Origin of the sequence: Allobosea vaviloviae (genome assembly GCF_001298265.1) — a bacterium.
Lineage (GTDB): Bacteria > Pseudomonadota > Alphaproteobacteria > Rhizobiales > Beijerinckiaceae > Allobosea > Allobosea vaviloviae_B.
Map to the genome: position 1 here is coordinate 1 of NZ_LGSZ01000052.1, position 56,966 is coordinate 56,966.

Here is a 56,966-nt window from a genome sequence, read left to right on the forward strand (position 1 = left end):
GCCTGTCGTAAAGTATAGATGATGATGTAGATGGATGTTTTTTTTTTTCACGCAAAAGACGGCATCCAAGAGGACGCCGATCCTGGTGGGCCCGAGATTTTTTAAAAGGGCCAGGGGCTGGGGTGGGGGGCAGTGCCGCTCGACGAGACGATGACGGACAAAGCTCCGGCTTTCCGGCCCCCCATCCCTAACCCTTCCCCACCGCAAGCGGGGGGAAGGGAATGAGCTTGAACTGCAAGCCACCGCCGCTCTCGCACATGCGGCACCCTTGACGACTCAGAGCTGTCGCGCGATTCCGCCGCCGCTTGCGGGAGAGTGTTGCGGATGCGGTTGGCGATTGTTGCGGTGGTGATGGCGACGAGCGGGATCGCTCACGCTCAGGACGGCGCGCATATGATGACGCTGGCCGAGGTCAGGCAGCGGCGGGCGGAACTGGCAGGCCTGTTCGTACGCGTCGAGAACGTCACGATCTCCGGATTCTCGATGGCGCGCGGCGGCCTTGCCAGCGATTCCAGCGGCGGTGTCCGTCTCGACGATTCCGGCATGCCCACGGACACGATCAGCTATCTCGAACGCAACTGCGCGAAGCCCGGCACCTCGGCGTCAACAGCCTGCCGCGGCGCTCTGGAGTTCACGGTCGCCGCGACGCATGGCGCCTTCACCATCAGCGACGCGCAGTTCATCCCGCAGCGCTGACTGGTTGCAGCCTACCATGGCGCAACGCATCCCGTGGCAAGGCCGCCGATGGACCACTCATCTCACGAAATGTCCCAGCATAGGTACATAGCGACCAAGCTGCGACGACTGCCTGTATAGCTGCTCGCGATGGCTTGCGAGAAAAGGGATTCTCTTCTCGATTTCTGACGTAAATGGCGTCCCAAAAAGCCGGAGGAGATTGAACGGCCACAGTCCCGCAGGCACCATTTCCAATGTCGCACGCCTGAACCTGTATCCCTCCCCGAATACTACCGCAAAATTGGAGCCATCGGGATTGAGAACGCGAGCGGTCATGGGGTCGCTCAGGTCAGCAAAGGTTACCATGGTGGGAATTCGGTTACCCACAAGCGGCCGCTTCTCGCGCCATTTGGGAGCCTGCGAGAACCAGCCGCCGTCAGCCCCTCCCCCCTTGAACCCCAAGGCGCGCGGAGCGGTATCGTAGATATCGACCCCTTGGCCTTTGGGTCCGTAAGCCATCAAACCGATCAAGGCTTGCCCGTTGGGGAGCGACACGAAGATCGCCTCGCCGTGAGCACTGCAGCCCCCGGTCATCGAGCGAAGGGCGCTGATAGGCTCCGAACAGAAGACCGACCAGACCGATGAGCCGCTGCGCGGTCCATCCGGAGTCTCGACCTCCAGCGTGATACGAAAACGGTGCTCATAGGTCGGCTGCAGAAATACCGCCCACAGCACCGCGGCTACCACGGGGAATCCCACCAGCCAGCGCAGCATGGTCACTCCAGACGCTCTGTCGACACGTCTTTACATGATGGGCGGTTAAACAATGTCACCGACAGTTGCAGCGCCATCCGAGCAGCGCGACGATTACGCAAGGGTGTTCACCCCCTTAACCCTGCCGCCTCCAGCAGCCGCCCAGCGGCTGCCCTCGCCTCTTCGGTGATGCTCGCGCCGGCCAGCATGCGGGCGATCTCCTCGCGCCGCGCCTGATCTTCAAGCGCCGTCACCCGCGTCACGGTGCGGGAGGCCGCGTCGCCAGCAAGCGCCGATTTGGCGATCAGGAAATGCTGGGCGGCCTTAGCGGCAACCTGCGGGGCATGCGTCACCGAAATCACCTGGACCTTGCCGGCGAGCCGCGCCAGCCGCTCGCCGATGGCGTCCGCGACCGCGCCGCCGACGCCCGTGTCGATCTCGTCGAAGACCAGCGTCGGGGCCGAGCCGCGCTCCGCCAGCACGACCTTCAGCGCCAGCATGAAGCGCGAGAGCTCGCCGCCGGACGCCACCTTCATCATCGGGCCGGGCCGCGTGCCCGGATTGGTCTCGACCCAGAACTCGACGCGGTCGAAGCCCTCGGGGCCGCGCGCCGTGCCGTCGCTGTCGATCTTGGTGATGAAGCGCGCCCGCTCCAGCTTCAGCGGCGGCAGCTCGGCCTTGACGGCAGCGTCGAGCTTGGCGGCGGCCTTTTGGCGCGCGAGCGAGAGCTTGGTCGCCAGCGACACGAAGGCGGCCTCCGCCTGCTTCAGCTCGTCTTCCAGCCGGCCGAGCGAGGTCTCGCTCTCGTCGAGCGCCGCGAGATCGTCCGTCATGCTCTGCGCCAACGGCACCAGCCCGTCGACCGGCACATCGTATTTCCGCGCTGCGCCGCGCAGGGCAAACAGCCGCTCCTCGACGCGCTCCTGCTCGCGCGGATCATATTCGGCGGCGCGCATGCCCGCCGACAGCGTCTCGCCCGCCTCCTCCAGCGCGACGATCGCGGTGTTGAGAGCAGCCAGCGAGGGATCGATCAATTCGGGCGCCTGCCCGGCCCGGCGTTCGAGGCGACGCAGCACGGCCGACAGCGCGGGAATCGGCGAGCCCTGCCCGGCCACGGCCTCATGGGCGTCGATCAGGTCGCGGGCGACCTTCTCGGCCTGCATCATGCCCTGGCGGGCGGAGGCGAGCGCCTCCTCCTCCCCGGGCTTTGGAGCGAGCTTGCCGAGTTCGGCCACCGCATGGCGCAGGAAATCGGCTTCCTTGCGCGCGGCCTCGACACGCATTCGCTGCGCCTGCAGGGCCTGTCGAGCGCGCTTCAACGTCTCGCTCGCCGCCGCAACGGCATCGGCCTGCATCTCGAAACCGCCGAAGCCGTCGAGGATCATGCGGTGCTGGGCCGGGTCGGTCAGCGCCCTGTCGTCATGCTGGCCATGGATCTCGACGATCGTGGCCCCGATCATCCTGAGGATCTGCACGCTGACGGGCTGATCGTTGACGAAGGCGCGGGTGCGACCGTCCGCGTATTGCACGCGGCGCAGGATCAGATCGCCATCAGTGTCGATTTCCTGCGCCTGGGCGAGCTTGCGGGCGGCATGCTCATGCGGCAGGTCGAAGACCGCGCTGACCTGGCCTTGCGCCTCGCCATGGCGCACGAGACCGCCATCGCCGCGCCCGCCGAGCGCCAGCGCGAAGCCGTCGAGCAGGATCGATTTGCCGGCCCCGGTCTCGCCTGTGAGCACACTGAGGCCGTCGCGAAACGTCAGGTCGAGACGGTCGATCAGGACGATGTCGCGTATCGACAGTTGGACCAGCATGGCACTCGGCGCAGGCTCAAGGATCAGGGCAGGCGCGGACGACCCCCATGGACGCGACCCTAGGTGCGCCCACCGAACCCGACGATTCCCGTGACAACACGCGAGAAGCCCTGGAAGGCGCGGCTGATATAGGAGCCGCGATCCTCGCGCGGCTCGAGACCGCCGCTCTGCAGCAGGACATAGGCGTCCTTGTACCACGGGCTGTCGGGGAAGTTGTGCCCGAGCACGGCGGCGGCCGTCTGTGCCTCGTTGGTGATGCCCAGCGCCATATAGGCCTCTGTCAGGCGCATCAGCGCCTCCTCGACGTGGCGCGTGGTCTGGTACTTGATGATGACGTCGCGGAAGCGGTTCACCGCGCCGGTGTAGTTGCGCTTCTCGAGATAGAAGCGCCCGACATTCATCTCCTTGCCCGCGAGCTGGTCGCGCGCAACCAGGAGCTTTTCCTTGGCGTCGAGCACATATTCGGACTTCGGATATTTCGCGATCAGCTCCTCGAAGGCGGCGATGGCGAGCTGGGTGCGCTCCTGGTCGCGGGTCGCGTCAGGGATCTGGTTGAAATAGGACATCGCCATCAGATACTGCGCATAGGCGGCATCGGGGCTGGCCGGGTTCTGGGCAATGAAGCGCTTGGAGGCGGTGATCGTCTCCTCCCACTTCGACGCCTGGTAATTGGTATAGGCCGCCAGGATCAGGCCCTTCTTGGCATAGGGCGAGAACGGCGCGCTCTTGTCGATCTCGTCGAACTTCTTCGACGCACCTTCGCTGTCGCCGTTCTGCAGCCGCGCGAGCCCCTCATTGTAGAGCTTGTCGGCCGGAACGACATCCTTGACCTCGGGCTTGTAGACCTCGGGCCGGTCGAAAGGGTTCAACGCCGAGACGGTGTCGCAGCCGCCAAGCAGCAAGGCAGCACCCAGGGCCAGGGCGGTACCCTTCCAGATCGATTCGGCGCGCTTGGATGTCGGGGTGTTCAGCCGCATGACGCTCACGTCGTCCGTCCTCTTGTCATCGTCCCCGCTCGTGGGGATGCATGCCTTACCTCAGACGCCTCGGGCGCGCCACTGCCGAAAGCGCAAGCCCACGGCGGCAGCGTCGTCTATTCGACAAAAACCCGGCGATAGGAAGGCGCGCGCGGCAGGATGATGTGTGCAGCGGGACGGCGAGCGAAACCGCGCTCAGTGCACGTCCGGCGCGAAGGCGGCCGGCGCGGCCGCAGCCATCTGCACGGCGCGCGGCGCGGCATAGACCGGCTGCGATTCGACGATCGCGTAATTGGCACGGTCTGCGAAGAGAGCTTCGAGAATCCGGACGTTCAAGCGATGCCCGCCGCAATAGGAGCGGAATTCGCCCTGGATCGGATGGCCCGCCAGAGCGAGATCGCCGATCGCATCGAGAACCTTGTGGCGCACGAACTCGTCGCCATAACGCAGGCCCTCGGGGTTGATCACCTTGTCCTCGCCGATGGCCACCGTGTTGTCGAGCGAGGCGCCCAGCGCAAAGCCGGCCTTCCAGAGCTGCTCGACATCGCGCATGAAGCCGAAGGTGCGGGCGCGCGAAATCTCGGTCGCATAGGCCGAAGGCTCCAGATCGAAGACCTTGCGCTGGCGGCCGATCACCGTCGTGTCGAAATCGATCTCGACATCGAGGCGGAAGCCAGCCTCGGCCGGAACCAGCTCGGCGAAGGCGCGGCCATTCTCGACGCGTACCGGCTGCAGGATCTTGAGATAGCGCCGCGGTGCGGCCAGACCGACGATGCCCGTCGCCTCGATCGCGGTCACGAACTCGGCGGCGCTGCCGTCCATGATCGGCATTTCCGGCCCGTCGATTTCGACGAGCGCATTGTCGAGTCCGAGACCGGCGCAGGCCGACATCAGATGCTCGATCGTCGCGACCGAGGCCGAGGCGCGGTCGCCGATCACCGTGCAAAGCTCGGTCGCGCTCACCTTGGTGTGCTTGGCGTGGATCAGTTGGGCTGCGCCGTCATCGAGCCCCTTGCGGAGGAAGACGATGCCGGAATTGGCGCTGGAAGGTCTCAGGCAGATCGTCGCAGGAGCCCCGGAGTGAACGCCGATCCCCGTCAGGGTCAGGGCGGCGCGCAGGGTCGTCTGACGATCGAAGCTCATTCCGGTATCCAATCCTGATCGCGAACAGCGCCGTCTCATGTGCTCACGCACGGATGAAGGCAGGTCGCCTGCGATACCTCTGAAGCGTGGAGCAGGCCGTGGCCCGACTCCGGTATTCCATGGTGCGTCTGCAACATAAGCTTTTGGAGCAGGCTCACAAAATCACGCTTTCTTTCGGTCTGTTACAACTTTCCGCATCGACCGAAGTGGCAACAGTGCATTGGAATCGTTACGTTTTCCTATATCGCAAAAACCCCGGCGCACGATGGCGCGCCGAGGCTCGTTACAGACCGCCGGGGATCGGCGACGCGTCAGGTCGCCTGCCTGCGCAGGAAGGCCGGGATCTCGAGATGATCCTCCTCGCTCGCCCGGTTCGGAGCGGCGCGACCGAGCTGGTCGAGCTGACCCTGCGGCGGGCGGGCTGCGGCGGGAGCAGCGGGGCGGCGCATATATTCGGCATGGGCCGCGCTCGGAGCCTGCGGCATCGCAGGCGCAGACGGAACCTGACGCAGCGGCATCGGCTGCGGCTCCTGCATCTCCTCGTCCTTGCGGCCGAAGCCCACGGAAGCAAGACGCTGCATCAACGACATCCGCTTCTGGTCGGCGGCATTCGGCGCGGCGGGCGCGCCCGGAACGACGCGGCTGGCAGCGATCTGGTTCTGAGCCGGCATCGGAAGGTCTTCGATCCGCGGCATGCGCGTCGGGCGCACGACCGAACGCTCCGGCATCGGCGGGATGAAGCTTTCCTCCAGCATCGGCGCAGGCTCGGGCTGCATCGTCGGCGCGGGCGCGGCTGTCATCACCGGGCGCGGCTGCGCCGGCTCGATGCGAATGTCCTCGGACAGGCTGGCGCGACCCTGGGTGTCGATCGAGATCGGCATCCGCATCGGCTCCTCGATCGGGGCGGGAGCAGGCGCGGGTGCCGCCTGGCGAACCGGAGCAGTGGTGCGCAGGCGGGCTTCGGCCTTGAGGCGCTCGGCGACCTGGGCGATGCGGGCCTCGGTCTCGTCCATCTCGGCCTGCGTGGTCTGCGGCTTATCGATGCCGGTGGCCACGACCGAGACGCGCACGATGCCTTCCAGGCCCTCGTCGAAGGTGGCGCCGACGATGATGTTGGCCTCGGAATCGACCTCCTCGCGGATGCGGGTGGCGGCCTCGTCGACCTCGTAGAGCTTCATGTCGCGGCCGCCGGTGATCGAGATCAGCAGGCCGCGGGCGCCCTTCATCGAGACGTCGTCGAGCAGCGGGTTGTTGATTGCAGCCTGGGCGGCGGTCAGCGCGCGCTTCTCGCCCTGCGCCTCGCCGGTGCCCATCATCGCCTTGCCCATGCCGCGCATCACGGCGCGCACGTCGGCGAAGTCGAGGTTGATCAGACCGGGACGGACCATCAGGTCGGTGATGCAGGCGACGCCGGAGTAGAGCACCTGGTCGGCCATGCCGAAGGCGTCGGCAAAGCCCGTCGTCTCGTTGGCGACGCGGAACAGGTTCTGGTTCGGGATCACGATCAGCGTGTCGACCGCTTCGTTGAGCTCGCTGATGCCGGCTTCCGCCATCCGCATGCGGCGGTGGCCCTCGAACTGGAACGGCTTGGTGACGACGCCGACGGTCAGGATGCCCATGTCGCGAGCGACCCGGGCGATCGCGGGAGCAGCACCGGTGCCGGTGCCGCCGCCCATGCCGGCGGTGATGAAGACCATGTGAGCGCCCGCCAGATGGTCGCGAATCTCGTCGATGACCTCCTCGGCAGCGGCGCGGCCGACTTCCGGCTGCGAACCGGCACCGAGGCCCTCGGTGACCTGCAGGCCCATCTGGATGATCCGCGAGGCGCGCGACAGCGCCAGCGCCTGGGCATCCGTGTTGGCGCACACGAAGTCGACGCCGTCGAGACCGGCCTCGATCATGTTGTTGACCGCGTTGCCGCCAGCGCCACCGACGCCGAACACCGTGATCCGGGGCTTCAGTTCCCGGATGTCCGGGGCTTGCAGATTCATCGCCATGGTTGCCTCTTTTTGATCCATTGTCCGGCGCCTGGCGGGAGCCGTCCCGATTGCTACGTTCGACGCCGTCCCCGAAGGGCCGTTACTCACTCGTTTTTCGACCGCTACGCGGTCAGAAACTTTCCTTCAGCCACCGGCCGACGCGGGAGAAGTACCCGTCCGTGCCCGTGGCGAAATACGCAGCCCCAGCGCGGGGCTCGAAATGCTCGACATGCGCGACCTGCGGATAGACCAGCAGGCCGACCGCCGCCGCGAAGGCAGGCCCCTTGCCTGCTTCGGGCAGGCCCTTGATCCCGAGCGGGCGCCCCGTGCGGACCTGGCCGCCGAGGATGCGCCGCGCCACCTCGGGCAGGCCGGTGAGCTGGCAGGCACCGCCGGTCAGGACGACGCGCCGCCCGGCCTGAGCCGAATATCCCGCCTGAGTCAGCCGATCGCGCACGAGTTCGAGGATTTCCTCAACGCGCGGCTTGATGATCCGCACCAGATGCGACTTGGCGAGATGGTTGGGCGTGTCGCGCTCGTCGTCGTCGACCTGCGGCACGGAGATCATGTCGCGCTCGTCCGACGCGCTGGCGATACAGGAGCCGTGCAGCGTCTTCAGCCGCTCGGCCGCCGCGACCCGGGTCGAGAGCCCGCGCGCCACGTCCATGGTGATGTGGTTGCCGCCGACCGCGATCGCGTCGGCATGCATCAGATGCCCGCCAGAGAACACGCCGAGGCTGGTGGTGCCGCCGCCGAGATCCACGACCACGACGCCCATCTCGGCCTCGTCGTCGACGAGCACGGACAGTCCCGAGGCGTAAGGTGTCGCGACCACGGCCTCGACCTCGAGATGGCAGCGCTCGACCGCCAGCATGACGTTGCGCGCCGCCGAGGCCTCGCTGGCGACGACATGCATGTCGACCGAGAGTTTGCCGCCGATCAGCCCGCGCGGATCGAGCACGCCGGGCACGCCGTCGAGCGCATAGCCTGTCGGCAGGGCATGGAGCACGGCCTTGCCGGGCCGGATCGCATGGGTCGCGGCATGGGCCAGCACGCGCTTGACGTCGCTGTCGCCGACGGAGCCGGCCCGCAGATCGACGCTGGCGGCGTAATGCTGAGAGGCGATGCGCCCGCCCGTCAGGTTGACGATGACCGACTGCACCTCGACCTTGGCCATCCGTTCGGCAGCGTCCACCGCCGCCCGGATCGCGCGCTCCGCGCTTTCGAGGTCGATGATCGCGCCGCCCTTGAGGCCGAGCGAACGCTGGTGCCCGATGCCGATGATGCGAGCGACATGGGTACGGCCGCGCAGCCGCTCATTGGCTTCGGCCGGGTTCAGTTCGGCGATCAGGCAGACGACTTTGCTCGTGCCGATGTCCAGAATCGACAAGGTCGCGCTCTTGCGCGACGAGAGCGGCCGCATCCGCGGCGTCAGGCCCTGGGAGGTGACGTGGTTCACGCCTCGCCTCCCTTCTTCTTGGTCTTGCTCTTGAGCTGGTCGGCGCGGGCAGCGGCGCCCTCTTCCGTCAGTCGCATCACCACCCGGTCGGTCTGGCGCAGATCGATCGCCAGCAGGTCCTTGTCCATGATGCGGTAATCCGCCTGAAGCGAGGCGAGGCGCTTCACGGCCGCGGCCGGAGCGGTCTCGGGCAGGCGCACATCCATGCCGTTGTCGAGCTTGAGCGTCCAGCGCCGGCCGGAGACCAGCGTCGCCGCGCGAATATGGGACGCCATCGTGCCGGCCTCGGCCCGCAATGCGATGTATTCGCCTGCCCGAAGATTGGCGTCGGGGCCGACGACCAGCGGCAGGTGGGCGAAACGTCCGTCATCCATCTTGTCGATCACGGTCCCGTCCGCTGCGATGACGAAAAGCTCGCCCTTGACCTGCCAGAGCGCGAAGGGCGCACGTTCCACGAGCGTGATCGAAACCTCGCCCGGATAGAGCTTGCGCACGGCCGCCTCGCGAATCAGCGGAGCGGCCTCAAGGCGCTTGCGAGCCTGGTCGGCATCGAAAAACACCAGCGAGGTCTTCGAATCGATTCCCGCCGCAACCAGAACCTCGACCTCGGACAGCTCGGCGATGCCCGAAATGGTCACGCGATCGATGCCGAAGCCGACGAGGCGGGCCAGCATGTGATGCGGCTCGCCGTAATTCTCCCGCAGCGTCTCCAGATGGCCGCCGAGCACCGTGCCGCTGCCGGCGCTGAGCCCGAGAAAGCAGAGCGCCAGCCAGGTGCCGATCCGCCGCGGCAGCCGCTGCGCGAGCGGCACCGCGACCGCGCTGCGGCGCGAGCGGCGCAGCCAGCGTCCGGTCCGCTCGCCGACGAGCAGTTGCGGCCCGGGAGCCGGGACCGGCAGACGAGAGGCAGCCACCGCCGCCACTGTCTTCACCGATCGAGGGAGGCGTCCTCCACCATCCATGTGACGAGCTCACCGAAGTTCAGGCCCGCGTGGGCAGCCAATCCGTGCATCACGCGGAGTTTCGGTCGTTCCAGGGCGCCCGCCGCCTGTCGAGAATCGAACCTCGCGGTGTCGTCTCTCTCAGGTCGCATTGCTGACGTCCCGGCACCCGATTGCTTGATGCGCCGTTAACGCCACTCTTCGATCTGCTGGTAAATTTTTGGTAAAGTTTGAGCCGGGCAGATGTGGATCGCGCGCGCTTTCGTGAATTTCGCGGCGTCGCCGCAGGACGCGCTCACGCAGGCGGATTTCGATGACATGGTGAGGTTCAACAGCGCATGCGACCCCAGACCGTCGTGTCGGTCTGGGCTAACGCACGTGCAAAACGGCCGCGGAAGTCATGGAGCCGACGACGTCGATTGCCGGCGCTTTTGATATGGCGTATATACAGGATTAATGAAAATCGTCTGGGACGAGCGAAAGCGGCAGGCCAATCTGCTGAAGCATGGGCTGGATTTCGCGCTGCTCGATGCGGAGTTCTTCGCGGCGGCCTATATCGGGGCGGCTAGGCGAGACCGGCTACTGGCCGTCGGCGAAATCAACGGCATCGTTACCGTCATTTTCATCAGACTTGGCACCGAAGGTCTTTCGGTGATCAGCATGCGACCCGCTTCACGACGGGAAAGGAGGCTGCTCGATGGCTAAACTGCTCAAGGAATTCGAGCCAGGCCATGGCTTTTCGCAAGAAGACTGGGACGAGGTCTCGGACAACCCTGAATTGACCGACGAGCAAATCGCCGGCCTGCGGCCTATGAAGGAGGCGCTTCCGGAACTCTATGCCGCCCTGCAGGCGGACATCGGAAAACGCGGCCCGGCGAAGACCAAGGAGGCGATCTCGATCCGCCTCGACATCGACCTCGTCGAAAAGCTGCGTGCCTCGGGTCCCGGCTGGCAGTCGCGCGTCAACGAGGCGCTGCGGGAATGGATCGACAAGCCCGCGGCGTGACGCTCAGGCTGCGACGCCGATTCGCTTGATCTCCCAATGCAGGTCGTAGCCGGAGTTCTCCTTGACCCGCCGGCGGACCTCCTCGCCCAGCCCCTCGACATCGGCTGCCGTGGCGCCGCCGGTGTTGATCAGGAAGTTGCAGTGCATTTCCGAGACCTGCGCCCCGCCGATGCGCAGGCCCCGGCAGCCCGCCGCATCGATCAGTTGCCAGGCCTTGCCGCCCTCCGGGTTCTTGAAGGTCGAGCCGCCGGTGCGCTCCTTGATCGGCTGCGCCGCCTCGCGGGCCGCGGTGACGCGGTCCATCTCGGCCTGGATCTGCGCCTTGTCGCCCGGCCGTCCCTGGAACAGCGCCGAGGTGAAGATGATCCCCTGCGTCGAGGCCCCGCTGCTGCGATAGGCAAAGCCCATATCGGCATGGGAGAGCGTCACGATCTCGCCTGCGCGCGTGACACCGCGCGCCTCGACCAGAACATCCGTCGTCTCGCCGCCATGGGCACCGGCGTTCATGCGCAGGGCGCCGCCGATGCAGCCGGGAATGCCGCGATAGAAGGCGAGCCCATCGAGCGAGGCATCGGCTGCGGCGCGCGCGACCTTCACATCAGGGACCGCCGTGCCGGATCGCAGCCGGTCGCCATCCTCGATCGCGATCTCGCCGAAAGCCTTGCCGCCGAGCCGGATCACGAGGCCGGGAATGCCGCCGTCGCGCACGATCAGATTGGAGCACAACCCGACCACGGTTAGCGGGATCTCCCGCGGCAAATGGGCCAGCAGATAGGCAAGGTCGGCTTCGTCGGCCGGCGTGAACAGCGCCTGCGCGGGACCGCCGACCCGAAACCAGGTCAGCGGCGCCATCTCGGCATTGGCGAGCAGGCGGCCGCGCAGCTCGGGCGCGGCGGCGCGGAGGTCTTGGGTGATGTCGGGGAAGGTCATGGCGCTCGCTTTAGCCGATCTCCCTCGAGGGGAGAAGGATCAAGCGTCAGCCCTTCAGCGCCGCCAGTTCACCCGGCAGCGCATAGGCCCATTGCGTGATGTTGCCCGCACCCAGGAACACGACATAGTCGCCGGGTTCCGCGAACTCGGCCACCATGCCGGCGAGCTCTGCAGGTCCCTCCAGCGGCAGCGCGTGGCGATGCCCGCGCGCCTTGATGCCGGAGACCAGCGAATCGCGGTCGGCGCCCGCGATCGGCGCCTCGCCCGCCGCATAGGTGTCGGCCACGATCACCGTGTCGGCATCGTTGAAGCAGGCGGCGAAATCGTCGAACAGGCTGGCGAGCCGCGTATAGCGGTGCGGCTGCACGATCGCGATGACCTTGCCCTTGGTCGAGGCCCGGGCCGCCTTGAGCACGGCCGCGATCTCGACGGGGTGATGGCCGTAATCGTCGAAGATCAGCGCGCCGTTCCACTCGCCGGTCTTGGTGAAGCGCCGCTTCACCCCGCCGAAGCCGGCCAGCGCCGCCCGGATGCTCTCGACGGGAATGCCGAGGTCGTAGGCCACGGCAATGGCCGCAGTGGCGTTCAAGGCATTGTGGTGGCCCGGCATTGGCATGATCAGGTCGCGCACCACCTCGTCGCGGCCGCGCTTGCGGTCGCGGATCAGCAGCGTGAATTTGGCTTGCCCGCCCGAAAGATCGATGTCGATCAGCCGGAAATCCGCCTGCGGGTTCTCGCCATAGGTGACGACGCGGCGATCCTCGATCTGGCCGACAAGGCCCTGCACCGTCGGATGGTCGATGCACATCACGGCGAAGCCGTAGAAGGGCAGGTTCTCGACGAAGGTCCGGAACGCCGCCTTGATCGCGTCGAACGTGCCGAAATGGTCGAGATGCTCGGGGTCGATATTGGTGACGATCGCGACATCCGCCGGCAGCTTCAGGAAGGTACCGTCCGATTCGTCGGCCTCGACCACCATCCAGTCGCTCTCGCCCATGCGGGCATTGGTGCCGTAGGCGTTGATGATGCCGCCATTGATCACGGTCGGATCGAGCCCGCCCTTTTCCAGCAGCGTCGCGACGAGCGAGGTCGTGGTGGTCTTGCCATGGGTGCCGGCGATGGCGACGCAGCTTTTCAGCCGCATCAGCTCCGCCAGCATCTCGGCGCGGCGCACCACCGGCAGGCGCCTTTCGCGGGCGGCGACCAGCTCGGGATTGTCGCGCTTGATCGCGGTCGAGACCACGACCACCTCGGCATCGCCGAGATTCTCCGCCTTGTGGCCGACAAAGGTCTTGATGCCCTTCTCGGCGAGGCGCTTGACGTTGGCGCCGTCGGCCGCGTCCGAGCCCTGCACCTTGTAGCCGAGATTGTGCAGCACCTCGGCGATGCCGGACATGCCGATGCCGCCGATGCCGACGAAATGGATGGAGCCGAGTTCGACCGGCAGCTTCATGGTTCGGTGATCCTTGGAAATCTAGGAATTGGCCACGCCGATGACGAGGCGGGCGAGACGGTCGGCGGCGTCGGGAATTCCGGCGCTCTTGGCGTTCTCGGCCATCACCGTCAAGTGCGAGGGCTGCTGCAGCAGCTCGGACAGCTCGTTGGCGAGCCGGCTTGGCGTGAACTCGGGCTGCAGAATGCGGATCGCCCCGCCGACGCCTTCGAGAAACGCGGCGTTGGCAGCCTGGTCCTGGTCGAGCGCACCGGGCAGCGGCACCAGGATCGATGGCCGACCCATGACGCTGAGCTCCGCAATGGTCGAGGCGCCGGAGCGACCGATGACGAGATGCGCCTGCGCCATCCTCGTGGGCAGATCCTTGAAGAAGGGCGCGACCTCGTGCTGCAGGCCGAGCCGCTCGTAGATGCCGGCCACGCGCTCGTGATCTTCGGCACGCGCCTGCTGCGTGATGACGAGCCGCACGCGCTCTTGCGGCGTCAGGAGCTCGATCGCCGGCGGCACGATATCGGCCATGATGCGCGCGCCCTGGCTGCCGCCGAAGACGAGCAGGTGGAAAGTGCCCTCGCCCGGCGGGCGATAGGGCGACGCCGCCTGAACGACAGCCGGCCGCACCGGATTGCCGACATGCCGGCACTTGCCGGCCAGTGCGGGCGAAAGACCGCCGAGCTCGGCAAAACCCGTCGCGATCAAGGTCGCGCGCCCCGCGAGAAAGCGGTTCGCGCGGCCCAGCACCGCGTTCTGCTCGTGGATGATGCAGGGGACCCCGGCGAAGGACGCACCCAGGACGGGAGGCACCGTCGGATAGCCGCCGAAACCGACCACGACGCTGGGCCTGATCTGTTTGAGGAGCCGGCGCGCCGCCAGAACGCCCTTTGCGAGGGTAGACGCCGCTTCGGCCCGCCGGAGAAGTGAGCGGCCGGACGGGGTCGCGGCCGGCACGGCATGCACCGCCTCGGCCGGGAAGCCTCCGGCGAATTCCGCCGCGCGTGTGTCGGTCATCAGCACGACGCGTCGGCCATGCGCCCGCAGCGCGTGCGCGAGTGCCTCGGCGGGGAACAGATGCCCCCCGGTTCCCCCGGCGGCGACCACGATCGGCCTGGCGGGTGCGAGGATACCCTCCACGGGATCGTCCACCATCGCGATCAGTTCCCGAAGCGGCCGAAATCGACCGCGCGCGGCCGCTTGCGCGTCAGGGCGAGCAGGAAGCCGGTGCCGATGGCCAGCGAGATCAACGACGAGCCGCCATAGGAGATGAAAGGCAGCGTCATGCCCTTGGCCGGCATCATGTGCAGGTTGACCATCATGTTGATCGCGGCCTGGATGCCGAAGAGCAAAGCGAGCCCCGTGACCGCCAGACGGATGAACGGATCCTCAGCCTTCTGCGCCACGGCGAGCGAACGCAGCACGATCAGCGCAAACAGCATGACCAGCAGGATGCAGACGACGATGCCGAACTCTTCGGCCGTGACGGCGAAGATGAAATCGGTATGGGCATCGGGCAGGATGCGCTTCACCGTGCCCTCGCCCGGCCCCTTTCCGAGCCAGCCGCCCTGGGCGAAGCTCTCCAGCGCGGTGTCGATCTGGAAGGTGTCTCCCGAGCCCTTGTCCATGAAGCGCTCGATGCGGGCGCGCACATGCGGCACCAGCTGATAGGCGATCAGGATGCCCATGGCGCCGATGCCGCCGAGCCCCAGCACCCAGAACCAGTGCAGCCCGGCGACGAAGAACAGCCCGGCCCAGACCAGCGTGACCAGCATGGTCTGGCCGAAATCAGGCTGCAGCACCAGCGGCGTGATCGTCGCCGGCAGCAGCAGCATGGCAAGCCAAGTGCCCGGCAGGTCGGGACGGCGGCCGCCTTCGGCAAAGGCCCAGGCGGCGAGCACGACGAAGGCCGGTTTGATGAATTCGGAAGGCTGGACCGAGCCGAGCGGTCCCAGCGTCAGCCAGCGTCGCGCGCCCTTGACCTCGATGCCAAGATAAAGCGTCGCCACCACCATGGCCAGCGACACCGTGAAGATCAGCAGGGCGGCGCGGCGGACCTGGCGCGGCGTCATGAAGGAGACGCTGATGAAGATCGTCATCGCGACGACGAGATAGGCCGCCTGCCGGTTGACGAAATGGAAGGTCGAGAGCCCGAGCCGCTCCGCCACCGGCGGCCCGCCCGCCATCAGCAGCACGACGCCCGACACCATCAGCGCCACGAGGCCGCTCAGGATGACGCGGTCGATCGACCACCACCAGCGGCCGCTGAGAGAGGGTTCGGCGCGCGAGACCATGCTTGGCTTCCCTTCAGGCACGGCGCGAGCGACGCGCCATCGTGACGAATCACTCTGTCAATGAAGGGTTAACGGAATGATTCCGAAGCGCCCGATCGCTACTGCAGATCGGCGAAGGCCTGCTTCAGCCGCACCACCGATTCCGCCACGACCGCACGCGGCGTCGCGAGGTTGAAGCGCAGGAACGAGCCCCCTCCGGCGCCAAAACTCGCACCATGATTGGCCGCGATCCGCGCCTGCTTCTCGACCCGCGCGGTGAATTCGGCCGGCGCCATCCCGGTCCCCGCGAAATCAATCCAGGCGAGATAGGTCGCCTCGAGTGCCATCGGGCAAAGGCCGGGAATCGTCGCGACACCTTCCTCGAAGAGCCGGCGATTGCCGTCGAGATACGCAACCAGCGCATCGAGCCAGGCGGCCCCGTCGGGGCTGTAGGCCGCCGTTGCCATGACCATGCCGAAGGTGTTGGGCGAGACGCCCTGCGCATTGATGCTGGCCTGGAACCGGGCCCGCAGCGCCTTGTCGGGAATGATGACATTGCCGACATGGCAGCCGGCGATGTTGAAGGTCTTGGTGGTGGCGGTCATCATGACCAGCCGGTCCTGGATCTCGGGCGCAGCGAGCGCCATGACCGTATGCTTGTGGCCGGGCATGACCAGGTCGTGGTGGATTTCGTCCGAAACCAGGATCAGGTCGTGGCGAACGCAGAACGCCGCAATCTCGCGCAGTTCGTCGCCGGTCCAGACACGGCCACCGGGGTTATGGGGCGAGCACAGGACGAGCATCCGCTCGCTGCCCGTCATCTGCGCATCCCAGCCGGCGATGTCGAGGACATAGCGGCCGTCCTCGATCGCGAGTTCGCATTCGACCACGCGCCGGCCGCCCGCCGCAATCACGCGGGCGAAGGCATGATAGACTGGCGTCATCAGGACGACGCCGTCGCCGGGCTTGGTATAGGCGTCGACGCAGAGCGCCGTGCCGTTGACGAGCCCGTTGGTGGTGAAGATCGCGGCGGCCTCGACCACCCAGCCATGGCGGGTCTTCATCCACCAGGCAATGGCGTCGTGATTGGCCCGGGCATCGCCGAAATAGCCGTAGAGGCCATGCGCCGCCATGCCCTCGATGGCAGCCTGCACGCAAGGCGGCGGCCGGAAGTCCATGTCGGCCACCCACATCGCGATGCCGTCGGACGCCGGCACACCGTAGATCGGCTCCATCATGTCCCATTTCGAGGAATGCGTGCCGCGGCGCTCGATCCGTTCGTCGAAATTCGGGGCGGTGCTCATGCTGCTCCTCACGCGGTCGGCGTCCCAAAGGCTTCGAAACCCGGCAGAGCCTTGACCAGCGCCCGGAACGCCTCGCCGCGCACCTCGAAATTCGGGAACTGGTCGAAGGAGGCGCAGGCCGGCGAGAGCAGCACGGCGATCTCGCCCTCGCCCGGCTTGGCCAGCGCGTCGCGCGTCGCGGCCGCCAGCGCGATGTCGAGCGTGCCGCTGCGCTCGTAAGCGACCCGGCCGTCATCGTCGAAGGTCGCCGCGAACAGGTCGCTCGCCGCACCGATCAGATAGGCCCGGGCGATGTTGGGGAAATAGCGGCGCAGGCTCTCGATGCCGCCCTCTTTGGCCTTGCCGCCCAGGATCCAGAAGATGTCGCGGAAGGAGGTCAGCGCCTTCTCGGTCGAATCCGCATTGGTCGCCTTGGAATCGTTGATGAAGACGACGCGGCCGATCCGGCCGATCTCCTCCATCCGGTGCGCCAGCCCAGGATAGCTCTTGAACCCTGACGCAATCTCGTCAGTCGACAGCCCGAGCGCGAAGCAGGCCGCGAAGGCCGCAGCCGCGTTCTGGGCATTGTGCGAGCCGCGCAAGCTGCCGATGCCGGCGAGGTTGGCCACGATCCGCGGCTTGCCGTCCAGAACCTGCACGATCCGCGTCTCCAGCGTGCCGGCATTGGCTGTCACGCCTGCGAAGACGCCCTCATCCACCGGCTGCTCGCCGCTGATCCTGACCAGCTTGCGCCCCGAAGCCGCGCGCCGCCGCGCCATCTGCTTGGAGGCCTCGTCATCGACGCCGATCACGGCGACATCGGCACTGGCGACGAGCCGCTCCTTGATCGCGCCATAAGCCTCGAAGGTGCCGTGCCGGTCGAGATGATCCGGCGTCAGGTTCATCTGGATGCCGACGCTCGGCGCCAGCGAGGGCGCGAGATCGATCTGGTAGCTGGAGCATTCGATGACGTAGATGCGCCCCTGCGCCGGCGGCTCCAGTGCGAGCACGGCCGTGCCGATATTGCCGCCCATCTGCACATCGCGCCCGGCGGAACGCAGCACATGCGCGATCAGGGCCGTCGTCGTCGATTTGCCGTTGGTGCCGGTGATGCAGACGACCGGAGCGGCAGGCGCGATCTTGGCCCGCTCGCGGAAGAACAGCTCGATATCGCCGATGACCGCGATGCCGGCGGCCTTGGCCTTCTCGACGGTCCAGTGCGGCACCGGATGGGTCAGCGGCACGCCGGGCGCGAGCACCAGCGCAGCGAAACCGGACCAGTCGGCGGCAGCCAGATCGACGACCGGGATGCCCTGCCCCGACGCCTTGTCGCGGCTGGCCTGGCTATCGTCCCAGGCGGCCACGTCGGCACCGCCGGCCTGCAGCGCCCGCGCCGTGACAAGCCCCGAGCCGCCGAGCCCGAACAGCGCGACCTTGCGGCCGGCGAAGACAGTCACAGGCGTCATGATCAGCGCAGCTTCAGCGTCGACAGGCCGATCAGCGCCAGCACGACGGAGATGATCCAGAACCGGATCACCACCTGCGGCTCGGTCCAGCCCAGCTTCTCGAAATGGTGGTGGATCGGCGCCATCAGGAAGACGCGCCTGCCGGTGCGCTTGTAGACAAAGACCTGAATGATCACCGAAAGCGCCTCGATCACGAACAGCCCGCCGACGATCGCCAGCACGATCTCATGCTTGGTCGCCACAGCGACGACGCCGAGAAGGCCGCCGAGCCCCAGCGAGCCGGTATCGCCCATGAAGATCTGGGCGGGCGGCGCGTTGAACCAGAGGAAGCCGATGCCGGCCCCGATCACCGCGCCACAGACCACGGAGAGTTCGCCCGCGCCCGGCACATGGTGGATCTGGAGGTAGTTGGCGAAGATGGCGTTGCCGGTCAGATAGGAGATGAAGCCGAAGGTCGCCGCCGCGATCATCACCGGCACGATCGCAAGACCATCGAGACCGTCGGTCAGGTTGACGGCATTGCCGGCGCCGACGACGACGAATGCGGTCACGATGGGGAAGAAGATGCCGAGCGGGATCACCAGCTCCTTGAGAAAGGGCATGGCGAAGCCCGAGGCGATGCCGGGCGGGCCGAGCTGCATCACGATCCAGCAGGCGACGAGCGCGATCACCATCTCCAGGCCAAGCCGCGCCTTGCCCGAGAAGCCCTTGTGGGACTGCTTCGTCACCTTCAGGAAGTCGTCATAGAAGCCGATCGCGCCATAGCTGACCGTCACGCCGAGCACGACCCAGACATAAGGGTTGCGCAGGTTTCCCCAGAGCAGCGTCGCCACCAGAAGCCCGCCGAGGATCATCAGCCCGCCCATGGTCGGCGTGCCGCGCTTGGCGAGGTGGGATTCCGGCCCGTCGCTGCGGATCGGCTGGCCCTTGCCCTGCTTCAGCCGCAGCCAGGAGATCGCGGCGGGGCCGAAGAAGAACACCACCAGAAGCGCCGTCGCGGTTGCGCCGCCAGCACGGAAAGTGATGTAGCGGAATACGTTCAGGATCGGGAACGTGCCGGAAAAATCCGCGAGCCAGACGAGCATCTGATTTTACGTCTCTTGTTCTAGTCTTGCGCCGGCACGGCGGGAAAGCGCGCCACGACCGCCTTGACGATCGGCCCCATGCGCGAGCCCAGCGATCCCTTGACGGTGACGACGTCGCCGGCCCGGATCGCATCCAGCACGAGGGGTTCGAGCCCGCTCGCCTGCGCGGCATAAGCCCCCCGCAGGGTCGATGGCAAGCCGTCATAGAGTCCGCGCATCAGCGGCCCGCAGGCAAAGACCGTATCGACGCCATTGGCGATGATCGCTTCAATGAGCCCCTTGTGCAGCTCCGGCCCCGTCGGTCCTAGTTCCAGCATATCGCCGAGCACGGCGATCCTGCGACCCCGGCCGGCGACCGGAATCCGGCCGAGATTCTCGATCGCCGCCCGCATCGAGGCCGGGTTGCCATTATAGCTCTCGTCGATCAGCGTGAAGGGTCCGCCCGGCCCTTCGAGCCGTTGCTGCGCGCCCCGCCCGGCCGGGGGCCTCAGGTCGCCCAGCGCCAGCGCCGCCAGCGCGAGATCGGCGCCGAGCGCCGTCACCGCGGCGAGAACCGCCAGCGAATTCAGCACGATATGCTTGCCGGGGCTGCCAAGCCTATAGGTCACGGGCTGCCCCATCACCACCGCATCGACGGTCGAGACATCGGATTTGAGCGCGCAGGAGATCAGCCGGACATCGGCACCGGGGCTTTCGCCGAAGCGGATCACGCGGCCCGCCGGCCCGGCCTTGGCGATGCGCTCCAGCAGGTCGGCCTGGGGAATGTCGGCGTTGACGATCGCGGTGCCGCCCTTTTCGAGCTCCCAGAACACACCAGCCTTTTCCTCGGCGATGCCTTCCAGCGACTCGAAGGCCGCCAGATGCACCGGCTGGATCGTGGTGATGATCGCGACCTGCGGCCGGACCAGCCTCGCCAGCGGCAGGATCTCGCCGGGATGGTTCATGCCAATCTCGTAGACCGCATAGTCCACGTCGCGGGGAGTCCGACACAACGTCAGCGGAACGCCCCAATGGTTGTTGTAGGAGGCGACGGGCGCATGCGTCTTGCCCTGCCGCGACAAAACCAGCCGCAGCGCATCCTTGGTGCCGGTCTTGCCGACAGAGCCGGTGACCGCGACGACGCCGGCCTTCAGTTCGGCTCGACGCGCGCTACCAGCCTGCTCCATCGCCTTGAGCACGTCGGGCACGACAGCCAGAGCGCCCTTGCCGGCGAAATCAGCCGCATGCGCCTCGTCGACGACGGCGAGCGCTGCGCCCTTCTCCAGCGCGCCCGCGACGAAGTCATGCCCGTCGCGGGCCTCGCCGGTGATCGCGAAGAAGGCGTCGCCCGGCTCCAGCGTGCGGGTGTCGATCGAGATGCCGGTCACGGCTCCCGGCACCGTTCCCTCGGCCCGCGCGCCAAGCGCCGCGACCAGTTCGTCTCCGCTCCAGAGGGGGGCGCTCATCCTGCGATCTCCGCGATAGCCGTCCGCACCACGTCCTGGTCGGAAAAGGGATAGGTCCGGTCGCCGATGATCTGGCCGGTTTCATGGCCCTTTCCGGCCACGACCAGAACATCGCCGGGGGCGAGCATGCGCACGGCGGCCCTGATCGCCTCGGCACGGTCGCCGATTTCCGTCAGCTTCGGGGAGGCCGCCAGCACCGCGGCCCGGATCGCCGCTGGATTTTCGCTGCGCGGGTTGTCGTCCGTGACGATGGCGATGTCGGCCCCCTTTGCCGCGATCGCGCCCATCAGGGGACGTTTGCCGGTGTCGCGGTCACCGCCGCAGCCGAAAACGCAGATCAGGCGTCCGGAGGCGGAGCCGCGAAGCGTCGAAAGAACCGCGGCCAGTGCATCGGGCTTATGGGCGTAATCGACCACCACGAGCCCGCCATTCGCCTCACCGACACGTTCCAGGCGGCCGGGAACCCCAGTCAGTCCGGAGATGGCCCGCAACGCGGCTACGGTATCTTCCCCCGTGGCGATGGCGAGACCTGCCGCGGCAAGCGCGTTGCTGGCCATGAAATCGCCGGCCAGGGGCAGAAGAACCTCGATTCGTCCTTCATCGACGGTGATGGTCAGCCGCTGCGAAAAGCCGGCCCGCTCGATCGGCTCGAGAGACAGAACCCGGCCGCGCCCGCCGGTGTCACGTATGAAATCCGATCGCGTCCCCGCCCGTAGGGTGGCAGAATCCTCCATCGTGATCCCAATCGCAGACAATCCCTTTGCCAGCGCGGCCGAAAGCGCCGCCTTCGCCGACGGGTCGTCGAGATTGATCACGACTGGCGCCCCCTCCGGCAGCAGCGCCCAGAGCCGCAGCTTGGCCGCGAGGTAATCCTCCACCGTCGGATGATAATCGAGATGGTCGCGTCCTAGATTCAGGAAGGCGCCAGCTTTTAGCCGCACGCCGTCGAGCCGGCGCTGGTCGAGGCCATGGGACGAAGCCTCCATGGCGAGATGCGTGACACCCTCGCCGGCCAACCGGTCGAGCGAGGCGTGCAGGGAGAGAGGATCGGGCGTCGTCAACGAGCCGTATTGGGCCGCTTTCGCGGTGACGATGCCAACGGTGCCGAGGCTGGCGGCCTCATGCCCCAGCGCCTGAAAGATCTGGCGGGTGAAATCGGCGACGGAAGACTTTCCGCTGGTGCCGGTGACCGCGACGATCGTGCCGGGCTGGCGCGGATGCACCACCGCAGCAGCGAGCGAGAGGGCGAGCCGTGGGTCGTCGACCTGCGCGAAGGCCATGGAACCATCAAGATCGGCGGGGCGCGGCTGGCCCGAGACGACCGCGACCGCCCCTTTTGCGACCGCGTCGGCGATGAAGCGCGCGCCGTCCGCCTTCACGCCGGCCAGCGCCACGAAGACCTGACCGGGCTCGACCTTGCGGCTGTCGAAGGCGACGCCGGACACGGCCCGGGCCGCATCGGCAGCGAAGGCTCCTGGAAACAGGCGGCCGAGGCTCAGGGGCTGTGTCATCGTTGCTCGCTATCGTGCGGACGCACCGGCGGCAAGCCTCAGCGCGTGCCCCAGGCGCCAAGCCTTGCCATCAGCGGGAAGGGTGCGATCGGCGGCTCGAAGCGTGGCGACAGGCCGAGGATCGGCGCGGTGCGTTCGATCACCTTGCCGGTGGTGATGCCGGCGTTCCAGGCCGCTGTCGAATAGCCGCCGCTCTCGGCATAGCCCTTCGGCTCGTCATAGATCGCCAGGAACAGGTATTTCGGCTTGTCCGAGGGGGCGATCGCCGTAAAGGTCGTGAAGTTGCGGTTCTTCGCGTAGCGGCCGTTGATAACCTTTTCGGCAGTGCCGGTCTTGCCGCCGACGAAATAGCCCGCGACATCCGCCTTCCGGGCCGAGCCCTTCTCGCCATTGAGGCGCATGATGTAGCGCATCGCCTCGGAGGTCTCGGGCTTGATCACGCGGACGCCGCCCTTCTTCGCCTCCTCCTCCGAGCGCTTCAGGAAGGTTGGGGTCATCAGCGTCCCGCCATTGACCAGCGCGGCGACCGCTGCCATCGCCTGGATCGGCGCCACCGCGAGGCCGTGACCGAAGGCGATCGTCGCCGTGTTGATCTCGCCCCAGCGGCCGGGCACGATCGGGGCCGCGCTTTCCGGCAGTTCAGTCGGCATCCGGTCGAGCTGCATCATCTTGCGCAGGAAGGCCTTGTGGCCTTCGACGCCGACCGACAGCGCCATCTTGATCGAACCCATGTTCGACGAATGCAGGAAGACCTCCGGCACCGTCAGCGTGCGACCGGTACCATGATATTCCTTGATCACTTGGCGACCGAAATGCATCGCCCCGCCAGCAGTCGAATAGCTCGAATTGATGTTGGCCTTGCCGGAATCCAGCGCCATCGCGATGGTCAGGGCCTTGAAGGTCGAGCCCATCTCGTAGACGCCGACGCTCATCCGGTTGATCCGGTCCTTTTCGAGCGCGTCCACGGGATTGCCGGGGTCGAAATCGGGCAACGACACCAGCGCGATCATCTCGCCGGTGTTGACGTCCATGATCGCGCCGGCCGCCGCGATTGCCTTGTACTTCTCCATGCCTTTCGTGAGTTCGTCGCGCAGCGCATGCTGGACGCGCAGATCGATCGACAGCGTCATCGGCTTGAGGTCGGAGGCTTGAGTCGCGAGGCCGGCGCCGTTCAAATCCTGCAAGCCCTGCGTATCGATGTACTTCTCGATGCCGGCGATGCCGACATTGTCGACATTGGCGAAGCCCAGCACATGGGCGGCGGCCGTGCCGTTGGGATAGACGCGCTTGTTCTCGGGCACGAACCCGACGCCGGGAATGCCGAGGCGATGGACCTCGGCCTGCTGGCGCGGCGTGATCTCGCGCTTGACCCAGACGAAGCCCTTCTTGGTGTTAAGCTTGTCGCGCAGATCCTTGGCATCGAGTTCGGGCAGGACCGCGGTGAGCAATTCCGTCGCCTCGTCCTTGTCGAGGATCTTGCGCGGCTCGGCGAAGACCGAGACGGTGCGAATGTCGGTGGCGAGCACGTCGCCATTGCGGTCGACGATGTCGGGCCGTGCCGCCGAGATCGCGGTCGAGGTCGCGCGGCGCAGGCCGACCTGCTCGTTGCCGACGGTCGCCAGCATGACCAGCCGGCCGGTGATCGCCAGGAACAGCGCCGAGAAGCCAAGGATGACCAGGCCGACGCGCGGCTGGCTCTTCTCGCCGCTCATGCGGAAGACGTTGCGCAGCATGGAGAAGCGGCGGGTGGGAGCAGGATCACCCTCGGGCCGGTCTGGTGCCTCGCCCCGTGTCTTTGCCTCGCTCATGGACGGCCTCCCGGCGTGGTCGCGCTCGCCTTGCGATCCTTGGGGGTCTCGGTCGGCAGGCCCAGGCCCAGATCCTCGAGCTTGCGGCCGATCGCATCGACCTTCGGCCCGCGATTGGGGATGTCGGAGGCGCGCACGACCTGCGTCACCGAGAAGGCCTGCAGGTCGAGATGGCGGTCGGCCAGCGCCTGCAGGCGGTCGGGCCGGTTGAGGAACTGCCATTCGGCCTTCAGCACGGCGATGGCGTCGCGCTCGCGCTGTGCCTTCATCCGGATCTTCTGGAGCTGCTCGGCCTCGAGCGTGGTCTCGTATTTGATCCCGTAGGCATAGAAGGCCGACGAGACCAGCGCGCCGATGGCGATGACATGCAGCAGCTTGATCATGCTCGGGGCCTCCGGCGGGTCTGCGGCTCGGGGATGCCGGCGAGCGCGACGAGATCGGGCTCGGGCTCCCTCGCCGGAGCGGCATTGCGCTCGGCTGCCCTGAGCTTCGCCGACCGCGCCCGCGGGTTGATCCGCATCTCGGCCTCCGACGGCGCGACCGGCCCCCGACTGACGAGGCTGAAGGTCGGCCGCGCCACATCCACCACGGGCGCATGGCGCGAGCCGGCTGGCGCACGCCCGGAGCGCTCGGCGAGGAATTGCTTGACGATCCGGTCTTCCAGCGAATGGAAGGTCACGACGACGAGCCGTCCGCCCGGGGCCAGCACGGCTTCCGCCGCATGCAGCGCCGAGACCAGCTCGCCGAGTTCGTCATTCACCGCGATGCGCAGCGCCTGGAACACCCGCGTCGCCGCATGCGGGCCGCCGGGCTCCGCCCAGACGATGCTGGCGACGAGATCCGCGAGTTGCTTGGTCGTGGTCAGCGGCGCCTTGCGCCTGGCCTCGACGATGGCGCGCGCCACCGCCCGCGAGCGGCGCTCCTCGCCGTAATGGTAGAAGATGTCCGCGAGCAGCCCCTCCTCCGCCTCGTTGACGAGGTCGGCGGCGCTTTGCCCCGCGCCGCTCATCCGCATGTCGAGCGGGCCGTCGAAGCGGAACGAGAAGCCCCGCTGCGCCTGGTCGATCTGCATCGAAGACACGCCGATGTCGAGCACGACGCCGTCGAGCGGCACCATCCCAAAACGCTCCGCTTCCTCCGCAAGCTCGCCGAAGCGCGCCTGTGCCAGCGTCAGGCGGCCGGCCATCGCCGCGACGAGATCGGCACCGCCCGCAATCGCGGTCGGATCGCGGTCGAGCGCCAATAGGGTGACGTCCGGCGCGGCATCGAGAATGGCGCGCGCATAGCCGCCCGCCCCGAAGGTCCCGTCGAGATAGCGTCCGCTGGCTTTCGGCGCGAGCGCTTCAAGGACCTCGGCCAGCAGCACCGGCACATGCGCAGCGGCATCGACCGTCGAACCGGCGGCATCGTCCTCGTGACGGCTGCGACGCTTCATGCTCCCACGACCCCATGGGTCGCCGGCGGCTGCGAGCCGAGCGCCCGCTTCACGTCGCGCAGCTTGGCCTTCGCCGCTTCGAGATGCGCCTGGAAGCGCTGCGGCTCCCAGATCTGGAATTTGTGGCCGTGCCCGACGAAGGTCACGGTATCGGTGATCCCCGTATGCGCCTTGAGAGCCTCGCTCAGCATGATGCGACCCTCCGGATCGACCTTCAGCACCTCGGAGGTCCCGTTCAGCGCCGTCGACAGCGACTCCCATTCCTCCGAGAAGGGCGAGAAGCGCGCCAGGATGTCGTCGATGGTCTTGCGCAGCGCATGGCCGCCGGCATCGAAAGCGGCGAGATCCAGCGCGGGATGGACGTAAAGGCCCTCGTAGCCATCCTTCGCCAGCACGGCGCGAAAGCCCGACGGTATCGAGACGCGGCCCTTGGCATCCAGCCGGTTGGTGAAATTCGAGACGAAGCGGTCCGTCAACGCCGCCTCCCGGCCTGTTCTCGACGCACGAGCCCAGCCGCGAAACGGGCGGGGCCGAAGCCTCCCGTCGAAGCAGGCAAAGCGAGAGGGCCGACCGGAATCCGCGCGGCACACGGACCCTGATCTGACTGTCGCCTGCCGGTTTCGACGGGATGATTTGGGATAGCATGGGTCTTTATGGGCGTCAATGGAATCGGGCATGCGAAGGCATGGCTGCGGGAGCCTCGAAGCATCACAGCCCGTTAAGGTTAAGTATCCGTAACCGCGCGGGATTTCCCTCCCGGGCGGCAAGCGCACGCCTCCGCTGGGCCGCTCGCGGCAGCAGCTTGGCGCGAAAGTTTTTTGCGCGCGCCTAGCTGTGGTCGGAAGCTTTCAACAGCGCCTCGCGCAGCGCCTTGAGATCGCCGAGAAGGCGGCCGTCGGAATTGACGATCTCGCCGATCGCCTCGCCCATCGCTGCGGGCACGCAGGCGCCCTTCTCGCGAAGCGCCTCACCCGCGTCTGTGAGATACAGGTGGACCTGCCGCTCGTCCTGCCGGCTGCGCTCGCGGCGGATCAGGCCCGCGGCCTCCAGGCGCTTCAGCAGCGGAGTGAGCGTTCCCGAATCCAGCGAGAGCCTCTCGCCGAGCGCCTTCACCGTCACGCCATCGCCATCCCAGAGCACCAGCATGGCCAGATATTGCGGATAGGTCAGGCCGAGTTCGGCGAGCGCCAAGCGGTACATCCGCGTGAAGGCATGGCCGGCTTGATAGACCGCGAAGCAAAGCTGCTCCTCCAGCCTGGCTGTCCGTTCGGGAACCTTCGTCTCTGTCATGGCTTCCCTGTTCGGTTGCAGGCGCAGAGGGCCAGCTTAGCCGATACCGCCCGAATGCGCCCCCACGATCAGACAGACCGGATCGACGTTGATTTGATCGTTGACAATTTAATTGTGCGCAATATAAATCATGGTCGCAAGTCCACCGATCGGCGATCCGATACCAAGGTGGACAGGCCGATCCGCGACCGATCCCCAAACCAAGGAGAGACCCGATGAAGATTCTCTACACCGCTCACGGCTCCGCCACCGGCGGCCGCGAAGGCAAGGCCGCGACGGACACCGGCAACATCGCCGTGGTGCTCAACACGCCCAAGGAGATGGGCGGCAGCGGCGGCGACGGCACCAATCCCGAGCAGCTGTTCTCGATGGGCTATTCGGCCTGTTTCCTCGGCGCGCTGAAATTCGTCGCCGGCAAGGAGAAGGTTAAGATTCCCGACGATGCGAAGGTCAGCGCCGATGTCGGCATCGGCCCGCGCGACGATGGCGGCGGCTTCGGCCTTGAGGTCACGCTCACCATCTCGGTTCCGGGCGTCGACAAGGCCGTGGTCGAGGACCTCGTCCAGAAGGCCCACATCGTCTGCCCGTATTCGAATGCGACGCGCGGCAACATCCCGGTGGAACTGAAGGTTGCGTGATTTGCCGGCATGCCTGCCTTGGCAACGAGGCAGGCACATGCGCGAAAATACGCTCTGGTGAGGCAGCTGGAGCGGCTTTCGAGAACCGGAGCGCAGCGGACATCAAGTCCGTGAGCACCGGAAGCGCGGAAAGCTGCTTCAGATGCCCACCGGAGTAGAATTTGCGAGGTGCCAGTCGGCCTGTAAGCCGGGTTCTGGATGGCCGGAGGATCGCTCCCCCGACGTGACGGCCATTCCTCTGGGGCGCGCATTGCTGCGTGCCTCGAGCAACCAACCCGGACGACAAGGCCCAGAAACAGGCCCCTCCCCGCTTGCGCGGAAAGCATCGTCCCTATTCGGTTTTGCTCCCGGTGGGGCTTGCCATGCCGTCCCCGTTGCCGGGTCCGCGGTGCGCTCTTACCGCACCTTTTCACCCTTACCTGCGGACGGAAGCCGAAACTTTCGGCCGCAGGCGGTTCGATCTCTGTGGCGCTTTCCCTGGGGTCACCCCCGCCGGACGTTATCCGGCACCGTGTTTCCGTGGAGCCCGGACTTTCCTCCCTCGCAAGCGAGAGCGGCCGTCCGGCCGACTGGCGCGAGGGCTAGTGCGCGTTCGCAGCGCCAGCGTCAAGCATCGCAGGTGAAGCACTGCGGACGAGGCCACGATGGAACGCGCTCCGACGAGTCGGCTGGGGCGGCCTTCGAGCACCGGAGCGGAGCGGACTTTTGTCCGTGAGCACCGGAAGCGCAGAAGGTCGCGTCAGGCGGCCGTCGGAGTAGCGTTCAGTTGCGGGCCGTGATCGTGCGGACCTTGGCACAGTAGGTCCGGTTGGCACCGCTCATGCGCTGGGCCATGTGGCCGCTTTGGTATTTCATGATGGTGCGGCAGGTGTCGCCACCGGCGGCGCGATAGGCCAGCGCCAGATATTTCATGCCGAAGCGGGCATTGGTCTCGGCATCGAGAAGCCCGCCGGCCCCGCCGGCATAGCCCATGCCGCGCGCCGTCTGGTGGCGGATCTGCATCAGCCCGTAGTTGCCGGCATGAGACGCGCGGGGATTGTAGCGGCTCTCCACCCGCACGATCGCGTCGGCCAGCGAGAACGGCACGCCATTGGCGGCGGCATGGCGCGCAACGAGCGCCTTGAGACCGTCCGATCCGGCCGGCGCGACCATCGGCCCCGCCTTCGTCTTCTCGGCCTGCACCGGCTCGCTCGCGGTGGCGCCTTGCTGCGGCGTCTCATCACCTTCGGCCACGGCCTTGGCTCGCTGGATTTCCGCCTCCTTGACGATGAAGGCCCGGGCATCGGTCTCGTCGTTGACCTGGGTTTGGACCTGGGCGTGGACCGGCTGGAGGGAGCCGAGGCAAATCGCAAGCGCGGCAATGGCGCCGCTGGAGGTATACCGCATCGTTGACTGAACCCTTACTACCGCCAATTGGCTGGAGGGGGCAGTCCAGTGACCAGTAAATGTGACGAGAATCTGTTCGCATTTAGGGTAATTCGAAACAAATCCATTACATCAAAGAGGATATACGATGACTTGCTATCAAGTATTCTCCATGTAATCGGTCATGCCTTTCGGGGGAGCGCCGCGACAAAGCCGGGTATTGATGCCGGCTCAGGACTTTCTGCCCCTTTTTTGCCACAATGTCGCTGAGCCAGCACAATTTGATCGATTCTCGCCCGTGATCGGCGAGGCCTTCGGTCGCGCGAGCCCAGGCTGTCCGTGCCGGCCGCTTGCCGCTATCATCGCCACGTCGGCATGGAGCCGGAGGATTCCTGCGAAGATGGTTTCGTCATTCTGGGGCGCGCTGGGCGGCGGCGGACTGGGGCTGGCGCTGGGCGGCCCGCTCGGTGCGCTCGTCGGCGCGCTCGCCGGCCACATTCTCGTCGACCGCGAAGGCGCTCCTTTCGGGCCGCCTCCGCGCGAGCTGGTCTTCACCACCGGGCTCGTCGCGCTCGCCGCCAAGATGGCACGATCGGACGGCGTCGTGACGCGTGACGAGGTGGCCGCCTTCAACCGCATCGTCACGGTGCCGCCGGAGCAGCGCCACCGCATCGAAATGCTGTTCGACCTCGCCAAGCAGACCAGCGCCGGGTTCGAGGCCTATGCCGGGCAACTCGCTGAGGCCTTCCGCGACGAACCGGCGCTGCTCGAGGACGTGCTCGACGGGCTCTTCCTGATCGCCGCCGCCGATGGCGCGATCCACCAGGACGAGCACGCCTATCTGCGTGAGGTCGCGGCGATCTTCGGCATCGGCGACGAGGGTTTCGCGCGGATCGAGGCCCGCCATGTCCGCCGCGCCGACGATCCCTATCTCGTGCTGGGCGCCGCGCGCGAGATGAGCGACGGCGATCTGAAGCGGCACTACCGCCAGCTGGTGGCAGAGACCCATCCCGATCGCGAGATCGCACGCGGCCTGCCCGAGGAAGCCGTCGCCATCGCCACGCGCCGCCTCGCCGCCATCAATGCCGCCTGGGACCGCATCGAGAAGGAACGTGGCCTTTCGGCGCCGCTGGCGAGCGAGCCTGCGTGAGCGAGCCGAGATGAGCCTGACGACAGCGCCCGACAGCCGCTTCGCGGCCAAGATCTTCCCCTCGCCCAATCACGGCGAGCGCAAAGGCGGCGCGACCGATGGCGCGCCCCGCCGGCCGGACATGCTGATCCTGCACTATACCGGGATGGCTGATGCCGGCTCGGCGCTGCAATGGCTCTGCAACCCGGTCTCGCAGGTCTCCTCGCACTACTTCGTCTTCGAGAACGGCCACACGCTCCAGCTCGTGCCGGAAGCGCGCCGCGCCTGGCATGCCGGCGCCTCGCACTGGGCCGGCGAGAGCGACATCAACTCCTGCTCGATCGGCATCGAGATCGCCAATCCCGGCCACCCCGGCGGCCTGCCCGATTTCCCGGCCGAACAGATCGCCGCCACGCTGAACCTCTGCCGCGACATCTGCGAACGCTGGGCCATTCCGCCTGAGCGCGTGCTCGCCCATTCCGACATCGCCCCGGGGCGCAAGATCGACCCCGGCGAGAAATTCCCCTGGCGCCACTTCGCCGAAGGCGGCGTCGGCCTCTGGAGCGAACCGCCCCCGATCCGCAGCGGCCGCTTCTTCGCGAAAGGCGATAGCGGCCAGCCGGTCGAAGCGCTGCAGGCGATGTTCGCGATGCTGGGCTACGGCGTCGCGGTCGACGGCATCTATGACGAGAAGCTGGAAGCGGTCGTCGCCGCCTTCCAGCGCCACTGGCGCCAGGCGAAGGTCGACGGCGTGGCGGATGCCTCGACGATCACGACGCTGCGGGATTTGCTGGCGGCGACGCAGGGGGGAAGGACAGGGTGAGGAAGGAGCAGTTCTAGAGAGAAATCGGTCTGAACGTCGTTTCCGCCCTTATACCGGCTGCCCCAACCCACCGCGATGGCAGAACCGGGCAGTCATGCTACAGGCTGGTATGCGTTCAGGTGAAACGATTGGATTTTTCGGTCATCCGCAGCAGGCCGTAGGTCCCAAACAAGACGACGAAGACAGGACCTTGTTGACACGCCTCGCTTAAACTGGCGCTATGGTGAATAAGCTCCCAGATATCGAGCCGTTATCTTGAACATCCTTCTGGTCAATGTGCCCCACCCGGCTATCGGCAGCCGCATTCCAAAGGAGCAACTGCCTCCATTCGGTTTGCTGTGTATCGGCGGACCGCTCATCGACGACGGCCACCATGTCGAGTTGATCGACGCCGAGTTCGGCCCCCTCTCATTGCCGGACCTCATCGCGCAGATTGTGCGACGATCTCCGGATGCCGTTCTGTTCGGCCATTCCGGCTCGTCATCGGGACATCCGATCATCACCCAGGTTTCGGCGGCCGTTGCACAGGCGATGCCGGCAGCCACCATCGTTTATGGTGGCGTCCACCCCACGTATTTCTGGCGGGAAATTCTTGCGAACGAACCGCACGTCAAGGCGATTGTCCGGGGAGAAGGCGAGGAAACGGCTCGACGTCTCATGCGGGCGATCGAACAGGGGAAACCTCTCGATACGGTTTCGGGCATTGCTTGGCGGCTAGACGGCCTGCCGACTGCGAACCAAGTCGCACCCGTCATCACGGACCTCGATGCCTATCGCGTCGGATGGGAACTGATTGACCATGCCCGCTATAGCTATTGGGGGGGCAAACGTGCCGTGGTGATCCAGTTCTCCCGCGGTTGTCCCCATTTGTGCAACTATTGCGGCCAACGCGGTTTCTGGACGCGCTGGCGCCACCGCGATCCCGTTCGCCTTGCTCGGGAGATTGCCCGGCTGAACCGCGAGCATGGCGTCGAGGTCTTCAACTTCGCCGATGAGAATCCGAGCGCCGGCCGCAAGCCTTGGCGGAAATTTCTGGAAGCGCTGATAGCAGAAAACGTGTCGGTTACGTTGGTCGGCTCCACGCGCGCAGATGATATCGTGCGCGACGCAGACATTCTGCACCTCTACAAGAAAGCCGGTTTCGAACGCTTTCTTATGGGTATGGAGAATACGGACGAAGCGACCCTGAAGCTGATCCGGAAGGGCGGCGCGATAGCGAGCGACCGAGAGGCCATTCGCCTTCTGCGGCGCCACAACATTCTCTCGATGGCCACTTGGGTCGCGGGCTTCGATGACCAGACGGATGCCGACCTGTTCCGCGGGTTGCGGCAGCTCGTTTCCTACGACGCGGACCAGATACAGGCGCTATACGTTACACCGCATCGCTGGACCCCGTACTACCGTCTTGCGCAAGACCGTCCGGTCGTGCAGCGGGATCCGACGAAATGGGACTACAAGCATCAAGTCCTCGGGATGTCCCGCATGTCACCGGGCCGGCTTTTCGTGTGGGTCAAATTGATCGAGGCCGTCGCGCAGCTTCGCCCGAAAGCTCTCATGCGCTGGGCATGGCACCCCGATCCGAAGATCCGCCATGCGATCCGGTGGTATTACCGCATGGGCCGGCGAGTATGGCTGCATGAGATCGCGGGCTTCCTTTTCCGCGACCGTGTCGGTGGTGACGGCAGATCGGTTGCAGATCACCTAGGCGCCGCACAGGACCATGAGGAAGAGGCGTCGCTCGTTGTGCGTCGGCCAAGAGCTCACGGTGCGACGGACACGACGCTAAAACCTGTCAGTTCCGTTTGAAATTCCGCGGGTATTGCCGCGCGAGACCATTCGTCGATTGGCGGATAGGTGATGCGCAGTCTCTTGTCTGAAACAAAACCACTTGAGCCGCCCCCTGCGTCATAGCTTAGACGAGTCTTCAGGAGGCCTGGATGAAGACCAAACGGCGAAATGACGAAACACTGCTGGCAGCGAATGAATGCGCCGCCCGCATCGGTCTTAGTGTGCGGGCCTTGCGCCTCTACGAGCAACGGGGGCTGATCCGGCCCCCACGAACCGCGAAGGGCTGGCGGCTCTACGGCGCAGCTGAAATCGCTCGGCTGCACGAGATCCTAGCGCTGAAGCTGCTTGGGCTCAGTCTATCCCGAATTACAGAGCTTTTGCAGGGCAAGGCGGTCGATCTCGCCGGCACGCTTGCCTTGCAGCACGCAGCGCTCTCGCAACAGAGGGTTCGCATCGAGCGCGGTCTTTCGCTGGTTGGGGCCGCACGTGCCGCCCTTGCAGAGGGTCGCTCGGTCTCGACCGAAGATCTGATCAAGCTCGCAAAAGAGGCCAACATGACCGAAATCCCGACTGATGAGATCGCTTGGCGCCGCTACGAGCAGGCTCGCCCCAGAACGGCGATCCAAATAAAGCCGGTGCACCTGGAAAACTACGTCGGCTACTATCGCTATAATGCCGGACCTGTATTTGAGGTCACCGCCAAAGAGGGAAGGCTTTTCATTCGCGGCCCCGGGGACGACGTCGCGGTTGAAGTGTTTGCAGAGAGCGAGCGAACGTTTTTCCGCAAAGCCGCTCCGGTTCAAGTCAGCTTCCCAGCAACCGCAAATGGTCTTGCAAATGAATTGGTTCTCCACACCAATGGCCACGAGCGAAGGGCCATACGCATCGACGCTGACGAGGCGATTAAGGCCGCCGAGGCTCTCGATGCCCGTATCAAAAGCGGGACCCCGAACCCCCACAGTGAAGCAACGCTCCGCCACCTGATTTCGGAGTACCAGTCTGGGCGGCCCTGCGTCGATCGCATGACGCCTGAACTGGCCCAAGCAGTGCGTGAACAATTTGACGCGGTCTACGCAAATCTAGCGGCTAGAGGGCCGTTAAGAACCCTGCAATTCAGACGTGTCGGAGCAGGTGGTCACGATGTTTACAAGGCTGCATTCGATACAGGGGTGCTAAAATTCCGCATCGCCTGGTCGGAGGAGAGCAAGATCATAGGTCTTCGGTACAGAGACTATAATTCTTAACCGCGCTGCGACACTCCTATTACGTTCTGGGTCGATGAGCGGCTATCAGCGCGATACGACTTCCTGTTGGCGAACGTGAGCCTGACACATGCAGAAAATCGGCTTCTCCCACCTCTCCGCAACATTGCGGTAAGTTAATTCGCTGTTCGCACGCCCTTCTGGCATGATCCGCTAACTAGATGCAGGCCGCCTCGCCTGCGCGACGAATGGGGACGACCTTGCGCAAGTGGTTGATTGGATCGGGACTGGCGGCGCTCGTCGCGGCTGGCGGCTACTGGGCTTTGCGCCCGGCCGGCGGCTCGGCGAATGAGGCGGCCTACCGCACCGCGCCGATCGATCGCGGCCAGATCACCGCCGCCGTCCGCGCCACCGGCACGCTGACGCCGATGACGACCGTGCTGGTCGGTTCGCAGCTTTCAGGGCAAATCGTCGAGATCCTCGCCGACTACAACTCGCAGGTGAAGGCCGGCCAGATCGTCGCAAGGCTCAATAGCGACCAGATCAAGACGCGCCGCGACGCGGCCCAGGCCGATGTGGCGCAGGCCAAGGCCGATCTCCAGGTCAAGCGCGCCCAGCTCGACCGCGCCCGCTCGACCAGGCTAAAGGCCAATTCGACGGTCAAGGACCTCGAAGCCCAGCGCGACCGCGTCGCAGCGCAGCTCGCCGACGCCAAGCGCACCTTCGAGCGCCAGAACGAGCTCTTCAGCCGCAACACCGGCTCGCAGCAGGCACTGGACACAGCCCGCACCCAGGTCGAGGTCCAAACCGCGACGCTCGCCTCCAGCGAGGCGCAGATCGCCTCGGCGAAGGCGGAGCTCAACGGCCTCGACGCCGACATCCTGCTAGCCGAGGGCCAGGTCCAGTCCGGCCAGGCGCTGATCTCGCAGCGCGGGGCCAAGCTCAAGGACATCTTGATCGACCTCGAGCGCACCGACATCCGCTCGCCGGTCGACGGCGTCGTGGTCCAGCGCCAGGTCGATCTCGGCCAGACCGTCGCCGCCTCGCTCTCGACGCCAACCCTGTTCCAGATCGCGCAGGATCTGCGCAGCATCGACATCTACGCCAATGTCGACGAGGCCGATGTCGGCCGGATGAAGCGTGGCCAGCCGGTCACCTTCACCGTCAACGCCTATCCGAGCCGCACCTTCGAAGGCCGCGTCGAGATGGTCCGTCTCGGGGCGCAGACGATCCAGAACGTCGTCACCTATACCGGCGTCATCCGCGTCGCCAACGCCGACATGGCACTGTTGCCCGGCATGACCGCCAATCTCCAGGTCGTCACGGAGGACCGCAGCGACGTGCTGCGCGTGCCCAATGCGGCGCTGCGCTTCCGCCCGGCCGGCACTGCGGTGGCGAGCGCGCCTCCGCCGGTGTCGCGCGGCGGCGAGGGCCAGGGCGCCGGCCCCGCAGCCGGTGGCCGCGGCGGAGCGCAGGGTGCTGCGCTGCGCGAGCGTATCGAGACCGAATTGCAGCCCACGCCGGAGCAGAAGCAGGCGATCGCCGCCGTGATGCAGGAGCGTCGCGCAGGCGGCCGCGAGGCGATGGCCGGCCTCTCCGACGAGGAGCGCCGCGCTGTCTTCCGCAAGGCCCGCACCGAGATGATCGCGAAGGTCTCAGCCGTGCTCGATCCGGAGCGCAGGGCGAAGTTCGAGGCGATGATGCAGGAGGGCCGCCCGGGCCGCGCCGCGCCCCAGCAGGGCACGCCGGGCCGTGTCTATGTGCTGGGTGACGACGGCCAGCCCAGGGCCGTCCTGATCATGCTCGGACCGACCGACGGCGCCTATACCGAGCTGGTCTCCGGCGACCTGAAGGACGCACAGGCGGTCATCATCGGCGGCGGCCCGCGCACGACCGCCGCCCCCGCGCCCGCCGGAGGCCCGCCGGTGCGTGGCTCGCGGCTGTTCTGATGGCGATGGCGGGTGAACCCACCCTCCCCCGTCATTCCGGGGCGTTGCGCAGCAACGAACCCGGAACCCACGACCGGGTGAAGCCCGTTTGGAGCACCGTCAACCGCGCGCGCCCAGTCATGGGTTCCGGGTTCGACCCTTCGGGCCGCCCCGGAAAGACAAGGGAACGTCCGCCATGCCCCTGATCGAAGCCCGCGAACTCTCCCGCGTCTACGATCTCGATTCCGGCCGCGTCACCGCGCTGGACCGGGTCTCGCTCGACATCGAGGCGGGCGATCTGGTGGCCGTGATGGGCCCGTCCGGCTCGGGCAAGTCGACCTTCATGAACCTGATCGGCTGCCTCGACCGGCCGACCGGCGGGCATTACCGGCTCGACGGCGTCGCGGTCGAGACTTTGGGCAGCGACGGGCTGGCAGAGCTTCGCAACCGCAAGCTCGGCTTCGTCTTCCAACAGTTCAACCTGCTGCCGCGCGTCGATGCCTGCGCCAATGTCGAATTGCCGATGGTCTATGCAGGCGCGGACCGCAAGACGCGCCGCGAGCGGGCGCTTGCCGCGCTCGGCCGCGTCGGCCTCGCCGAGCGCGCCCACCACCGCCCGATGCAGCTCTCGGGCGGCCAGCAGCAGCGCGTCGCCATTGCCCGCGCACTGGTCAACGAGCCGCGCCTGCTGCTTGCCGACGAGCCGACCGGCGCGCTCGACAGCCGCACGGCGCTCGAAATCCTGGCCCTGTTCCAGGATCTCAACCGCGAGGGCGTCACCGTCGTCCTCGTCACCCATGACGCCGAGGTCGCGCGCCACGCCCGCCGCGTCATCCGCTTCCGCGACGGGCGCCTTCTGAGCGACCAGCGCCAAGAGCCGGCCGATGCCCGCGCGGCGCTGGCCGCGCTCGATGCGGCACCGCCAGCCTATCCGGAGACCGTGCCCCAGGCGGACGCCGGTCTCCTGACGGAACCCATGGCATGAGCATCTTCGAAGCCGTCCGCTCCGCCCTGACCGCGATCGGCGCCAATGCGCTGCGTTCGGCCCTGACCATGCTCGGCATCATCATCGGCGTCGCCGCGGTCATCGCGATGGTCGCGATCGGCTCGGGAGCCCGCGAGCGTGTCACCTCGCAGATCAAGTCGCTCGGCGCCAATCTCGCGATCATCCAGTCCGGCAACGTCACGCAAGGCGGCGCGCGGCTCGGCGCCGGCGCGTCATCGACCCTGACCGACGAGGATGCCGGTGCCATCATCAAGGAGGTCGAGGACGTCGTCGCGGCAGCGCCCGTGATCTTCACCCGCGCCCAGGCCGTCTATGCCGGCACCAACTGGTCGACGCAGATCACCGCGACCGATCTCGATTTCTTCGCCGCGCGTGAATGGGACGTCGCGGAAGGGCGGCTGTTCGAGCCGGAGGAACTGCGCAAGGGCGAGATCGTCGCGATCATCGGCCAGACCGTGGCGAAGAACCTGTTCGGCGAGCAAAATCCGCTCGACCAGCAGTTCCGCATCCGCAACGTGCCCTTCAAGGTCATCGGCGTGATGGCGCCCAAGGGCCAGTCCGCGCTCGGCCAGGACCAGGACGACGTCATCTTCGTGCCGCTCGACACCGGCCGTCGCCGCATCATCGGCCGCAACTACGCCCGCGACCGCTCGGTCCAGACGATCATGGTGAAATTCGCCAGCGAGGGCGCGATCGCGCCCGGCATCGAGCAGACCGGCGCCCTGCTGCGCCAGCGCCATCGGCTGATGGCCGACCAGGACGACGACTTCATCGTCCGCAACCTTACCGAGATCGCCAACACCGCGACGCAGGCGGCGACAACCCTCTCCTGGCTGCTGGCGGCGGTGGCGGGCGTGTCACTGCTGGTCGGCGGCATCGGCATCATGAACATCATGCTGGTCTCGGTGACCGAACGCACCCGCGAGATCGGCCTGCGGCTGGCGGTGGGTGCAAGGCAGCGCGACGTGCTGGCTCAGTTCCTGATCGAGGCGACGACGCTGGCCACGATCGGCGGCGCGGTGGGCATCGCGCTCGGCGTCGGCTCGGCCCTGACCATTGCCAACATCGCGGGCTGGCCCTCGGTGGTCTCGATAGAGACCATTCTGATCGCGGTCGGCGTCTCCGGGATGATCGGCGTGTTCTTCGGCTTCTACCCTGCAAGGCAGGCAGCGCGGCTCGACCCGATCGAGGCGCTGCGGCGGGAATGAGACGCCTTTAACGCATCGGATCAAGGGTCGCTTAACCGATGCCGGTTAGCCTGCGGGCATCATGCTCAACGCCCCCTTTTCGGGACTGGACCTTGAACCACACCCCCAGCCAGGCTCTTGTCGCCAGCCGCCTCTATGACCAAGCGAGACTCGGCCCTGGCGGCACATGGGCCTGCGATCTGGCGACGGAAAATCTGACCTGGACCGATGGCGTCTACGACCTGTTCGGCCTCACGCGCGGGTCGACGCTCAAGCGCTCCATGTCGCTGGACGTCTATCAAAGCCAAAGCCGCAGCGAGATGGACCGGCGTCGCGCCGACGCCATCAGGACGGGCAAGGGCTTCTCTCTGGACTGCCAGTTGCGCACCGGGGGCAGCAGCCGCTGGATGCGCCTTCAGGTCGGCGTGACATATGACCAGGGCCGGCCTGTCCGCATCTTCGGCTCGAAGCAGGACATCACCGCCGAAAAGAAGATGTGGGACGGTCTGGTCACGCTCGTCGGCAGCGACCCGCTGACGGGGCTGGCGAACCGCCGCGCTTTCGAGGAGGCAGCGCGCGAACTCAGCCGCCATGCCGACGGGTCCCATGGCTTCGCGCTAGTCGTGCTGACCGTCGACGAGTTCGATGCCATCCGGTCTCTCTACGATCACGCCGGCGCGCTTGAATGTCTGCGCTGCATCGGCGAGCGGCTGGCACGGCTTTTCCCGGATGCCGTCCTGGTCTCACGCATCGGCGGTTGCGAATTCGCGCTGCTGCTGCGGGTTCCCGGTGGGCACACCGCGCTCGCCACGATGCTCAAAGGCGCCCACAGGCTGCTTGCCCGCCCGGTCCCGCGCGATCGGCAACCGATCGCGATCGGCATCTCCGTCGGGGCGGCATTCCTGAAATCGGCGCACCAGCATGAACCGAAAAAGCTGTTCGCAGAGGCCGACTCCGCGCTTTATGTCGCCAAGGCGGCAGGTGCGAACCGTGTTCGTGTCTTCGACGGCATGGTCGCGAAGCCGATAGCGCAGTCCCAACTCCAGCAGGCCGCAGGCCTGCGCGCCAGCTGAACCGGCGCGCAGGAAGCCACAGAGGGAAGCCTGACGATCCTCTCTCTGGGCGGCCGACCTTCTAGCGAGGTCGTGTTCGATCCGCCCGCGGATCGAACTCCGCGCGACCGGTTCAGGGAGCAGGACAAACGACGCCGCGTTCGAACAGGCAGGGCCGCGATCCTGCTGGGGATCGCGGCCCTGCCCGTTCGCTATCCTCGAATGTAACGCGCAAGACGCGTTGAAAGACCCTCAGCCCTTCACGCTCTTCACCACCTCGGCGACGCTCGCGCCAAAGGCTTCCGCCGTCTTCAGGTCGCCTAGGATCATCTCGTCGACGCCGGCATCCGACGGCGAGACCACCAGCAGCCCCTGATAGCCGCCGAGATTGTTGAGGTCGTCGCGCGTGCTTGACTTGGCGTTGGAGGGGTGCATGCCGGTGCCGGTCCACAGCATCTTGTGCTGGGCGGCGAAGAGGGCGAGATAGGCAATCGTCGAGCCCTTGTCACCGTTCAACGTCGCCGAATTGGTGAAGCCTGCCGCGATCTTGCCTTTCCAGTCCATCGTGTGCCAGGGCTTGCTGGAGGCATCGGCGAACTTTTTGAACTGCCAGGAGACCATGCCCATATAGGTCGGCGAGCCGAAGACGATGCCGTCGGCGGCTTTCAGTGTCTCCCAGCCGGCGTCCGGAATGGTGCCCTCGGCATCGATCGCGACCAGATCGACACTGGCGCCCGCCGCGGCCGCACCGGCCCGCACGCTTTCGGCGACCTTCTTGGTGTGGCCGTAGCCGGAGTGAAAGACGATGGCGATCTTGGTCATGGCGGAGCCTTTGGTCGGGGTGAAATCTGTGTCCGCGCCAAGATGTTGCGGCGCCGCGAACGCTTCAATGGGCTTGCCATTGCAGCTGCGCAGGACCGCGATGGCACAGCCGCAAACTGGCCGCCTTCGTCAGTCCAGAGGCTTGACGAAGACCACATTGCCGTCGAGCGAGTGGCCCATGTCCTGCCAGCCATGGCGGAGATAGAAGCGCTCGGCGCGGGTTCCCGCTCCGGTCGTCAGCCAGGCCTGCGCATGGCCGGCGGCGGACAGCCGATCGAGCGCCGCATCGAGCAGCGCACGGCCGAGCCCGCGCCCCTCATGCGCCTTGTCGATGAACAGCGCCCAGACCAGGCCGGTCTGATGATTGGCGCAGGTGAAGCCCGCGACAGCGCCATCGACCTCGGCAACGAGGAAGATCGCTTGCTCGCGATACCAGGCGACCTCTTCGTCAGTCACCTTCGAGGGATCGGAGAGGACATTCTCGCTCACGCCCATCCGGATCGCGTGGATGCGTGGCTGGTCCGTCGCGGTCGCCTTGCGGATGCGAAAGGACATCGGCCCCCTCAGCGCTTGCGGACGAATTCCGTGCGCAGGACGAGGCCCTTGATGGATTCGTGGCGGCAGTCGATCTCTTCGGGATCGTCGGTCAGGCGGATTGATTTGATCACAGTGCCCTGCTTCAGGGTCTGCCCGGCACCCTTGACCTTCAGGTCTTTGATCAGGACGACGGAATCGCCGTCGGCCAGCGCGTTCCCTGCGGCATCGCGAACCTCGACACGCCCTGGAGCCGCTGCCGCGGCCATTTCCGAGGCCGGACGCCACTCACCCGTGATCTCGTCATAGACGTAGTCGTCGTCGGCCATGTCCGCCCCATATCGCCACGCCGGCTGTCCCGGCCCGGCTCGCCTATACGAGCCGCGCGGGGAATTCAACACATGCGGGCTGTGGAACCTCCGGCTGCGCTACTCGGCCGCTTCGAGCCGATAGCTCGCCGGCTCGTAGTTGAGGATCGGCGACAGCCAGCGTTCGACCTCGACGATGCTCATGCCCTTGCGCGCCGCATAATCCTCGACCTGGTCGCGCTCCACCTTGGCGACGCCGAAATAATAGGCGGCGGGATGCGAAAGGTAGATGCCCGAGACCGACGAGCCCGGCCACATCGCGAAGCTCTCCGTCAACTTCACGCCCACGCGGCTCTCCGCCTGCAGCAGCGAGAACAGGGTCGCCTTCTCGGTGTGGTCGGGCTGGGCCGGATAGCCTGGCGCCGGCCGGATGCCGCGATACTCCTCGCGGATCAGATCCTCGTTGGAGAGGGCCTCGTCGGGCGCATAGGCCCAGTAATGCCTGCGCACGAGCTGGTGCATGCGCTCGGCGAAGGCCTCTGCGAAGCGGTCGGCCAGCGCCTTGACCATGATCGAGCGGTAATCGTCATTGTCGCGGGCGAAACGTTCGGAGATGCGTTCCTCCTCGGCACCGGCCGTCACCACGAAGGCGCCGACATAATCGGGCCGCTCGATGCCCTCGGGCGCGAAGAAGTCGGAGATGCACATGTTGGGCTTGCCGTCGCGCTTGGAAAGCTGCTGGCGCAGGCCGTGCAGCGTCGCAAGACGCTCTGTCCGGCTCTCGCCGGTATAGAGCGCGATGTCATCGCCCACTGCATTGGCCGGCCAGAAGCCGATCACCGCCTTGGGGTTGAACCAGCGCTCCTCGACAATGCGCTTCAGCATCGCCTGCGCGTCGTCCCAGAGTGCGCGCGCCGCCTCGCCCTGCTTCTCATCCTCGAGGATCGCGGGAAAGCGCCCTTTCATTTCCCAGGTCTGGAAGAACGGCGTCCAGTCGATCAGCGGCACGAGATCCGCGAGATCATAATTCCGGAAGGTGCGCGTTCCCAGAAAGCTCGGCTTCGGTGGAGTGTAGTTCGACCAGTCGGCCTTGAAGGCGTTGGCGCGGGCCTTGGCCAGCGGCAGTCGCTGCTTGTCGGCCTCGGAGCGACGATGCGCCGCCGAGACCTTGGCATATTCCGCCCGGATGCCTTCGACATAGGCTGGCTTCTGGTCCTGCGAGAGCAGGCTCGACACCACGCCCACCGCGCGCGAGGCGTCGGTGACGTAGACCGTCTGACCTTTCTCATAGGCAGGATGAATCTTCACCGCGGTATGGACACGGCTCGTCGTCGCGCCGCCGATCAGGAGGGGGATGTCGAAGCCCTCCCGCTCCATCTCCGAGGCGACCGTGACCATCTCGTCAAGCGAGGGCGTGATCAGGCCGGACAGCCCGACGATGTCGACCTTCTCCTTGCGGGCCACATCGAGGATCTTCTGCGTCGGCACCATCACGCCGAGGTCGATCACCTCGTAATTGTTGCACTGGAGCACGACGCCGACGATGTTCTTGCCGATGTCGTGGACATCGCCCTTGACCGTCGCCATCAGCACCTTGCCAGCGGCCGAGCGCTCGCCGCCGCCGTTCAGGCGCTTCTCCTCGTCCATGAAGGGCATCAGGTAAGCCACCGCCTGCTTCATGACGCGCGCCGACTTCACCACCTGCGGCAGGAACATCTTGCCCGCGCCGAACAGGTCGCCGACCACGTTCATGCCGGCCATCAGCGGGCCTTCGATGACATGCAGCGGCTTCTCGGCCTTCAGCCGCGCTTCTTCGGTATCGATGTCGATGAAGGCGGTGATGCCGTTGACCAGCGCATATTCCAGCCGCTTCTCCACGACCTCTTCGCGCCAGGCCATGTCCTTGCCGGAGACCGCAACGGAACCATCGCCCTTGAAGCGCGGCGCGGCATCGAGCAGGCGCTCGGTCGCATCCTTGCGCCGGTTGAGGACGACGTCCTCGCAAAGCTCGCGCAGCTCGGGATCGAGCCCGTCATAGGAGCCGAGCTGGCCCGCATTGACGATGCCCATATCCATGCCGACCTTGATGCAGTGGTACAGGAAGACCGAGTGCATCGCCTCGCGGACCTTCTCGTTGCCGCGGAACGAGAAGGACAGGTTCGAGACGCCGCCCGAGATATGGGCATGCGGCAGGGTCTCGCGGATCGTCTTCGTGGCCTCGATGAAGTCGTTGCCGTAGTTGTCATGCTCCTCGATGCCCGTCGCCACCGCAAAGATGTTCGGATCGAAGATGATGTCCTCGGGCGGGAAGCCAATCTCTTCGGTCAGCAGCTTGTAGGCGCGCGTGCAGATCTCGATCTTGCGCTGGTAGGTGTCGGCCTGGCCGGTCTCGTCGAAGGCCATGACGACGACGGCCGCCCCGTAGTTGCGGCAGATCCGGGCCTGTTCGAGGAACGCGGCCTCGCCCTCCTTCATCGAGATCGAGTTGACGATCGGCTTGCCCTGGATCGTCTTGAGCCCTGCCTCGATCACGGGGAATTTCGACGAATCGACCATGATCGGCACGCGGGAGATGTCGGGCTCCGAGGCGATGAGGTTGCAGAACTCGGTCATCGCGGCCTGCGAATCCAGCAGGCCCTCGTCCATGTTGATGTCGATGACCTGGGCGCCATTGGCCACCTGGTCGCGGGCGACGTCCAGCGCGGCGGCATAGTCGCCCGCCGTGACCAGCTTGCGGAATTTGGCCGAGCCGGTGACGTTCGTGCGCTCGCCGATGTTGACGAAGGGGATGGTCTCGTCGAGCGTGAAGGGCTCCAGCCCGGCCAGCCGCAGATAGGGCTTGATCACCGGCACCTGCCGAGGCGCCTTGCCGGCGACGGCCTGCGCGATGGCCTGGATATGGTCGGGCGTCGTGCCGCAGCAGCCGCCGACGACATTGACCAGGCCCGCATCGGCGAACTCGGCGAGCATCTCGGCCGTCGCCTCGGGGCTCTCGTCATACATCCCGAATTCGTTGGGCAGGCCCGCGTTCGGGTAGGCACAGACCAGCGTGTCGGCAACGCGAGACAGATCCTTGATATGGGCGCGCATCTCGCGTGCCCCGAGCGCGCAGTTGAGTCCGATGGTCAGCGGCGCGGCATGGCGCACCGCGTTCCAGAAGGCTTCCGTCGTCTGGCCCGACAGCGTGCGCCCCGACAAATCGGTGATCGTACCGGAGATCATCACCGGCAGGCGCAGGCCCTTCTCGCGGAACACGTTCTCGATCGCGACGATCGCGGCCTTGGCATTGAGCGTGTCGAAGATCGTCTCGACGAGGATGATCTCGGAGCCGCCATCGATCAGCCCCCTCACCTGCTCTGCGTAGGACTCGCGCACCTGGTCGAAGGTCACCGCGCGGAAGCCGGGATTGTTGACGTCCGGAGAGATCGACAGCGTGCGGTTGGTCGGGCCGATCGCGCCGGCAACATAGCGGCGGCGGCCATCCTGCCTCTGCGCGATCGCGGCCGCCTCGCGGGCGAGCTTCGCCGAGACGACGTTGAGCTCATAGGCAAGCTCCTCCATGCCGTAATCGGCCTGCGCGATCCGGGTCGAGGAGAAGGTGTTGGTCTCGACGATGTCGGCACCGGCCGTGAAATAGGCCAGGTGGATGTCGCGGATCGCCTCGGGCTGGGTCAGAACCAGCAGGTCGTTGTTGCCCTTGAGGTCGTGGTTCCAGCCCTTGAAGCGCTCGGCCCTGAAATCGGCCTCGGAGAACCTCTGGTTCTGGATCTGCGTGCCCATTGCACCGTCGAGCACGAGGATGCGCTCGGACGCGGATTGACGCAGCGCACTCTGGATCTCGGCGCCATCGACGGGTGTCGGGGTGAAGTCGGTCATCGTCACGCTTTCATCGAACCCGGATCAGTCCGATCCTCTGCCCTCATCCTGATGAGGTCGCGGCAGCGACCGTCTCGAAGGATGCTCCAGGGTGCTCCGGAAACATCTGGAGCATCCTTCGAGACGCCGCCTTCGGCGGCTCCTCTGGATGAGGACTTGTTGAAAATCACTCAGCCGCAGCAGCTTGCGCCGCTACTGCTTCAGGCTTGACCCCGACCAGATGGCAGATCGCATAGACCAGGTCGGCCTTGTTCATCGTGTAGAAATGCAGGTCGCCGGCGCCGCGATCGATCAGGTCGAGCGCCTGCTCGGCGCAGACGGCAGCGGCCACCAGACGGCGCGTCGCGGCGTCGTCCTCCAGCCCCTCGAAACGGTCGGCGAGCCATTGCGGCACGCTCGCCCCGGTCTTGCGGGCGAAGTTGGCAGTCTGCTTGAAGTTCTGGACCGGGACGATGCCCGGCAGGATCGGGATGTCGATGCCGGCCGCACGAACCTTGTCGAGATAGCGGAAATAGACGTCGTTATCGAAGAAGAACTGGGTGATGGCGCGCGTCGCGCCCGCATCGACCTTCTTCTTCAGCGCGTCGATGTCGGCATCGAGCGAGGCGGCTTCCGGATGCTTCTCCGGATAGGCCGAGACCGTCACCTCGAAATCGCCGATGCGCTTGAGGCCCGCAACGAGATCCGAGGTCTGGTGATAGCCCTGCGGATGCGGCTCGTACGCCGTGCCGAGCCCGCCGGCCGGATCGCCGCGCAGCGCCACGACATGGCGCACGCCCGCATCCCAATAGGCACGGATGACCTCGTCGACTTCGTCGCGGGAGGCCGAGACGCAGGTCAGGTGGGCGGCAGGCTTGAAGCCCGTCTCCTCGACCATGCGCTTGACCGTCGCATGCGTACGCTCGCGCGTCGAACCGCCGGCACCATAGGTCACCGAGACGAAGGAAGGCCCTAGGGGCTCGAGCCGGCGCACGCTCTCCCAGAGCGCAACCTCCATCTCGTCGCTCTTTGGCGGAAAGAACTCGAAGGACACTTTCGGACGGCGCGAGCCGTGCCGGCTGGGGCGAAACGCGTTCATCAGGCCACCTCTAGATTGTTCTGCCGTGCCATCGGATCGGACTGGACGCGCCGGTCGCAACCCCGCCAGAGCATGACCGGCAACTGGCCGGAGCCACCCCCGGCCAGCGTGATTTCGTCGGACAGGTCGCAGCTCAGTCCGGCTTCGGAAAACCAGCTCGCGATCTGGGCCCGCGAGAAGCCGAGCCGGCGATGGGCATGCTCCGTCCGCAGGAATTCCATCTCGTGGGGCGCGAAATCGACCACGATCAATCGCCCGCCGGGGCTCAGCATCGCAGCCGCCTCGCGCACCGCCCGGCCCGGATCGTCGAGGAAGTGCAGCACCTGGTGGATGATCACGACGTCGAAGGAACCGCGTGGGAACGGCAACGCATAGATGTCGCCCTGGCGCAGTTCGACGCGGGAGAGCCCCGCCTTCTCCAGATTGGCGCGCGCGACCGCGAGCATGGCGTGGTTGGCGTCGACGCCGACGGCGCGGCCGAATTTGGGCGCGATCCGCTCCAACATACGGCCCGTGCCGGTGCCGAGATCAAGCACGCTGCCGGGCGTGCCCTTGCCGACGGCCGCCTCGATCGCCGCTTCGACCGCCTCATCGGGCACATGCAGCCGGCGCAGACGGTCCCAGTCGCGGGCGACGCTGGCGAAATAGGTCTGCGCCACCTCGGCCCGCGCACCGCGCACCGCGGCAAGCCGCTCGCGATCGGCTGCCAGAACCGGATCGGCCCGGTCTAGCCAGGCAGCCAGAGACGCCGCGAAAGCCCCGCCTGCCCCGGTTTCGTCCAGCCGGAAGAAAGCCCACGCCCCCTCGCGTGACCGCCGCACCAGGCCGGCCTCGGTCAGCAGCTTGAGATGGCGCGAGATGCGCGGCTGCGACTGGCCGAGGATGTCGGTCAGGTCCGACACGGACAACTCCCCCTCCGACAGCAGCGCGAGGATGCGCAGCCGCGTCTCCTCGCCGGCGGCGCGCAAGGCCGCGAGCAGCACATCGGCAGAAAGGGTGGTGAGCTGGCGCAAGCCACAAACTCCGCAAGACGGTCCCAAAAAGATATAAAGATATCTTTATGTCAGATAGTCTAGGCGTGCAAGCTCAATCTGACGCGGTGCTGCCCTGCGGCGCGCCAGCTGCCATCGCCCGGCCGAGCGCGCTGAACAGGCGCGGATCGCCGGACTGCGCGACGTTGAAGCGGAGAAAACGGCCAGCTGACTGCGACAGGCTGTAGACATTGCCTGGCGCCAGCACGATGTCCTCGGCCAGCAGCTGCCGCGCGATTATCGCGGAATCCAGCCCTTCGGGCAGCTCGCACCACAGGAACATGCCGCCCCTCGGCTCGATCCAGGGCCGCACGCCCATGGCCTTGAGCCGCGCCGAGGTCTCGCCCATGGCGCGCGCCAGACGGCCCCTCAGCCCGTCCATATGCTTGCGATAGCTGCCATCCCTGAGGATCGTCAGGACCATGTCGGCCGCCAGGCGGCCCGTGCCGAAAGAGGCCGCGATCTTGAGATCGATCAACCCCTCGATCCAGTCCTGCCGCGCGGCGATGTAACCGCAGCGGACGGAGGCCGAGAGCGATTTGGAGAAGCTGCCGATCTGGACGACGCGGTCGAGCCCGTCGAAGGCGGCCAGGCGCGGCGCCGGCTCCGGCTCGAAATCGGCGAAGATGTCGTCCTCGACAATGGTCAGTCCGAACTGGTCCGCCAGCTTCAGTACGCGATGCGCGACGACCGGCGACAACGTCGCGCCGGTCGGGTTGTGAAGCGCCGAATTGGTGATGTAGAGCCGTGGGCGCTGTTCTGCCAGAACACGCTCGAGTTCCACGGGATCGGGACCGCTGCGCGTATAGGGCACGCCGACGATGCGGACGCGGTGGGCCCGCAGCAGGGCGTGAAAGTTGAAATAGCAGGGGTCGTCGACCAGGACGCTATCGCCGGGCTCGATCAGGAAGCGGCAGACGATGTCGAGAGCCTGCGTACCCGATTCCGTCAGCATGATCTGGGCCGGCGATGCATCGATGCTGTGCAGCCCCATGCGGCGGGCCAGAACCTGCCGGAGCGGCGCCAGCCCCAGCGGTGTACCGTAGTCGCCCAGCGTCTCGGCCGGTGCCCGCGACGCCGTCCGTAGCGCCCGGCGCAAGGCCTCCTGCGGCAGCCAATCGGCCGGCAGCCAGCCGCAGCCCGGCTTCAGCACGCTGTCGCCGGCGTCGAGCGATTGCCTGGACACCCAGAACGGATCCACGGCGCGCTCAAGCCGCGGGCCGAGATCGGCGACCGAGAAGGGCGGCGCATGGCCGGCGACATAAAAGCCGGAGCCGCGCCGTGCCTGGATGACGCCCTCGGCCGCGAGCCGGTCATAGGCCTCCACCACCGTCGATTTCGACACGGCCATCGTCTCGGAGAAGCGCCGGATCGAGGGCAGCTTCGCACCCGCGGCCAGTTCGCGCCCGGCAATGCGTGAGCGGATCGCCTGCATGACGCGCCCGACGCGCGTCCCCTCATCTGCTTCCACCCTGTTCATCGATCATCCGTACCGCCTGTGTGAGCAGCACAGTTTGCCTGAACTGTATTGAACTGTCTCTGGCAACCAGCGCTGCGCGCGCCGATGCAGGAACCAAATGGAGCGACGGTGATGGACAAGATGGCGAGCGGCTGGATCAACGGCTTTCTCGGAGTACTGATCTTTGCCGGCTCCCTGCCCGCGACGCGGGTCGCGGTTGCGGATTTCGATCCCGTCTTCCTGACGCTGGCCCGGGCCGCCATCGCCGGCCTCGTCGCACTCGGCCTCCTGCTCGCTTTCCGGCAAAAGCGGCCCGAGGGACGTGACGTCCTGCCGCTGCTGGTGGTGGCGCTCAGCGTGGTCATCGGCTTCCCGCTGCTGACGGCGCTCGCCCTGCAACACGTGACGTCCGCGCATTCGATCGTCTTCATCGGCCTTCTGCCGCTGGCGACCGCGCTGTTTGGCGTCCTGCGCGGCGGCGAGCGCCCGCGTCCAGCCTTCTGGCTGTTCTCCTGCCTCGGCAGCGGCCTCGTTGCGGGCTTCGCCGCGAGGCAGGGCTTTGCCGCAGCACCTGTCGGCGATCTCCTGATGCTCGCGGCCATCATCGTTTGCGGGCTCGGCTATGCCGAGGGCGCAGCCCTCTCGCGAAGGCTCGGCGGCTGGCAGGTCATCTGCTGGGCGCTGCTGTTGTCGCTCCCGGTGACGGCCGGGCTGGCCCTGGCGACAAGGCCGGCCTCGCTGATGCTTGTCGGTGCGCCGGCCTGGCTCGGTCTCGCCTATGTCTCACTCTTCAGCATGCTGATCGGCTTCGTGTTCTGGTATCGCGGCCTCGTCCAGGGCGGCATCGCCGCCGTCGGTCAGCTGCAGCTGCTGCAGCCCTTCTTCGGTCTGGCGCTGGCAGGCCTTCTGCTGGGTGAAACCGTGAGTTGGCAGATGCTCGCCGTCTCGGCTGCGGTCGCGGCCTGCGTCGCTGGCGCGAAGCGCTTCTCAAGGTAGGCTTAACCCCTCTTCGGCGCGACCGGCGGGATCAGCACCACCGCGTCGCCCGGTGCGATCGGTCCGGCGAGATCGACGGACAGCACGAGCCCGCGCAACGCTGCGGCGGCCTTGACGAAGGCGAATTCCAGTCCCTTGCGGCCGGTCGCGGCGGCGACGGCCCGTCCGGCCCGTCGACACGGCATATTGTAGGCCTCGACACGCAGGATCGCGCGGCCGTCGAAGCGCCCTTTCCCGCCCCAGTCCCCGCCGAAGGCGAGGCGGCTGCCGGGCGCGATCCGGGAAAAGTCGGGCAGCCCGTCGATCAGGAGGTTGGCCCCGAGCCATTCGGGTGGCAGCGTCGGCAGATCGAGCCGGCCGGCGATCTCCGCCAGTTCGACCGGGCACAGCGCCGACAATTGCCGGTCGTTGCGTAGGCGCAACCCTCGCGGCAGCCATGGCTCGCGGGGCCCCGAACGTCGCGTCAGGCCGGCATGCAGGTCGCCGGGAATGCCCGCATGGTCCAGCGTCAGAGCCGCGGCGGGCACTGTGACGAAGCCGTGCAGAGACGACGAGCCATCCCTCGCGACGAAGACGCCGGTGACGACGCCTTTGGCACGCTCATCTGTCATGCCGGCGGCATGGCTGCGCGCGCCGGCGGTGTCAAGAAGCCGACGAACTCACTTCAACTGAAGCGAGCCCGCTGCCGTCTTGCCGCGTTCGGTCTTGAGTTCGAACGAGACGGCCTGTCCTTCCGTCAGCGTCATCAATCCCGCTTCCTTTACGGCAGTGATGTGCACGAACACGTCCTTGCCACCATCCGCAGGCTGAATGAAACCAAAGCCCTTCTCAGTATTGAACCATTTGACGGTTCCCGTCGCCATCGCCGCATCCCTCGAAGCCAAGCGTCTTCGCGCCCGGCGGATGCAAGCGTCCGCAGGGCGCGCACGACAAGAATTGACCGAAACGAAATGCTTGTCGAGACCAAACGACAGGCAGGCCAGAAGTGAAAACGATCAAGACGTGGTCAGAAGCACTTGCGTCATGACCGAGGTTTGCGAGGAACCGCCGAGATATATCTCGATCTGCCCTGGATCGACCTTGTAGCGACCGTTCTCGTCATGAGCGCCGAGCTTTGCCGCATCGAGCCGGAGGCGGACGCTGCGCGTCTCGCCCGCCCGCAGCAGCACCTTGTCGAACGCCTTCAATTCCCGCACGGGCCGGGAGCGGCTGGCGACCGGCTGGCGGATGTAGAGCTGCACCACCTCCTGCCCGTCACGCGCTCCCGCATTGGTGACGTCGACGGACACCTCGACCGTGCCGTCGAGGGGCATGCTCGGCTTCGACACCCGCGCATTGGCATAGGTGAAGCGGCTGTAGGAGAGACCATGGCCGAAGGGGTAGAGCGGCTCGTTGGCCTCGTCGATATAGATCGATTCATAGCGCTGGCGGATCTTCTGCGGGCGCCCCGTCGGCAACTGGTCGTAATAGACCGGGATTTGCCCGACCGAGCGCGGAAAGCTCATTGGCACGCGGCCCGAGGGATTGACCTTGCCGGTCAGGATGTCGGCGATCGCCGCGCGCCCCTCCGTGCCGCCATGGAAAGTCTGCAGGATGGCCGCCACATGGGCGTCGGCCCAGGTCAGGACCAGGGGCCGCCCCGTCGCCAGCACCAGCACCACCGGCTTGCCGGTGGCCACCAGCGCCTCGAGCAGCTCCTGCTGCACGCCCGGCAGGTCGAGCTTCGTGCGAGAGGCGCCCTCGCCCATGAACTCGCAATCCTCGCCCAGCATGGCGACGACGAGGTCGCTCGCGGCAGCCGCGCGGACCGCCGCATCCTTGTCGGCGAACTCAGTGCCGCAGGCCTTTGTGAAGGCAGGCTCATAGGCAACCGAGACATCCGCCGGCAGCCGCTGCTTCAGCGCCTCGGGCAGCGCCTGCACGACGCGGCGGCCGAGGCCAGCAGGGTCGGTCCAGACGCGCTCGTCCTCGGGCACCGCCATCGCGCCGATGACGGCGACGGACTTGACAGTAGCCCCGATCGGCAGCGTCTCGTTGGCGTTCTTCAGCAGCATCGCGCCGTCCTGCGCGGCCTTGAGCGCGACGTCGCGCGCGGCTTGCGTCTGCATCAGCGCAGGCGCGGCAGCAGGATCGACATCGGCGCGCTCGAACAGGCCGAGATGGAACTTGACCCGCAAGACGCGCCGCACCGCCTCGTCCAGCGCCTTCATCGGCACGCGCCCGGCTGTGACCTCGCCAGCGAGGTGCTTGTGATAGACATTGCCCATCATGTCCATGTCGATGCCCGCCAGCAGCGCCTTGCGGGCGGCTTCCGCGTCGTCCTTGGCGATGCCGTGGAGGCGCAGCTCCGTGATCGAGCCGAAATCGGAGGTGACGAAGCCCTTGAAGCCCCATTTGCCCCGCAGGAGATCGGTCAGCATGCCCTTATGCGCCGTCGCCGGCACGCCGTTCAAGGCGTTGAAAGCGGCCATGGCCGTCATCGAGCCCGCCTCGAACGAGGCCTTGAACGGCGGCAGATAGAGGTCGAAGAGCTGGCTCGTCGGAATCCAGGTGGAGTTGTAGTCGCGCCCGGCCTCGGCCGCGCCATAGCCGACGAAATGCTTCACCGAGGTCGCGACCCCGCCGCGCTGATAGCCGCGCGTGCGCGCAGCCGCCACGACCGAACCCAGATATGCGTCCTCGCCCGCGCCCTCGAGCACGCGGCCCCAGCGCGGATCACGGGAGATGTCGACCATCGGCGCGAAGGTCCAGTTGATGCCGGCGGCAGAGGCCTCGCGGCCGGTCCAGTACGCCGCCTCCTCGATCAGCGCCGGATTCCAGGTCGCGGCCTGGCCGAGCGGCAGCGGGAAATAGGTCGAGAAGCCGTGGACGGCGTCGAGGCCGATGATCAGCGGGATCTTCAGCCGCGTCGCCCGTGCCGCCTTCTGCACCGTGAGAACCTCCGCCGGCACCACGAAGTTCATCACCGCGCCCATGCGGCCCGCCTTGATCTGCTCGATGTCGAAGCCGTCGCCGCGTCCCGACAGGTGCAACTGACCGACTTTTTCATCCAGCGTCATCTGCTTGAGCAAACCGTCGATGCGGCGCTCGATCGCGGCGGCTTCCCCCCCGGTCTTCCAGCCCACGCCCTGCGGGGCGGGCGAAGGCTGCGCCGAGACCGGCGGCGCGAAGGCCGGGATGGCAAGGCAGCAGGCGAGGAGCGTGGCGACGAGCCGCAAGGTCATATCGGGCATCTTTCGGGCAGGCGCGGACGCGGACGGAGGTTGGCTGGCGGCGCGTGACGATCCATGACGGATCCCGAGCGCCGCCCTACAGGATCGCACCGACCGGCTCAACCTGGGGCTGGACGGGCTGGCTCGCCCGTTGCATCGCAGGCGTCGCCTGAACATTGTCTGAATCGGATCGCGCGCATGTCGCAGACCACCGCCCCCCTCGCCTCGTCGACGGAGCGGCACCGCCTCTATGAGGACGCGCTGGCGATCCTGTTGGGAACGCTGATGGTGTCTGTCGGTATCGCGCTGTTTTCAAAGGCGATGATCATGACCGGCGGGGCGGCGGGCCTGGCCCTGCTGCTGCAATATGCGACCGGGCTCGAATTCGGCCTGCTCTTCTCGCTCATCAACCTGCCCTTCTACTGGCTCGCCTTCAGGCGCATGGGCCTGCGCTTCACGCTGCGCACCTTCGTCGCCGTCGGTGTGGTCTCGCTCCTGGTGCAGGCGACACCGCTCTGGCTCGACATCGCCTCGGTCCAGCCGATCTACGCCGCGCTGGCCGGCGGCAGCATCATGGGCCTCGGCCTCCTTGCGCTCGCCCGGCACCGAACGGCGATCGGCGGGGTCAACATCCTCGCGCTCTATCTGCAGGAGAAGCGTGGCTGGCGCGCCGGCTGGACCCAGCTTGCGATCGACGCCGGCATCTTCGCCGCCGCCGTTTTCGTCCTCCCCCTCGACAGGCTGGCCGTTTCGCTGCTGGGCACGCTCGTGCTGAACGCGGTGCTGGGCATGAACCACAAGCCGGGGCGCTATATGGGCATTTCCTGAGCCTTGGGAGATGCCGGCCGCAGGGCACGTCTTGCGCCTCGGCGCGCGGCATGCGAGCAACCCCGCCGGGTGATCCAACGCATCGAGGCTCGACACCATGGCCCAGCCCCTGACCATCGAAGACCTGCGCCTGCTGGCGAAGCGCCGCGTGCCGCGCATGTTCTACGATTACGCCGATTCCGGCGCCTGGACCGAGGGCACCTATCGCGCCAACGAGACCGATTTTGCCGGAATCAAGCTGCGCCAGCGCGTCGCTGTCGACATGACCAACCGCACGCTGGAATCGACCATGGTCGGCCAGACGGTCGCAATGCCGGTCGCGCTCGCGCCGACCGGGCTGACCGGCATGCAGCACGCCGATGGCGAGATCCTCGCCGCCAAGGCCGCGGCCAAGGCCGGCGTGCCCTTCACCCTCTCGACGATGAGCATCTGCTCGATCGAGGACGTCGCCAACCACACCGGCTCGCCGTTCTGGTTCCAGCTCTATGTGATGAAGGACCGCGACTTCATCGCTCGCCTGATCCAGCGCGCCAAGACCGCCGGCTGCTCGGCGCTGGTGCTGACGCTCGACCTGCAGGTGCTGGGCCAGCGCCACAAGGACATCCGCAACGGCCTCAGCGCGCCGCCCAAGCCGACGCTCGCCAACCTGATCAACCTGGCATTCAAGCCGCGCTGGTGCCTGAAGATGCTCGACACGCCGCGCCGCGGCTTCGGAAACATCGTCGGCCACGTCTCGGGCGTCGCCGACATGTCCTCGCTCTCGTCCTGGACCGCCAGCCAGTTCGACCCGGCCCTGAGCTGGGACGATGTCAAGTGGATCAAGGACCAGTGGGGCGGCAAGCTGATCATCAAGGGCATCCTCGACCCCGAGGATGCCGAACTGGCCGCGCAAAGCGGTGCCGACGCGCTGATCGTCTCCAACCATGGTGGCCGCCAGCTCGACGGCGCGCTATCCTCGATCGCGGCCCTGCCGGCGATCGTCGATCAGGTCGGCAACCGCATCGAGGTCCTGTTCGACGGCGGCATCCGCTCAGGCCAGGACGTCATCAAGGCCCTCGCCTTGGGCGCGCACGGCACCTTCATCGGCCGCGCCTTCCTCTACGGACTGGGCGCCATGGGCGAGAAGGGCGTGACGCTCGCGCTCGACATCATCCGCAAGGAGCTCGACATCACCATGGCGCTGTGCGGGCTGCGGGACGTGAAGGATGTCGACCAGCGCATCCTTCTCGGCGGACGCGAGGAGGCGGTCCGGCGTCTTTCCCTGTAGTGGCCTTAAGTCTCTACCCGGAGTTTCGGTATGCCCCTCATCGTCAAGCAGCCGGGTAAGACACCTTATTTGAGCGGCGTGACGGCGCAGGAAACGATGCTCGGCATCGTCGACGTGACCATTCGCGTCGCGGCATATGAGGAGGCGGGCGAACACTGGAAGCGCGTGCTCTCGGGACCGCGCCATGGCGGCTACGGCCGCATCTTCATCCAACGCTACGGCATCAATCGCCGCCGCTATCTCAACTGCTACGACTGGCGCGGCATGTATCGCGGCCAGCCGGCCAATATCGATGAGTGTCCCGGGGCGATGTTCATCTGGCAGGGCAAGAAGGAAGCATCGACCGAGCCCGTCTTCGCCCATAACAACCAGCGTCTTGGCCGTGATATGGGCTGGGCGCTCAGACCCTTCCAGCAGACCGGCGAAACCGATTTCTGGGAAGTCCGGTTCAAGTTCGTCTGAAAGAGCAAAACGGGGCGCAGCCGTGCCCCGCCAGCCACCTCAGCGCGAGAACTTCTTGTACTGAATCCGCTTCGGAATGGTCGAATCGATGCCCAGCCGGCGCTTCTTGTCTTCCTCGTACTCCGCGAAATTGCCTTCGAACCATTCGACATGGCTCTCGCCCTCGAAGGCAAGGATATGGGTCGCGATCCGGTCGAGGAACCAGCGATCATGGCTGATGATCACCGCGCAGCCGGCGTAATCCTCCAGCGCCTCTTCCAGCGCCCGCAGCGTGTCGACGTCGAGGTCGTTGGTCGGCTCGTCGAGCAGCAGCACGTTTGAGCCGGCCTTCAGCATCTTGGCGAGATGGACGCGGTTGCGCTCGCCGCCCGAGAGCGAGCCGACCTTCTTCTGCTGGTCGCCGCCCTTGAAGTTGAAGGTCGAGCAATAGGCGCGTGAATTGATCTCGCGCTTGCCGAGATAGAGGATGTCGTTGCCGCCGGAGATCTCCTCCCAGACGTTCTTCTTGTCGTCGAGCGAGTCGCGGCTCTGGTCGACATAGCCGAGCGTGACGCTCTCGCCGATCTTGATCGTGCCGGAATCGGGCTTGTCCTGGCCGGTGATCATGCGGAACAGCGTGGTCTTGCCGGCGCCGTTGGGGCCGATCACGCCGACGATGCCGCCCGGCGGCAGCTTGAAGGTCAGTCCGTCGATCAGGAGCTTGTCCTGGAAGCCCTTCGACAGGTTCTCGAAATCGACGACGTTGTTGCCCAGCCGCTCGGCGATCGGGATGATGATCTGCGCGGTGTCCGGCCCCTTGTTGTTGGCCTTCTGGACGAGCTCGTCATAGCGCTGGATGCGGGCCTTGCTCTTGGCCTGACGTGCCTTCGGCGAGGCCAGCACCCATTCCTGCTCGCGCTCCAGCGTCTTTTGCCGGGCGACGTCCTCGCGGCCTTCCTGGGCGAGGCGCTTCTGCTTCTGCACCGACCAGGCCGAGTAGTTGCCCTCATAGGGGATGCCCGCGCCGCGATCGAGCTCGAGGATCCAGCTCGTGACGTTGTCGAGGAAGTAGCGATCATGGGTCACGATCAGGATCGCGCCCGGATAAGTCCGCAGATGGCCTTCGAGCCAGGCCGTGGTCTCGGCGTCGAGATGGTTGGTCGGCTCGTCGAGCAGCAGGAGCTCCGGCTGCTCCAGCAGGAGCTTGCACAAAGCGACGCGGCGGCGCTCGCCGCCGGACAGCTTGGAGACTTCCCAGTCGTCGGGTGGGCAGCGCAGCGCGTCCATCGCCTGATCGACCTTGGAATCGAGATCCCACAGCCCCTTGGCCTCGATCTCGTCCTGCAACGCCGTCATCTCGTCGGCGGTCTCGTCTGAATAGTTCATGGCGAGCTCGTTGTAGCGGTCGAGCACAGCCTTCTGCGGCGCGACACCGAGCATGACGTTGTCGCGGACGTTCAGCGTCTCGTCGAGCTTGGGCTCCTGCGGCAGGTAGCCGACGCGCGCGCCCTCGGCGACCCAGGCCTCGCCGGTCCATTCCTTGTCGAAGCCGGCCATGATCTTCAGCAGCGTGGATTTACCCGCGCCGTTCACGCCAAGCACACCGATCTTGGCGTCGGGATAGAAGGACAGGTGGATGTCCTTGAGAACCTGCTTGCCGCCCGGATAGGTCTTCGACAGGCCGCGCATATGGTAGATGAACTGACGGGACATAAGCGTGCGGGCTCCGCTTTCGGACTGTTGGTCTGGCGTGTCGGGAAATCTGGCGCGTATGTAGCGAGGCGCACCGCAAGCCGCAACCGGCGGCGCGATTGTACACAGGCGCCGGCGACCTGAATATTGCCGAAACCAGCAAGGATCGAAGGGGCATCCGACGTGTCAGATGAAACAGGCCGCGCCACCATCGAGTTGCGGCTCGCCAGCAGCGCCCAGTTGTTCAACACGCTCGACCCCTTCCCTTTTCGCGAGGGCGACATCGATGCCGATGCCGAGCGCTACATCGTCGAATGGGCGCAGGACCTGCCCAAGGATGCTGCTCTTGCGATCGTCGTCCATCTGCCGGGCGCCGACGACCCCGCCAAGCCTTGTCCCGATCTGTCCGTCGCCCTCACCGGCTGGTTCGCCGCCAAGGCCCGCGCGGAGTCCCACGCCCTGCGTGCCCTGTTCCGCGACGGCCGCCTCGCCTTTCTGATCGGCTTTGCCGGGCTGGCGGTCTGCCTCTTCCTCAGCTTCTTGCTGACGCAGCGCTCCGAGGGCCCCTTCGCCCGCGTCGTGCAGGAAAG

At 66.5% G+C, this 56,966-nt stretch carries 50 protein-coding genes and 1 other RNA gene (1 of these 51 running past the window's edge); 17 read left to right on the forward strand and 34 right to left on the reverse strand.

All coding sequences use genetic code 11. From position 1 onward, the window contains the following. Positions 1–324: 324 nt before the first annotated feature. Positions 325–696 carry a hypothetical protein gene (locus AE618_RS19285; protein WP_054210711.1) on the forward strand — a complete coding sequence of 124 codons (372 nt, stop codon included), beginning with the start codon at positions 325–327 and terminating at the stop codon, positions 694–696. A gap of 57 nt (positions 697–753) precedes the next feature. On the opposite strand, the gene AE618_RS19290 is transcribed toward AE618_RS19285, so the two are convergent. The 7 genes from AE618_RS19290 to AE618_RS19320 form a co-directional block, all read right to left on the reverse strand. Further along, on the reverse strand, positions 754–1,449 hold the full coding sequence (locus AE618_RS19290; protein WP_054210712.1) for a hypothetical protein: 696 nt from the start codon (positions 1,447–1,449) through the stop codon (positions 754–756). A gap of 107 nt (positions 1,450–1,556) precedes the next feature. Further along, complete coding sequence (gene recN, locus AE618_RS19295; RefSeq protein WP_054210713.1) at positions 1,557–3,242, reverse strand: DNA repair protein RecN; 1,686 nt, start codon at positions 3,240–3,242, stop codon at positions 1,557–1,559. A 59-nt stretch (positions 3,243–3,301) separates the two neighbouring features. Beyond that, positions 3,302–4,219 (reverse strand): outer membrane protein assembly factor BamD, encoded by a 918-nt coding sequence (locus tag AE618_RS19300; protein WP_054210714.1) that lies wholly within the window; start codon positions 4,217–4,219, stop codon positions 3,302–3,304. 195 nt (positions 4,220–4,414) lie between these two features. After that, positions 4,415–5,362 carry a UDP-3-O-acyl-N-acetylglucosamine deacetylase gene (lpxC, locus tag AE618_RS19305; protein ID WP_054210715.1) on the reverse strand — a complete coding sequence of 316 codons (948 nt, stop codon included), beginning with the start codon at positions 5,360–5,362 and terminating at the stop codon, positions 4,415–4,417. Between the two features lie 311 nt (positions 5,363–5,673). Then, complete coding sequence (ftsZ, locus tag AE618_RS19310; RefSeq protein ID WP_054210716.1) at positions 5,674–7,359, reverse strand: cell division protein FtsZ; 1,686 nt, start codon at positions 7,357–7,359, stop codon at positions 5,674–5,676. A gap of 112 nt (positions 7,360–7,471) precedes the next feature. Next, entirely contained in the window at positions 7,472–8,764 is a 1,293-nt protein-coding gene (gene ftsA, locus AE618_RS19315) for a cell division protein FtsA (protein WP_054210886.1), read from the reverse strand. 32 nt (positions 8,765–8,796) lie between these two features. After that, positions 8,797–9,714 carry a cell division protein FtsQ/DivIB gene (locus AE618_RS19320; protein ID WP_248310949.1) on the reverse strand — a complete coding sequence of 306 codons (918 nt, stop codon included), beginning with the start codon at positions 9,712–9,714 and terminating at the stop codon, positions 8,797–8,799. Positions 9,715–10,197: 483 nt separating this feature from the next. On the opposite strand from AE618_RS19320, the gene AE618_RS19330 reads away from it, so the two are divergent. Together AE618_RS19330 and AE618_RS19335 are read left to right on the forward strand one after the other, a co-directional pair. Further along, complete coding sequence (locus AE618_RS19330; RefSeq protein ID WP_054210719.1) at positions 10,198–10,446, forward strand: BrnT family toxin; 249 nt, start codon at positions 10,198–10,200, stop codon at positions 10,444–10,446. Further along, positions 10,439–10,747: a BrnA antitoxin family protein gene (locus AE618_RS19335; protein ID WP_054210720.1), complete on the forward strand. Its 309-nt coding sequence runs from the start codon at positions 10,439–10,441 to the stop codon at positions 10,745–10,747. Before AE618_RS19330 ends, AE618_RS19335 begins: the two co-directional genes overlap by 8 nt. 3 nt (positions 10,748–10,750) lie before the next feature. Here AE618_RS19335 and murB read toward each other — a convergent pair whose 3' ends face one another. The 14 genes from murB to AE618_RS19405 all read right to left on the reverse strand — a co-directional run bounded on the left by murB (position 10,751) and on the right by AE618_RS19405 (position 26,714). Then, positions 10,751–11,677, reverse strand: a complete 927-nt coding sequence (murB, locus tag AE618_RS19340) for a UDP-N-acetylmuramate dehydrogenase (protein WP_054210721.1) — start codon at positions 11,675–11,677, stop codon at positions 10,751–10,753. A 46-nt stretch (positions 11,678–11,723) separates the two neighbouring features. After that, positions 11,724–13,130, reverse strand: a complete 1,407-nt coding sequence (murC, locus tag AE618_RS19345) for a UDP-N-acetylmuramate--L-alanine ligase (protein WP_054210722.1) — start codon at positions 13,128–13,130, stop codon at positions 11,724–11,726. 21 nt (positions 13,131–13,151) lie between these two features. Further along, the gene (gene murG / locus AE618_RS19350; RefSeq protein ID WP_054210723.1) at positions 13,152–14,273 is read right to left on the reverse strand and encodes an undecaprenyldiphospho-muramoylpentapeptide beta-N-acetylglucosaminyltransferase; all 1,122 of its coding nucleotides are present in this window, start codon (positions 14,271–14,273) and stop codon (positions 13,152–13,154) included. Positions 14,274–14,278: 5 nt separating this feature from the next. Further along, a complete protein-coding gene (locus AE618_RS19355; RefSeq protein ID WP_054210724.1) occupies positions 14,279–15,412 on the reverse strand; it encodes an FtsW/RodA/SpoVE family cell cycle protein in 1,134 nt (377 codons plus the stop codon). 98 nt (positions 15,413–15,510) lie between these two features. Further along, on the reverse strand, positions 15,511–16,695 hold the full coding sequence (locus AE618_RS19360) for a MalY/PatB family protein (RefSeq protein ID WP_054210725.1): 1,185 nt from the start codon (positions 16,693–16,695) through the stop codon (positions 15,511–15,513). Positions 16,696–16,703: 8 nt separating this feature from the next. Further along, on the reverse strand, positions 16,704–18,140 hold the full coding sequence (murD, locus tag AE618_RS19365) for a UDP-N-acetylmuramoyl-L-alanine--D-glutamate ligase (RefSeq protein WP_054210726.1): 1,437 nt from the start codon (positions 18,138–18,140) through the stop codon (positions 16,704–16,706). Positions 18,141–18,142: 2 nt separating this feature from the next. Beyond that, the gene (gene mraY / locus AE618_RS19370; RefSeq protein ID WP_054210727.1) at positions 18,143–19,225 is read right to left on the reverse strand and encodes a phospho-N-acetylmuramoyl-pentapeptide-transferase; all 1,083 of its coding nucleotides are present in this window, start codon (positions 19,223–19,225) and stop codon (positions 18,143–18,145) included. 20 nt (positions 19,226–19,245) lie between these two features. Beyond that, positions 19,246–20,670, reverse strand: coding sequence for a UDP-N-acetylmuramoylalanyl-D-glutamyl-2,6-diaminopimelate--D-alanyl-D-alanine ligase (locus AE618_RS19375; RefSeq protein WP_054210728.1), 1,425 nt, complete (start codon positions 20,668–20,670; stop codon positions 19,246–19,248). Continuing rightward, positions 20,667–22,181 carry a UDP-N-acetylmuramoyl-L-alanyl-D-glutamate--2,6-diaminopimelate ligase gene (locus tag AE618_RS19380; RefSeq protein WP_054210729.1) on the reverse strand — a complete coding sequence of 505 codons (1,515 nt, stop codon included), beginning with the start codon at positions 22,179–22,181 and terminating at the stop codon, positions 20,667–20,669. Before AE618_RS19380 ends, AE618_RS19375 begins: the two co-directional genes overlap by 4 nt. Before the next feature lie 38 nt (positions 22,182–22,219). Continuing rightward, positions 22,220–23,989: a peptidoglycan D,D-transpeptidase FtsI family protein gene (locus AE618_RS19385; protein ID WP_054210730.1), complete on the reverse strand. Its 1,770-nt coding sequence runs from the start codon at positions 23,987–23,989 to the stop codon at positions 22,220–22,222. Then, positions 23,986–24,372, reverse strand: a complete 387-nt coding sequence (ftsL, locus tag AE618_RS19390; RefSeq protein WP_054210731.1) for a cell division protein FtsL — start codon at positions 24,370–24,372, stop codon at positions 23,986–23,988. Before ftsL ends, AE618_RS19385 begins: the two co-directional genes overlap by 4 nt. Further along, positions 24,369–25,424 (reverse strand): 16S rRNA (cytosine(1402)-N(4))-methyltransferase RsmH, encoded by a 1,056-nt coding sequence (gene rsmH / locus AE618_RS19395; RefSeq protein WP_054210732.1) that lies wholly within the window; start codon positions 25,422–25,424, stop codon positions 24,369–24,371. The genes ftsL and rsmH overlap by 4 nt, the downstream gene beginning before the upstream one ends. Then, on the reverse strand, positions 25,421–25,900 hold the full coding sequence (locus AE618_RS19400) for a division/cell wall cluster transcriptional repressor MraZ (protein ID WP_054210733.1): 480 nt from the start codon (positions 25,898–25,900) through the stop codon (positions 25,421–25,423). Before AE618_RS19400 ends, rsmH begins: the two co-directional genes overlap by 4 nt. Before the next feature lie 352 nt (positions 25,901–26,252). Beyond that, positions 26,253–26,714 carry a MarR family winged helix-turn-helix transcriptional regulator gene (locus AE618_RS19405; protein ID WP_054210734.1) on the reverse strand — a complete coding sequence of 154 codons (462 nt, stop codon included), beginning with the start codon at positions 26,712–26,714 and terminating at the stop codon, positions 26,253–26,255. Between the two features lie 215 nt (positions 26,715–26,929). Here AE618_RS19405 and AE618_RS19410 point away from each other — a divergent pair, with 215 nt between their 5' ends. After that, on the forward strand, positions 26,930–27,352 hold the full coding sequence (locus AE618_RS19410; protein ID WP_054210735.1) for an organic hydroperoxide resistance protein: 423 nt from the start codon (positions 26,930–26,932) through the stop codon (positions 27,350–27,352). A 167-nt stretch (positions 27,353–27,519) separates the two neighbouring features. Here the strand turns inward: AE618_RS19410 and rnpB are convergent. Next, positions 27,520–27,925, reverse strand: an RNA gene (rnpB, locus tag AE618_RS20290) — RNase P RNA component class A. Positions 27,926–28,114: 189 nt separating this feature from the next. Then, complete coding sequence (locus AE618_RS19415; RefSeq protein ID WP_054210736.1) at positions 28,115–28,738, reverse strand: transglycosylase SLT domain-containing protein; 624 nt, start codon at positions 28,736–28,738, stop codon at positions 28,115–28,117. A gap of 379 nt (positions 28,739–29,117) precedes the next feature. Here AE618_RS19415 and AE618_RS19420 point away from each other — a divergent pair, with 379 nt between their 5' ends. The 8 genes from AE618_RS19420 (at position 29,118) to AE618_RS19455 (ending at position 38,853) form a co-directional block, all read left to right on the forward strand. Next, entirely contained in the window at positions 29,118–29,867 is a 750-nt protein-coding gene (locus AE618_RS19420; protein ID WP_054210737.1) for a TerB family tellurite resistance protein, read from the forward strand. Positions 29,868–29,877: 10 nt separating this feature from the next. Further along, entirely contained in the window at positions 29,878–30,669 is a 792-nt protein-coding gene (locus AE618_RS19425) for a peptidoglycan recognition protein family protein (RefSeq protein ID WP_054210887.1), read from the forward strand. Between the two features lie 255 nt (positions 30,670–30,924). Beyond that, a complete protein-coding gene (gene bchE / locus AE618_RS19430; RefSeq protein ID WP_054210738.1) occupies positions 30,925–32,475 on the forward strand; it encodes a magnesium-protoporphyrin IX monomethyl ester anaerobic oxidative cyclase in 1,551 nt (516 codons plus the stop codon). A gap of 131 nt (positions 32,476–32,606) precedes the next feature. Beyond that, positions 32,607–33,701, forward strand: coding sequence for a MerR family transcriptional regulator (locus AE618_RS19435; protein WP_054210739.1), 1,095 nt, complete (start codon positions 32,607–32,609; stop codon positions 33,699–33,701). A 218-nt stretch (positions 33,702–33,919) separates the two neighbouring features. Next, positions 33,920–35,608: an efflux RND transporter periplasmic adaptor subunit gene (locus AE618_RS19440; RefSeq protein ID WP_197280834.1), complete on the forward strand. Its 1,689-nt coding sequence runs from the start codon at positions 33,920–33,922 to the stop codon at positions 35,606–35,608. A gap of 175 nt (positions 35,609–35,783) precedes the next feature. After that, a complete protein-coding gene (locus AE618_RS19445) occupies positions 35,784–36,572 on the forward strand; it encodes an ABC transporter ATP-binding protein (protein ID WP_082365409.1) in 789 nt (262 codons plus the stop codon). Beyond that, positions 36,569–37,801, forward strand: a complete 1,233-nt coding sequence (locus tag AE618_RS19450; protein ID WP_054210741.1) for an ABC transporter permease — start codon at positions 36,569–36,571, stop codon at positions 37,799–37,801. The genes AE618_RS19445 and AE618_RS19450 overlap by 4 nt, the downstream gene beginning before the upstream one ends. A gap of 92 nt (positions 37,802–37,893) precedes the next feature. Next, positions 37,894–38,853, forward strand: a complete 960-nt coding sequence (locus AE618_RS19455) for a GGDEF domain-containing protein (protein ID WP_054210742.1) — start codon at positions 37,894–37,896, stop codon at positions 38,851–38,853. A 231-nt stretch (positions 38,854–39,084) separates the two neighbouring features. Here AE618_RS19455 and AE618_RS19460 read toward each other — a convergent pair whose 3' ends face one another. The 7 genes from AE618_RS19460 to AE618_RS19490 form a co-directional block, all read right to left on the reverse strand. Continuing rightward, positions 39,085–39,654 carry a flavodoxin family protein gene (locus AE618_RS19460; RefSeq protein ID WP_054210743.1) on the reverse strand — a complete coding sequence of 190 codons (570 nt, stop codon included), beginning with the start codon at positions 39,652–39,654 and terminating at the stop codon, positions 39,085–39,087. A gap of 129 nt (positions 39,655–39,783) precedes the next feature. Continuing rightward, complete coding sequence (locus AE618_RS19465; RefSeq protein WP_054210744.1) at positions 39,784–40,209, reverse strand: GNAT family N-acetyltransferase; 426 nt, start codon at positions 40,207–40,209, stop codon at positions 39,784–39,786. A gap of 8 nt (positions 40,210–40,217) precedes the next feature. Beyond that, the gene (locus tag AE618_RS19470) at positions 40,218–40,517 is read right to left on the reverse strand and encodes an alkylphosphonate utilization protein (RefSeq protein ID WP_054210745.1); all 300 of its coding nucleotides are present in this window, start codon (positions 40,515–40,517) and stop codon (positions 40,218–40,220) included. A gap of 99 nt (positions 40,518–40,616) precedes the next feature. Then, the gene (gene metH / locus AE618_RS19475) at positions 40,617–44,372 is read right to left on the reverse strand and encodes a methionine synthase (RefSeq protein ID WP_054210746.1); all 3,756 of its coding nucleotides are present in this window, start codon (positions 44,370–44,372) and stop codon (positions 40,617–40,619) included. A 166-nt stretch (positions 44,373–44,538) separates the two neighbouring features. Then, entirely contained in the window at positions 44,539–45,450 is a 912-nt protein-coding gene (gene metF / locus AE618_RS19480) for a methylenetetrahydrofolate reductase [NAD(P)H] (RefSeq protein WP_156330378.1), read from the reverse strand. Next, entirely contained in the window at positions 45,450–46,463 is a 1,014-nt protein-coding gene (locus tag AE618_RS19485; protein WP_054210747.1) for an ArsR/SmtB family transcription factor, read from the reverse strand. Before AE618_RS19485 ends, metF begins: the two co-directional genes overlap by 1 nt. A 73-nt stretch (positions 46,464–46,536) precedes the next feature. Continuing rightward, complete coding sequence (locus AE618_RS19490; protein ID WP_054210748.1) at positions 46,537–47,961, reverse strand: PLP-dependent aminotransferase family protein; 1,425 nt, start codon at positions 47,959–47,961, stop codon at positions 46,537–46,539. A gap of 111 nt (positions 47,962–48,072) precedes the next feature. Between AE618_RS19490 and AE618_RS19495 the strand changes: the two genes are divergently transcribed. Beyond that, positions 48,073–48,936, forward strand: a complete 864-nt coding sequence (locus AE618_RS19495; protein WP_054210749.1) for a DMT family transporter — start codon at positions 48,073–48,075, stop codon at positions 48,934–48,936. 2 nt (positions 48,937–48,938) lie between these two features. Here the strand turns inward: AE618_RS19495 and AE618_RS19500 are convergent, their stop codons facing one another. The 3 genes from AE618_RS19500 to AE618_RS19510 form a co-directional block, all read right to left on the reverse strand. After that, positions 48,939–49,547: an MOSC domain-containing protein gene (locus AE618_RS19500; RefSeq protein WP_054210750.1), complete on the reverse strand. Its 609-nt coding sequence runs from the start codon at positions 49,545–49,547 to the stop codon at positions 48,939–48,941. Positions 49,548–49,595: 48 nt separating this feature from the next. Further along, the gene (locus AE618_RS19505; protein WP_054210751.1) at positions 49,596–49,799 is read right to left on the reverse strand and encodes a cold-shock protein; all 204 of its coding nucleotides are present in this window, start codon (positions 49,797–49,799) and stop codon (positions 49,596–49,598) included. A gap of 132 nt (positions 49,800–49,931) precedes the next feature. Continuing rightward, positions 49,932–52,160 (reverse strand): glycoside hydrolase family 3 N-terminal domain-containing protein, encoded by a 2,229-nt coding sequence (locus AE618_RS19510; RefSeq protein ID WP_054210752.1) that lies wholly within the window; start codon positions 52,158–52,160, stop codon positions 49,932–49,934. Positions 52,161–52,346: 186 nt separating this feature from the next. Here AE618_RS19510 and AE618_RS19515 point away from each other — a divergent pair, with 186 nt between their 5' ends. The 3 genes from AE618_RS19515 to AE618_RS19525 all read left to right on the forward strand — a co-directional run bounded on the left by AE618_RS19515 (position 52,347) and on the right by AE618_RS19525 (position 54,705). After that, positions 52,347–52,976 carry a YitT family protein gene (locus AE618_RS19515; protein ID WP_156330379.1) on the forward strand — a complete coding sequence of 210 codons (630 nt, stop codon included), beginning with the start codon at positions 52,347–52,349 and terminating at the stop codon, positions 52,974–52,976. A gap of 97 nt (positions 52,977–53,073) precedes the next feature. Next, positions 53,074–54,243, forward strand: coding sequence for an alpha-hydroxy acid oxidase (locus AE618_RS19520; RefSeq protein WP_054210753.1), 1,170 nt, complete (start codon positions 53,074–53,076; stop codon positions 54,241–54,243). A gap of 30 nt (positions 54,244–54,273) precedes the next feature. Then, positions 54,274–54,705: a hypothetical protein gene (locus AE618_RS19525; protein ID WP_054210754.1), complete on the forward strand. Its 432-nt coding sequence runs from the start codon at positions 54,274–54,276 to the stop codon at positions 54,703–54,705. 39 nt (positions 54,706–54,744) lie between these two features. Here AE618_RS19525 and ettA read toward each other — a convergent pair whose 3' ends face one another. Continuing rightward, a complete protein-coding gene (gene ettA, locus AE618_RS19530) occupies positions 54,745–56,397 on the reverse strand; it encodes an energy-dependent translational throttle protein EttA (RefSeq protein ID WP_054210755.1) in 1,653 nt (550 codons plus the stop codon). Positions 56,398–56,559: 162 nt separating this feature from the next. Between ettA and AE618_RS19535 the strand changes: the two genes are divergently transcribed. After that, a protein-coding gene (locus tag AE618_RS19535) for a hypothetical protein (RefSeq protein ID WP_248310950.1) crosses the window boundary here: on the forward strand, positions 56,560–56,966 show its 5' portion. It continues 142 nt past the right edge of the window; only the first 407 of its 549 coding nucleotides appear in the window; the start codon lies at positions 56,560–56,562; its stop codon lies beyond the right edge, outside the window.

Excerpts from the sequence above, each read along its gene's own strand:
- AE618_RS19285 (WP_054210711.1), top strand. The coding sequence starts at position 325 with ATGCGGTTGGCGATTGTTGCGGTGGTGATGGCGACGAGCGGGATCGCT.
- AE618_RS19290 (WP_054210712.1), bottom strand. The coding sequence starts at position 1,449 with ATGCTGCGCTGGCTGGTGGGATTCCCCGTGGTAGCCGCGGTGCTGTGG.
- recN (WP_054210713.1), bottom strand. The coding sequence starts at position 3,242 with ATGCTGGTCCAACTGTCGATACGCGACATCGTCCTGATCGACCGTCTC.
- AE618_RS19300 (WP_054210714.1), bottom strand. The coding sequence starts at position 4,219 with ATGCGGCTGAACACCCCGACATCCAAGCGCGCCGAATCGATCTGGAAG.
- lpxC (WP_054210715.1), bottom strand. The coding sequence starts at position 5,362 with ATGAGCTTCGATCGTCAGACGACCCTGCGCGCCGCCCTGACCCTGACG.
- ftsZ (WP_054210716.1), bottom strand. The coding sequence starts at position 7,359 with ATGGCGATGAATCTGCAAGCCCCGGACATCCGGGAACTGAAGCCCCGG.
- ftsA (WP_054210886.1), bottom strand. The coding sequence starts at position 8,764 with ATGCGGCCGCTCTCGTCGCGCAAGAGCGCGACCTTGTCGATTCTGGAC.
- AE618_RS19330 (WP_054210719.1), top strand. The coding sequence starts at position 10,198 with ATGAAAATCGTCTGGGACGAGCGAAAGCGGCAGGCCAATCTGCTGAAG.
- AE618_RS19335 (WP_054210720.1), top strand. The coding sequence starts at position 10,439 with ATGGCTAAACTGCTCAAGGAATTCGAGCCAGGCCATGGCTTTTCGCAA.
- murB (WP_054210721.1), bottom strand. The coding sequence starts at position 11,677 with ATGACCTTCCCCGACATCACCCAAGACCTCCGCGCCGCCGCGCCCGAG.
- murC (WP_054210722.1), bottom strand. The coding sequence starts at position 13,130 with ATGAAGCTGCCGGTCGAACTCGGCTCCATCCATTTCGTCGGCATCGGC.
- murG (WP_054210723.1), bottom strand. The coding sequence starts at position 14,273 with ATGGTGGACGATCCCGTGGAGGGTATCCTCGCACCCGCCAGGCCGATC.
- AE618_RS19355 (WP_054210724.1), bottom strand. The coding sequence starts at position 15,412 with ATGGTCTCGCGCGCCGAACCCTCTCTCAGCGGCCGCTGGTGGTGGTCG.
- AE618_RS19360 (WP_054210725.1), bottom strand. The coding sequence starts at position 16,695 with ATGAGCACCGCCCCGAATTTCGACGAACGGATCGAGCGCCGCGGCACG.
- murD (WP_054210726.1), bottom strand. The coding sequence starts at position 18,140 with ATGACGCCTGTGACTGTCTTCGCCGGCCGCAAGGTCGCGCTGTTCGGG.
- mraY (WP_054210727.1), bottom strand. The coding sequence starts at position 19,225 with ATGCTCGTCTGGCTCGCGGATTTTTCCGGCACGTTCCCGATCCTGAAC.
- AE618_RS19375 (WP_054210728.1), bottom strand. The coding sequence starts at position 20,670 with ATGAGCGCCCCCCTCTGGAGCGGAGACGAACTGGTCGCGGCGCTTGGC.
- AE618_RS19380 (WP_054210729.1), bottom strand. The coding sequence starts at position 22,181 with ATGACACAGCCCCTGAGCCTCGGCCGCCTGTTTCCAGGAGCCTTCGCT.
- AE618_RS19385 (WP_054210730.1), bottom strand. The coding sequence starts at position 23,989 with ATGAGCGAGGCAAAGACACGGGGCGAGGCACCAGACCGGCCCGAGGGT.
- ftsL (WP_054210731.1), bottom strand. The coding sequence starts at position 24,372 with ATGATCAAGCTGCTGCATGTCATCGCCATCGGCGCGCTGGTCTCGTCG.
- rsmH (WP_054210732.1), bottom strand. The coding sequence starts at position 25,424 with ATGAAGCGTCGCAGCCGTCACGAGGACGATGCCGCCGGTTCGACGGTC.
- AE618_RS19405 (WP_054210734.1), bottom strand. The coding sequence starts at position 26,714 with ATGACAGAGACGAAGGTTCCCGAACGGACAGCCAGGCTGGAGGAGCAG.
- AE618_RS19410 (WP_054210735.1), top strand. The coding sequence starts at position 26,930 with ATGAAGATTCTCTACACCGCTCACGGCTCCGCCACCGGCGGCCGCGAA.
- AE618_RS19415 (WP_054210736.1), bottom strand. The coding sequence starts at position 28,738 with ATGCGGTATACCTCCAGCGGCGCCATTGCCGCGCTTGCGATTTGCCTC.
- AE618_RS19420 (WP_054210737.1), top strand. The coding sequence starts at position 29,118 with ATGGTTTCGTCATTCTGGGGCGCGCTGGGCGGCGGCGGACTGGGGCTG.
- AE618_RS19425 (WP_054210887.1), top strand. The coding sequence starts at position 29,878 with ATGAGCCTGACGACAGCGCCCGACAGCCGCTTCGCGGCCAAGATCTTC.
- AE618_RS19435 (WP_054210739.1), top strand. The coding sequence starts at position 32,607 with ATGAAGACCAAACGGCGAAATGACGAAACACTGCTGGCAGCGAATGAA.
- AE618_RS19445 (WP_082365409.1), top strand. The coding sequence starts at position 35,784 with ATGCCCCTGATCGAAGCCCGCGAACTCTCCCGCGTCTACGATCTCGAT.
- AE618_RS19450 (WP_054210741.1), top strand. The coding sequence starts at position 36,569 with ATGAGCATCTTCGAAGCCGTCCGCTCCGCCCTGACCGCGATCGGCGCC.
- AE618_RS19460 (WP_054210743.1), bottom strand. The coding sequence starts at position 39,654 with ATGACCAAGATCGCCATCGTCTTTCACTCCGGCTACGGCCACACCAAG.
- AE618_RS19465 (WP_054210744.1), bottom strand. The coding sequence starts at position 40,209 with ATGTCCTTTCGCATCCGCAAGGCGACCGCGACGGACCAGCCACGCATC.
- AE618_RS19470 (WP_054210745.1), bottom strand. The coding sequence starts at position 40,517 with ATGGCCGACGACGACTACGTCTATGACGAGATCACGGGTGAGTGGCGT.
- metH (WP_054210746.1), bottom strand. The coding sequence starts at position 44,372 with ATGACCGACTTCACCCCGACACCCGTCGATGGCGCCGAGATCCAGAGT.
- metF (WP_156330378.1), bottom strand. The coding sequence starts at position 45,450 with ATGAACGCGTTTCGCCCCAGCCGGCACGGCTCGCGCCGTCCGAAAGTG.
- AE618_RS19490 (WP_054210748.1), bottom strand. The coding sequence starts at position 47,961 with ATGAACAGGGTGGAAGCAGATGAGGGGACGCGCGTCGGGCGCGTCATG.
- AE618_RS19495 (WP_054210749.1), top strand. The coding sequence starts at position 48,073 with ATGGACAAGATGGCGAGCGGCTGGATCAACGGCTTTCTCGGAGTACTG.
- AE618_RS19500 (WP_054210750.1), bottom strand. The coding sequence starts at position 49,547 with ATGACAGATGAGCGTGCCAAAGGCGTCGTCACCGGCGTCTTCGTCGCG.
- AE618_RS19505 (WP_054210751.1), bottom strand. The coding sequence starts at position 49,799 with ATGGCGACGGGAACCGTCAAATGGTTCAATACTGAGAAGGGCTTTGGT.
- AE618_RS19510 (WP_054210752.1), bottom strand. The coding sequence starts at position 52,160 with ATGACCTTGCGGCTCGTCGCCACGCTCCTCGCCTGCTGCCTTGCCATC.
- AE618_RS19515 (WP_156330379.1), top strand. The coding sequence starts at position 52,347 with ATGTCGCAGACCACCGCCCCCCTCGCCTCGTCGACGGAGCGGCACCGC.
- AE618_RS19520 (WP_054210753.1), top strand. The coding sequence starts at position 53,074 with ATGGCCCAGCCCCTGACCATCGAAGACCTGCGCCTGCTGGCGAAGCGC.
- AE618_RS19525 (WP_054210754.1), top strand. The coding sequence starts at position 54,274 with ATGCCCCTCATCGTCAAGCAGCCGGGTAAGACACCTTATTTGAGCGGC.
- ettA (WP_054210755.1), bottom strand. The coding sequence starts at position 56,397 with ATGTCCCGTCAGTTCATCTACCATATGCGCGGCCTGTCGAAGACCTAT.